Annotated in this window: 48 protein-coding genes (2 of these 48 running past the window's edge); 24 read left to right on the top strand and 24 right to left on the bottom strand. The window is 62.6% G+C overall.

What is annotated here, in order from left to right:
* Positions 1-118, bottom strand: the 5' portion of a protein-coding gene (rtcR, locus tag HS961_RS08585; RefSeq protein ID WP_182327302.1) for an RNA repair transcriptional activator RtcR. It extends 1499 nt beyond the left edge of the window; only the first 118 of its 1617 coding nucleotides appear in the window; the start codon lies at positions 116-118; its stop codon lies beyond the left edge, outside the window.
* A 264-nt stretch (positions 119-382) separates the two neighbouring features.
* Between rtcR and HS961_RS08590 the strand changes: the two genes are divergently transcribed.
* The 4 genes from HS961_RS08590 to rtcA all read left to right on the top strand — a co-directional run bounded on the left by HS961_RS08590 (position 383) and on the right by rtcA (position 5746).
* A complete protein-coding gene (locus HS961_RS08590) occupies positions 383-1960 on the top strand; it encodes a vWA domain-containing protein (RefSeq protein WP_182327303.1) in 1578 nt (525 codons plus the stop codon).
* 742 nt (positions 1961-2702) lie between these two features.
* Complete coding sequence (locus tag HS961_RS08595; RefSeq protein ID WP_182327304.1) at positions 2703-3923, top strand: RtcB family protein; 1221 nt, start codon at positions 2703-2705, stop codon at positions 3921-3923.
* Between the two features lie 44 nt (positions 3924-3967).
* Positions 3968-4624, top strand: coding sequence for a zinc-ribbon domain containing protein (locus HS961_RS08600; RefSeq protein WP_182327305.1), 657 nt, complete (start codon positions 3968-3970; stop codon positions 4622-4624).
* A gap of 51 nt (positions 4625-4675) precedes the next feature.
* Positions 4676-5746, top strand: a complete 1071-nt coding sequence (gene rtcA / locus HS961_RS08605) for an RNA 3'-terminal phosphate cyclase (RefSeq protein ID WP_238347839.1) — start codon at positions 4676-4678, stop codon at positions 5744-5746.
* A 29-nt stretch (positions 5747-5775) separates the two neighbouring features.
* Here rtcA and HS961_RS08610 read toward each other — a convergent pair whose 3' ends face one another.
* The 6 genes from HS961_RS08610 to HS961_RS08635 form a co-directional block, all read right to left on the bottom strand.
* A complete protein-coding gene (locus HS961_RS08610; protein ID WP_182327306.1) occupies positions 5776-6096 on the bottom strand; it encodes a YkgJ family cysteine cluster protein in 321 nt (106 codons plus the stop codon).
* A 115-nt stretch (positions 6097-6211) separates the two neighbouring features.
* The gene (proX, locus tag HS961_RS08615) at positions 6212-7225 is read right to left on the bottom strand and encodes a glycine betaine/L-proline ABC transporter substrate-binding protein ProX (protein ID WP_182327307.1); all 1014 of its coding nucleotides are present in this window, start codon (positions 7223-7225) and stop codon (positions 6212-6214) included.
* A gap of 228 nt (positions 7226-7453) precedes the next feature.
* Positions 7454-8461 carry a glycine betaine/L-proline ABC transporter substrate-binding protein ProX gene (gene proX, locus HS961_RS08620; RefSeq protein WP_238347925.1) on the bottom strand — a complete coding sequence of 336 codons (1008 nt, stop codon included), beginning with the start codon at positions 8459-8461 and terminating at the stop codon, positions 7454-7456.
* A gap of 161 nt (positions 8462-8622) precedes the next feature.
* On the bottom strand, positions 8623-9891 hold the full coding sequence (gene proW / locus HS961_RS08625; protein ID WP_182327308.1) for a glycine betaine/L-proline ABC transporter permease ProW: 1269 nt from the start codon (positions 9889-9891) through the stop codon (positions 8623-8625).
* A complete protein-coding gene (gene proV / locus HS961_RS08630; RefSeq protein ID WP_182327309.1) occupies positions 9888-11192 on the bottom strand; it encodes a glycine betaine/L-proline ABC transporter ATP-binding protein ProV in 1305 nt (434 codons plus the stop codon). The genes proW and proV overlap by 4 nt, the downstream gene beginning before the upstream one ends.
* 843 nt (positions 11193-12035) lie before the next feature.
* A complete protein-coding gene (locus HS961_RS08635) occupies positions 12036-12638 on the bottom strand; it encodes a TIGR00645 family protein (protein ID WP_182327310.1) in 603 nt (200 codons plus the stop codon).
* Positions 12639-12959: 321 nt separating this feature from the next.
* Between HS961_RS08635 and acs the strand changes: the two genes are divergently transcribed.
* Both acs and HS961_RS08645 read left to right on the top strand, forming a co-directional pair.
* A complete protein-coding gene (acs, locus tag HS961_RS08640; protein WP_182327311.1) occupies positions 12960-14960 on the top strand; it encodes an acetate--CoA ligase in 2001 nt (666 codons plus the stop codon).
* Between the two features lie 159 nt (positions 14961-15119).
* The gene (locus HS961_RS08645) at positions 15120-15584 is read left to right on the top strand and encodes a LapA family protein (RefSeq protein WP_182327312.1); all 465 of its coding nucleotides are present in this window, start codon (positions 15120-15122) and stop codon (positions 15582-15584) included.
* Positions 15585-15677: 93 nt separating this feature from the next.
* On the opposite strand, the gene HS961_RS08650 is transcribed toward HS961_RS08645, so the two are convergent.
* Entirely contained in the window at positions 15678-15983 is a 306-nt protein-coding gene (locus HS961_RS08650) for a c-type cytochrome (RefSeq protein ID WP_021027702.1), read from the bottom strand.
* A 157-nt stretch (positions 15984-16140) separates the two neighbouring features.
* Here HS961_RS08650 and HS961_RS08655 point away from each other — a divergent pair, with 157 nt between their 5' ends.
* Positions 16141-16383 carry a TIGR04438 family Trp-rich protein gene (locus HS961_RS08655; protein WP_182327313.1) on the top strand — a complete coding sequence of 81 codons (243 nt, stop codon included), beginning with the start codon at positions 16141-16143 and terminating at the stop codon, positions 16381-16383.
* Between the two features lie 244 nt (positions 16384-16627).
* Positions 16628-18493 (top strand): dihydroxy-acid dehydratase, encoded by a 1866-nt coding sequence (ilvD, locus tag HS961_RS08660; RefSeq protein WP_182327314.1) that lies wholly within the window; start codon positions 16628-16630, stop codon positions 18491-18493.
* A 65-nt stretch (positions 18494-18558) separates the two neighbouring features.
* Here the strand turns inward: ilvD and HS961_RS08665 are convergent, their stop codons facing one another.
* On the bottom strand, positions 18559-19566 hold the full coding sequence (locus tag HS961_RS08665; RefSeq protein ID WP_182327315.1) for a zinc-dependent alcohol dehydrogenase family protein: 1008 nt from the start codon (positions 19564-19566) through the stop codon (positions 18559-18561).
* Between the two features lie 186 nt (positions 19567-19752).
* On the opposite strand from HS961_RS08665, the gene HS961_RS08670 reads away from it, so the two are divergent.
* The 5 genes from HS961_RS08670 to HS961_RS08690 all read left to right on the top strand — a co-directional run bounded on the left by HS961_RS08670 (position 19753) and on the right by HS961_RS08690 (position 25375).
* Positions 19753-20121 (top strand): winged helix-turn-helix transcriptional regulator, encoded by a 369-nt coding sequence (locus HS961_RS08670; RefSeq protein ID WP_182327316.1) that lies wholly within the window; start codon positions 19753-19755, stop codon positions 20119-20121.
* Positions 20122-20190: 69 nt separating this feature from the next.
* On the top strand, positions 20191-21204 hold the full coding sequence (locus HS961_RS08675; RefSeq protein WP_238347840.1) for a Bug family tripartite tricarboxylate transporter substrate binding protein: 1014 nt from the start codon (positions 20191-20193) through the stop codon (positions 21202-21204).
* Between the two features lie 333 nt (positions 21205-21537).
* A complete protein-coding gene (locus HS961_RS08680) occupies positions 21538-21744 on the top strand; it encodes a hypothetical protein (RefSeq protein ID WP_182327317.1) in 207 nt (68 codons plus the stop codon).
* Between the two features lie 122 nt (positions 21745-21866).
* Entirely contained in the window at positions 21867-24614 is a 2748-nt protein-coding gene (gene mgtA, locus HS961_RS08685) for a magnesium-translocating P-type ATPase (RefSeq protein WP_182327318.1), read from the top strand.
* Positions 24615-24655: 41 nt separating this feature from the next.
* Positions 24656-25375, top strand: a complete 720-nt coding sequence (locus HS961_RS08690; protein WP_182327319.1) for an MgtC/SapB family protein — start codon at positions 24656-24658, stop codon at positions 25373-25375.
* 9 nt (positions 25376-25384) lie between these two features.
* Here the strand turns inward: HS961_RS08690 and HS961_RS08695 are convergent, their stop codons facing one another.
* The 6 genes from HS961_RS08695 to HS961_RS08720 all read right to left on the bottom strand — a co-directional run bounded on the left by HS961_RS08695 (position 25385) and on the right by HS961_RS08720 (position 30214).
* Positions 25385-26080 (bottom strand): response regulator, encoded by a 696-nt coding sequence (locus tag HS961_RS08695; RefSeq protein ID WP_182327320.1) that lies wholly within the window; start codon positions 26078-26080, stop codon positions 25385-25387.
* Positions 26077-27615, bottom strand: coding sequence for an ATP-binding protein (locus tag HS961_RS08700; protein ID WP_238347842.1), 1539 nt, complete (start codon positions 27613-27615; stop codon positions 26077-26079). The genes HS961_RS08695 and HS961_RS08700 overlap by 4 nt, the downstream gene beginning before the upstream one ends.
* A gap of 132 nt (positions 27616-27747) precedes the next feature.
* Complete coding sequence (locus tag HS961_RS08705; RefSeq protein WP_182327321.1) at positions 27748-28005, bottom strand: hypothetical protein; 258 nt, start codon at positions 28003-28005, stop codon at positions 27748-27750.
* A gap of 265 nt (positions 28006-28270) precedes the next feature.
* On the bottom strand, positions 28271-28816 hold the full coding sequence (locus HS961_RS08710) for a class I SAM-dependent methyltransferase (protein ID WP_182327322.1): 546 nt from the start codon (positions 28814-28816) through the stop codon (positions 28271-28273).
* Between the two features lie 22 nt (positions 28817-28838).
* Positions 28839-29003, bottom strand: a complete 165-nt coding sequence (locus HS961_RS08715) for a hypothetical protein (protein WP_182327323.1) — start codon at positions 29001-29003, stop codon at positions 28839-28841.
* A 14-nt stretch (positions 29004-29017) separates the two neighbouring features.
* Positions 29018-30214 (bottom strand): MFS transporter, encoded by a 1197-nt coding sequence (locus HS961_RS08720; RefSeq protein WP_182327324.1) that lies wholly within the window; start codon positions 30212-30214, stop codon positions 29018-29020.
* A gap of 355 nt (positions 30215-30569) precedes the next feature.
* Here HS961_RS08720 and HS961_RS08725 point away from each other — a divergent pair, with 355 nt between their 5' ends.
* The gene (locus HS961_RS08725; protein ID WP_182327325.1) at positions 30570-32546 is read left to right on the top strand and encodes a DNA topoisomerase IV subunit B; all 1977 of its coding nucleotides are present in this window, start codon (positions 30570-30572) and stop codon (positions 32544-32546) included.
* 87 nt (positions 32547-32633) lie between these two features.
* Positions 32634-34994, top strand: a complete 2361-nt coding sequence (gene parC / locus HS961_RS08730; RefSeq protein ID WP_182327326.1) for a DNA topoisomerase IV subunit A — start codon at positions 32634-32636, stop codon at positions 34992-34994.
* Positions 34995-35075: 81 nt separating this feature from the next.
* Here the strand turns inward: parC and HS961_RS08735 are convergent, their stop codons facing one another.
* Positions 35076-35990: a LysR family transcriptional regulator gene (locus HS961_RS08735; protein WP_182327327.1), complete on the bottom strand. Its 915-nt coding sequence runs from the start codon at positions 35988-35990 to the stop codon at positions 35076-35078.
* A 107-nt stretch (positions 35991-36097) separates the two neighbouring features.
* Between HS961_RS08735 and HS961_RS08740 the strand changes: the two genes are divergently transcribed.
* Positions 36098-37558, top strand: coding sequence for an amidase (locus HS961_RS08740; RefSeq protein WP_182327328.1), 1461 nt, complete (start codon positions 36098-36100; stop codon positions 37556-37558).
* Positions 37559-37689: 131 nt separating this feature from the next.
* A complete protein-coding gene (locus HS961_RS08745; protein WP_182328185.1) occupies positions 37690-38670 on the top strand; it encodes a Bug family tripartite tricarboxylate transporter substrate binding protein in 981 nt (326 codons plus the stop codon).
* A gap of 42 nt (positions 38671-38712) precedes the next feature.
* On the opposite strand, the gene HS961_RS08750 is transcribed toward HS961_RS08745, so the two are convergent.
* The 3 genes from HS961_RS08750 to HS961_RS08760 all read right to left on the bottom strand — a co-directional run bounded on the left by HS961_RS08750 (position 38713) and on the right by HS961_RS08760 (position 41034).
* A complete protein-coding gene (locus HS961_RS08750) occupies positions 38713-39861 on the bottom strand; it encodes an MBL fold metallo-hydrolase (RefSeq protein WP_182327329.1) in 1149 nt (382 codons plus the stop codon).
* A gap of 125 nt (positions 39862-39986) precedes the next feature.
* Entirely contained in the window at positions 39987-40448 is a 462-nt protein-coding gene (locus tag HS961_RS08755) for a RidA family protein (protein ID WP_182327330.1), read from the bottom strand.
* 124 nt (positions 40449-40572) lie between these two features.
* Complete coding sequence (locus HS961_RS08760; protein ID WP_182327331.1) at positions 40573-41034, bottom strand: RidA family protein; 462 nt, start codon at positions 41032-41034, stop codon at positions 40573-40575.
* 156 nt (positions 41035-41190) lie between these two features.
* Here HS961_RS08760 and HS961_RS08765 point away from each other — a divergent pair, with 156 nt between their 5' ends.
* Genes HS961_RS08765 through HS961_RS08775 form a run of 3 tightly spaced genes read left to right on the top strand, consistent with a single transcriptional unit; the run spans position 41191 to position 46387 of the window.
* Positions 41191-43818 carry a DNA internalization-related competence protein ComEC/Rec2 gene (locus tag HS961_RS08765; RefSeq protein ID WP_182327332.1) on the top strand — a complete coding sequence of 876 codons (2628 nt, stop codon included), beginning with the start codon at positions 41191-41193 and terminating at the stop codon, positions 43816-43818.
* 60 nt (positions 43819-43878) lie between these two features.
* Positions 43879-45366 carry a circularly permuted type 2 ATP-grasp protein gene (locus HS961_RS08770; protein WP_182327333.1) on the top strand — a complete coding sequence of 496 codons (1488 nt, stop codon included), beginning with the start codon at positions 43879-43881 and terminating at the stop codon, positions 45364-45366.
* 46 nt (positions 45367-45412) lie between these two features.
* A complete protein-coding gene (locus tag HS961_RS08775; RefSeq protein ID WP_182327334.1) occupies positions 45413-46387 on the top strand; it encodes an alpha-E domain-containing protein in 975 nt (324 codons plus the stop codon).
* A 107-nt stretch (positions 46388-46494) separates the two neighbouring features.
* Here HS961_RS08775 and HS961_RS08780 read toward each other — a convergent pair whose 3' ends face one another.
* Both HS961_RS08780 and bfr read right to left on the bottom strand, forming a co-directional pair.
* Entirely contained in the window at positions 46495-48693 is a 2199-nt protein-coding gene (locus tag HS961_RS08780) for a TonB-dependent siderophore receptor (protein WP_182327335.1), read from the bottom strand.
* Positions 48694-49067: 374 nt separating this feature from the next.
* Entirely contained in the window at positions 49068-49544 is a 477-nt protein-coding gene (bfr, locus tag HS961_RS08785) for a bacterioferritin (protein ID WP_021025533.1), read from the bottom strand.
* A 408-nt stretch (positions 49545-49952) separates the two neighbouring features.
* Between bfr and ahpC the strand changes: the two genes are divergently transcribed.
* Both ahpC and ahpF read left to right on the top strand, forming a co-directional pair.
* Positions 49953-50516: an alkyl hydroperoxide reductase subunit C gene (ahpC, locus tag HS961_RS08790; RefSeq protein WP_021025534.1), complete on the top strand. Its 564-nt coding sequence runs from the start codon at positions 49953-49955 to the stop codon at positions 50514-50516.
* A 135-nt stretch (positions 50517-50651) separates the two neighbouring features.
* Positions 50652-52223, top strand: a complete 1572-nt coding sequence (ahpF, locus tag HS961_RS08795) for an alkyl hydroperoxide reductase subunit F (RefSeq protein WP_182327336.1) — start codon at positions 50652-50654, stop codon at positions 52221-52223.
* Between the two features lie 116 nt (positions 52224-52339).
* On the opposite strand, the gene argF is transcribed toward ahpF, so the two are convergent.
* Entirely contained in the window at positions 52340-53260 is a 921-nt protein-coding gene (gene argF, locus HS961_RS08800) for an ornithine carbamoyltransferase (RefSeq protein ID WP_182327337.1), read from the bottom strand.
* Between the two features lie 17 nt (positions 53261-53277).
* Complete coding sequence (locus HS961_RS08805; RefSeq protein WP_182327338.1) at positions 53278-54480, bottom strand: aspartate aminotransferase family protein; 1203 nt, start codon at positions 54478-54480, stop codon at positions 53278-53280.
* A gap of 378 nt (positions 54481-54858) precedes the next feature.
* Between HS961_RS08805 and HS961_RS08810 the strand changes: the two genes are divergently transcribed.
* On the top strand, positions 54859-55221 hold the full coding sequence (locus tag HS961_RS08810; protein ID WP_182327339.1) for a DUF3579 domain-containing protein: 363 nt from the start codon (positions 54859-54861) through the stop codon (positions 55219-55221).
* Positions 55222-55457: 236 nt separating this feature from the next.
* Here HS961_RS08810 and rpsT read toward each other — a convergent pair whose 3' ends face one another.
* Positions 55458-55754, bottom strand: a complete 297-nt coding sequence (gene rpsT / locus HS961_RS08815; protein WP_021025539.1) for a 30S ribosomal protein S20 — start codon at positions 55752-55754, stop codon at positions 55458-55460.
* 118 nt (positions 55755-55872) lie between these two features.
* Here rpsT and murJ point away from each other — a divergent pair, with 118 nt between their 5' ends.
* Positions 55873-56743, top strand: the 5' portion of a protein-coding gene (gene murJ / locus HS961_RS08820; protein ID WP_182327340.1) for a murein biosynthesis integral membrane protein MurJ. 695 nt of this gene lie beyond the right edge of the window; the window shows 871 of its 1566 coding nt (coding positions 1-871); the start codon lies at positions 55873-55875; its stop codon lies off the right edge, out of view.

Below are 56743 nucleotides of genomic sequence, written 5' to 3' on the forward strand. Positions count from 1 at the left end.
CCACCATGTCCTCATGCTGGGTGACTGCGACCGAAGGCCGCCATTTGCTCCAGCGGCCCGCGCCACGGCCGCTGTCGAGTTGGGTACCGAGGAAGCCGATGACGGTGATGGGTTTCATGCTAAGCCGAATGCTGATGCGATTCTTTATTCTAAGTCGGCTAGCTCAAAAGATAAAAATAGCGAAGCTGTAGTGAAGTTGGGATTCTTGGAATTACGCAAGATTCGATATAAATCAACGATTTATTGGTGTTTTTGTTCCCGATATAAAAGTTGGCACGCTTTTGGCAATTAACCATGCAAGCGCCATGTGGCGTGTGTTGGGGAAAGCAGAGCAGGGTCTCTGCTTTCCCGAGGCGTTGAATGAACAAGAAAGAAGAACACCATGGTCAACCTGCAACTATTTCAAACCTACAAGGGCGCCCAGCTGGCAACGGCGGATGCCACCAACCAATCGGGTGTGGCGGCCTATGCATTCGGCCCGCAGCACCAGCTGGCGCAAATGGCGCTGACCGGCTGCCTGAGCCAGACTTTTTATGCCAGCCCGCAGGACCAGCTCTCGCAACTGATGGAGGTGCTGGCCAAGGTGGAGGCGCCCTTTATTGCCAAGACGGCCATCTATGCCCGTGAGCGTGGCTATATGAAGGACATGCCTGCCACCTTGGCCGCCGTGCTGGCCGTGCGTGATGTGGAGCTGCTGGCGCAAATCTTTCCCCGCGTGGTGGACAACGGCAAGATGCTGCGCAATTTTGTGCAGATCCTGCGCAGCGGGGTGCTGGGGCGCAAGTCGCTCGGTACCCGGCCCAAGAAGCTGGTGCAGCAGTGGTTGCTTGCGGCGACGGAAAAGCAGTTGCTCCACGCCGCCGTCGGAAGCCAGCCGTCGCTCGCCGATGTGGTGAAGATGGTGCATCCCAAGCCCCAGGAGGCATGGCGCGCTGCCTGGTTTGCCTGGCTGATTGGCAAGTCGTATGACGAGGCCAGCCTGCCACCCATTACCTTGGCGTTCGAGCGCTTCAAGCGTGTAGTGGCCCAGGGCCAGATGCCCGAGCAGGTGCCGGAGGTGCCCTTCCAGATGCTGACCGCGCTGGGCCTGGGTGCGCAGCAGTGGGCGCAGATGGCGAGCCAGGGTTCGTGGCAGATGCTGCGGCAGAACCTGAACACCTTTGGACGCCATGGTGTGTTTGAGCTGCCCGGTATGGCCGAGCGCGTAGCTGCCAAGCTGCAGGATGCGGCAGCCGTGGCCAAGGCGCGTGCGATGCCTTACCAGCTGCTGTCGGCCTACAAGGCTGCGGGCCAGCAGGTGCCGGCTGCCGTGGCAGAGGCGCTGCAGGATGCGATGGAGCTGGCGACGGCCAACGTGCCGCAATTTGCGGGCCGGGTTGCCGTCTGCCCCGATGTCTCCGGGTCCATGAGCGCGTCGGTAACGGGCTACCGGGCAGGGGCTACCAGCAATGTGCGCTGCATTGATGTGGCGGGCCTGATGGCTGCTGCCGTGCTGCGCAAGAACCGTGAGGCGCGTGTGCTGCCCTTTGAGTGCAAGGTGGTGTCGCTGTCGCTCAACGGCCGTGATTCGGTGATGACCAATGCCACCCGCTTGGCGGATGTGGGCGGAGGCGGCACGAACTGCAGTGCGCCGCTCAAGCTGCTGGCCGACGAGAAGGCAGCGGTGGACCTGGTGATCCTGGTCTCGGACAACGAGTCCTGGGTGGATGGCAAGCGTGCGGGTGCGACGGAGACGATGCAGCAATGGGCGCGCATCAAGCAACGCAACCCCGCTGCCAAGCTGGTGTGCATTGACATCCAGCCCTACGGAACGACGCAGGCGCAGGAGCGCGCCGATATCTTGAATATCGGTGGTTTCAGCGATGCGGTATTTGATGTGGTGGCCCGTTTTACCGAAGGCAAGCTGGGTGCCGAACATTGGGTAGGTGAGATAGAGCAGATCGTGCTGCCTGCCCAATGAGCTGTGTTTTATCTGCTGTTGGCGAATGCTGGTGTGACTACATTTTTAAACTGTTGCGTCACCCCATCTTCTAGTCGCCAACGGTGGATACCGAAAGTTGATCTGGTTTAAAAAGTTTGGGTGGTTTGCGGCGAATGCCGGTGAAATTACAGCCTTTAGAGCGGCTAACACGGCCCAGCAAACCGAAGGTTTGCGGTTGAGACTAGGCGTCAAGCCGCAGGCAGTACTTTAGTACGACAAGGCTTGGCAACGACGTATCAAGGGTCGTGTTAGTGGCTCGTTACGCTCGAGGTAGCAGGTTCGAGTCCTGCCGACGTAAGTCGTAGCTCATGGGTAGAGCGCGAAAAATATTTCACCTTTTTAGTCGCTGCAGGGTACCCATCTGTATGAGATTTTTGGTTTGCGCGAATGCTTGCAAGACTACATCTGGAACGCCGGGGGTTCGAATCCTCAGCCGGGAAACCGGTATGGCAGTTGTCTTGCCGACCCTAGTCGCGCTTTTGTTTGGATAGTGTTTTTTGGGAAGGTTTGCGTCGCTGGCTGCGAATGCCGGTGGAACTACATCCGAATCCGGAGGTGCGGGTTGGAATCCCGCCAGGTTCTTTGAGCCTGTAGCTCAGTGCCAGAGCACCGGAAGTGTTTCACCAAACCCTGGTCGCAGCCCAGAGGTGCTCACCGTGTACCGCCCTACAAAGTCATCGCTGTCATGCAGCGGTGTGAAGATAAAGAAGAGAGCTAAGAAATGTCGCAATACAACGAAATGCAAGTGCCCAACGGCGTGCCCGTAAAGATGTGGACTAATGGCGTGCCGGTCGAGGCCGAAGCGCAGAACCAGCTGGCCAATATCTCGCGCCTGCCGGTGGTGTTCAAGCACGTGGCGGTGATGCCCGATGTGCACTTGGGGATCGGTGCCACCATCGGCTCGGTGGTGCCCACGCTCAAGGCGATCATCCCGGCTGCGGTGGGGGTAGACCTGGGTTGCGGAATGATGGCCTGCAAGACCACGTTGACGGCCAGTGATCTGCCCGACAACCTGGCGCCGATCCGCGCTGCGATCGAGCGTGCAGTGCCTGTTGGTATGACCCCCAAGCGCTATGGCCGCGACAAGGGCAGCTGGGAGACGCCGCCTGAGGAAACCGATGCCGCTTGGACGGGGCTGGTGAAAGAGTTTGAGGAGATCTGCAAAGCGCACCCGAGCATCAAGAACACCAACAACTACAAGCACCTGGGAACCCTGGGCGGTGGTAACCACTTTATCGAAGTCTGCCTGGACGAAAACCAGGCCGTGTGGATCATGCTGCACTCGGGCTCGCGCGGCGTGGGGAACGCCATTGGCACCCACTTTATCGAGCTGGCCAAGAAGGATGCCGAGCTGCACCAGCGCAACCTGCCCGATAAGGACCTGGCCTATTTTGAAGAAGGCGCAGCCTACTTTGGGGACTATGTCAAAGCGGTGGGTTGGGCGCAAAAGTTCGCACGTGCCAACCGCGAGGTGATGATGATTCGCGTGATCCACGCGCTCAAAAAAGTGATCACCAAACCGTTCGAGACGCACCTGGAAGCGGTGAACTGCCACCACAACTATGTGCAACGCGAGACCCACTTTGGCCAGGAGGTGTTTGTGACCCGCAAGGGCGCCGTGAGCGCCCGCCAGGGTGAGCTGGGCATCATCCCGGGAAGCATGGGGGCCAAGAGCTTTATCGTGCGCGGTAAAGGCAACCCGGAGAGCTTCAACAGCTGCAGCCACGGTGCCGGTCGCACGATGAGCCGGACCAAGGCCAAGAAGCTGTTCACCGTGGAGGACCAGATGCGCGCCACCGAAGGGGTGGAATGCCGAAAGGACGCCGAGGTGATCGATGAGATCCCCATGGCCTACAAGGACATCGACGCGGTGGTGGCGGCGCAGAGCGACCTGGTGGAGGTGGTGTACACGCTCAAGCAGGTGGTGTGTGTGAAGGGGTAGGAAAGTGGGGCGGCCGAGGGGCCGCGCCCTTGAGGAGAAGGGTGATGAAAAGCAATAAGCAACGCAAGACAGAGATCAAGCAACGCCGTTGGGCCCGTATGGAGCGGCAGCGCGAAGTGGCCCTGTTGCCGGCCATGCCGCACGGCGCCTTGGCAGCAGATACGCAGCTTCTGGCCCTGATTCATGGGCAATCGTTTTGCCATGTTGGTTACTACGTGGATATCAGCTACCACTGCTGTGATTGCGGTGCAACCTGTGTCTGGACCGCCCAAGACCAGAAGTGGTGGTGCGAGCAAGTGCAAGGCAATTTGTATGCCGGTGCCAGCCGCTGCAAGGACTGCCGTGCCCGACACCGCGCCTGGCGCCAAAGCCATTGCGATGCGGCCGAGATGGCGGCTTTGCGTGCGCTATGGCGTGCCCGCCCCGATGCGTCTGCCCGTGCCCGTGTGAATACAGCCTTGCAAGCCAAGGCCCCGGATCTGCGTTGCCTGGCAGCGCAGGCCCTCGCTTGGTGGTGGGTGCAGTTTGGCGATCAGCCAGCGCATGCGCAGCTGGAAGCGCTGAGCCTGGAGCGCAGCTGGGCGCCGCGTATCGACCGCATCTTGCGGCGCGAGCTGGAGCTGCGTCCCGGTGTGCATCGCGTCTGCCGGGTAGTAAGCTATCCGCGCGCCACCATGGGTGCTGCGCTGCCTGGCCACTGAGCCCATCCAAATAGATCAGAAGAAGAACACAGAGAGAGGGAAACGATTCCAATGCAAATTTCAAGCCGTTTAATAGAAAAGGGCCTGGTCGAGGTCGACGGCTCGCAAGGCGAGGGCGGTGGCCAGATTTTGCGCACGGCGCTGGCGCTGTCGGTTATTACCCAAAGGCCGTTGGCGATGCACAGCATCCGGGCCAAGCGGTCCAAGCCGGGCCTGATGCGCCAGCACCTGGCCTGTGTGCAGGCGGCGCAGACCATCAGTGATGCACAGCTGTCGCCCATCGGCGCAGGGGTGACGGAGCTGCAGTTTGCGCCGGCGACGCTCAAGGCGGGGGACTACCGCTTCCCGATCTCGGGCGCGGGCAGTGCGATGCTGGTGTTGCAGACGGTATTGCCGGCGCTGCTGATGGCTGACGCTGCGAGCACGGTGCAACTGTCAGGCGGTACGCACAACCCGCTGGCGCCGAACTTTCACTTTATCGAGCGGGCCTATGCGCCTTTGGTGGCGCGCATGGGTGCGGGGCTGGATATGCGGCTGCGGCGCTTTGGTTTTTACCCTGCGGGTGGGGGCGAGGCGTTGGCCTGCATCAGCCCGGCGGCTGCTGGGCTGCAGCCTTTTGACCTGCTGGCGCGCGGCATGCTGCAGGATGTGGCGGTGGAGGCGGTCTGCGCGGCCGTGCCGCGTGGGGTGGCGATGCGCGAGTTCGATGAGCTGGCGCGGCTGACTGGTTGGGACCGGCGCGCGATGGCACTGCTGCCGGTCAGCCAGGAGGAGGGCCCGGGCAATCTGCTGCAGGCCACCTTGCGCTACGACCATGTCACCGAGCTGTTCTGGTGCCTCGGGGCGCATGGCGTGTCGTCCGAAGCGGTGGCGCGCAAGCTCTGCCAAGATGTGCGCGATTACCAGAAAAAGCCCGATGCCGCTGTCGGCGCCTACCTGGCCGACCAGCTGTTGCTGCTGCAGGCGCTGGCCGTGTGGCAAAGCGGCCAGCCGGCCTCCTTCAGCTGCAGCGAGGCCACCGAGCACCTGCACAGCAATATGGCGGTGATTGCGCAGTTTCTGCCGCTGCGCATGTCGATCGAAACGGCCAGTGCGCCGGTGGTGCAAATCACGCCGCTGTAGCGCAGTCGATTGCGGGGCGGGCGGGCTGCTCAGTAAAGCCCAGCCTCCAGCGCCTGCATGCCATGCCGCAACCGTGCCTTGTTGCAGGCCTCGCTGCCGGCGGCAAACTCCCGGCAGGGGGAGGGGCGCCATTCATAAATGCCGCAAGCCGCTTGCTGGCCGATGGTGCCGGTCAAGGCTGCGCAGCGTGGTCTGGCGTAGTCGGTGCCCCGCATGCGGCAGGTGAATCCGTTGACCTCTTCGGCCAGGCCCGAGGGCACGCGGCCGCCATTGCTGTCGCATTCATGGACTGAAAAATCAACGCGAAAGCTGGCGCAGCAGGCGCCGCAACTGAGGCAAGGGTGAGTCATCGGGCGTGGGGGGCGTGGGCGTTGTTTGGCCGGTATTGTAGTTTTGCGGCGCTGAAAGCCACAAAAAAGCCCGCTGGGTCAGCGGGCTCGGGGTGCAGTGCGGCAGGCGCCAGGCTTACTTGGTGGCCAGCGCGTCCTTCACCCAGCCATCAAACTTGGCCTGGTGGTTCTTGATCCAGCTGTCCACATGGCGCTGGATGTCGGCGGTCTTGTTTTCGCCATTGCGCATCAGCAGGTTTTGTGCGGTGATGTCTTCAATAGGCACCTGCATGGTGGCAAACAGCTTGGCGGCGGCCGGGTTGGCACCGGTCCACTTTTTGTTGGCCAAAATGTACTGGTTGTTCACCTTAAAGCCATAGTTCTTCCCATTAGGCAGGCGGGTGTCCTCATCGCCCTTGGCGTTGGGCACATTGGGCACCTGCAGCCAGACGACATCCTGGCCGGGCTTGAGCACGCCGTTGACCCAGTAGGGGGTCCAGACATAGTAGAGCACTGGCTTGCCGGATTTATAGCGGGCGATGGTGTCGGCAATCAGCGCCGCATAGTTGCCCTGTCGGTGGGTCACGCTGCCTTCCAGGTCCAGGCCCTTCAAGTGCTTGTTGATCGCCAGCTCGCAGCCCCAGCCGGGATTGCAACCGGTCAGATCCGCCTTGCCATCACCATCAGTGTCAAACAGCTTGGCGATCTTGGGATCCTTGAGCTGCATGATGTCGGTGATCTTGTACTTCTCTGCCGTCTTCTTGTCGATCAGGTAGCCCTGGGCCGCATTGGTCGAGAACATGCCTTCGCGGTAGAAGACCTTGGCGCCGCCATTACGTTCATAAAACTCCTGGTGCAGCGGAATCCAGTGGTTGGCCATGAAGGTGGCATCGCCCTGGCCCACCACCACGTGCTGGGTGCCATTCTCCAGCCCCTTGGGCTCCTTGACGTTGTAGCCCAGCTTTTCCAGGCCGCGCGAGACGATCAGGGTCTGGAACATTTCCTCGTCGACGGTCCCCAGCAGGGGCAGCACATCCTTGCCTTTGCCGGGCAGGTCCTGCGCTTGGGCGATGGGGCCCCATGCCATCAGCGCGATGGCGGCGGTGCAGGCCAGGTGAACCGGGCGCTTGAGGTAGTTTTTATCTGTCATGGTCTTCTCCTTGGATTGAAACGCGGTGCACAAGGCGCACACCGAGAGGGAACATGGGAGCCCTGGGACAAGGCGAACCCAGGCCAGGCCAGGCCGGTGAGGCTGGATGGTCTGCGTTCAGCTTGCGGGGCTTCGAGGTGGCAGCGCTGGCGCTGCACCGGTTGGCACGGCGGCATGCCGTGGTGGGCCGCACCGGCCCGGCAAGGGCGTGCCGGGCGTGCGGGAGGCTTACGGCGCCTTGGCGGCGTCCAGTGCCGTCTTGATCCAGCCGTCGAACTCGGCCTGGTGGGCCTTGATCCAGCCGTCGGCATGGCGCTCGATATCGGCGGGTTTGTTCTGGCCGTCCTTCATTGCCAGGTTCTGGGCATTGATGTCGGAGACCGGCAGCTGCATGATCGCAAACAGCTTGGCAGCCGCAGGGTTGGCCTCGGCAAACTTTTTGTTGGCGACGATCTTTTGGGTATTCAGCGGAAAGCCGTAGTTCTTGCCGTTGGGCAGGGCGGTCTTCAGATCGGCCTGGTTGCCGGGCAGCGCGGTAAACGGCACTTGCAGCCAGACGACATCGCGGCCGGGGCGTAGCTCGGCGCTGACCCAGTAGGGCGTCCAGGTGTAGTACAGGATGGGCTTGCCGGCCTTGAAGCGCGAGATGGTATCGGCCATCAGCGCCGCATAGGTGCCTTGCACGTGGGTGACGGTATCGCGCAGGTGGTAGGCGGTTAGCTGGTGCTCGATCGCGCCTTCGCAGCCCCAGCCGGGGGTGCAGCCTGTCAGGTCGGCCTTGCCGTCACCATCGGTGTCAAACAGCTTGGCAATTTTTGGGTCCTTGAGCTGCTCAACATTGGTGATCTTGTGCTCGTCGGCGGTTTTCTTGTCGATCAGATAGCCTTGCACCGCGCTGGTCGAGTACTCGCCTTCGCGGTAGAGCTTGTCGGCGCCGCCGGCGTTCTTATAGAAATCGGCCTGCAGGGGATCCCAGTGGTCGGCCATATAGGTGGCGTCGCCGTTGCCGATGGCCACGTGGGCGGTGGCGTATTCCACCTCGCGGATGGGCTGCACGTCATAGCCCAGCTTTTGCATCGCCTTGTTGACCAGCAGGGTCTGGAAGGTTTCCTCGGCGATCGAGCTTTGCAGCGGCTGGACCTTGATGCCCTTGCCGGGCAAATCCTGGGCCATGGCATGGCCAGCAGCGACCAGGCCAGCGGCCAGCAAGCTGGTGGCCAGCAGGCTTTTGACCATGCGGGTCGGCATCGCAAAGGCTTGCCAGGGGTGGGTGGTGAATGTCATGAATGCTCCTTGTTCTGGGGTGTGGCGCGCGCGGGGCGCGTCGCCAACTAGCGGTGGTGCGGAGCACCGCTGCCTCCTGCGCTGGGCAAGGGGCGCGGCGCTCGGCGGGCGCATCAGGCGGCAGGAATGGCGTTCTGGCCTGCTTGGGTGGCAGCGGGTTGCTGCGGCTGTGCCAGCGCTTGTGGCGCAGGGCTAGCCTGGGGCTTGTTCAGGGCGCGGGCAATGATGCCGGCGGGGCCCGTTTGCCACCAGTGGCGCACACCACGGCGTGGCTGGCCCATGGCCTGGGTGATGCGGTCCAGCAGAATGGCCAGAAGCACAATGCCCAAGCCGCCGACGGTAGCCAGGCCCATGTCCAGACGGCCAATACCGCGCAGCACCATCTGGCCCAAGCCGCCCACGGCGATCATCGAGGCGATCACCACCATCGACAGCGACAGCATCAGCGACTGGTTGATACCAGCCATGATCGAGGGCATGGACAGGGGCAGCTGCACCTTCCACAGCAATTGCATCGGCGAGGCGCCATAGGCGCGGCTGGCTTCGATCAAATCAGGGCGCACCTGGCGGATACCCAGGTTGGTCAGGCGCACCAGCGGCGGCAGCGCAAACACAATGGTCACCACCACGCCCGGCACATTGCCAATGCCGAACAGCATCACCACCGGCACCAGGTAGACAAAGGCCGGGGTGGTCTGCATGGCATCCAGCACTGGGCGGAAGAACTTCTGCGCACGGTCACTGCTGGCCAGCAGAATGCCCAGCGGCAGCCCGATGATGATGCAGAAGGCCAATGAGGTCAGCACCAGCGACAGGGTCACCATGGCCTCATGCCAGATGCCTAGCATGCCAATGATCAGCAGCGACACCACGGCCCCAATAGCCAGTGCGCCGCCGGCAAATTGCCAGGCGATCAGCGCGAGGATGGCCACCATGGCCACCATCGGAATGGCGGTCAGAAAATGCTCTACCCCCGTGAGCGTGCCGTCAATCGGCGCGCGCACGGTCTGGAAGAAGGGCCGAAAATTGGCCACGACCCAGGTCAGGCCGCTGTTGATCCAGTCCTGCACCGGCAGGCTGCCGTCCCAGAGCTGGCTCAGCTGAAAGCCGCTGTCATGGGCCGCTTGTGCATGCTGGGCGGCGGCTTGGGCCGCATCAGCGGTCTGGCCGACGGCATCGGGGCCACCCAGCCAGTCGGTATTGCCCGAGACATTGCCAACAGCCTGCCAGGGGTCATCGCTCACGGCAGCGGGTGCCGGGGTGCTGGCGGCGTCGGTGCTGGTCCATGCGGTGGCGGCACTCGAAGAGGTCGAGGCGGTATCTGCCCAAGGATCCGCAGCGGCAGTGTTCTGCGCGATGGTCATCGTGTTGTAGGTACTCATGCGGCACTCCTGTTGTCGTTGTTGTCCGTGTTGGCGGCTTCTGCGGCAGCGGCCTCGGTGGCCGCTTGCATGGCGATCACGGCAGGGTCGGTGGGGGGCACCGGCGGGGTGTCGCGGTCCAGGAAGCGCAGCAAGGTGTTCTTGCTGATGGCACCGACAAAGCGGCCATCGGCACGCAGCACCGGCAGCGGGCAGGGCGCTTGCGCGACCTGGCCAAACAGATCGGCAACCAGCGCGTCTTCGGCAATCGGCTCGACCTTGTCCAGGTAGGCATGCTGCAGACCCAGCGGGCCGACATGGCCCTTCAAGGCGTTGCGCAAGGATTCGATCGAGACGGTGCCCAGGTACTGCTTGCGGGGCGAGACGATATAGGCAAAGTCGCGGTCTTCGTCCTGCAGCAGCTGCATGGCGGCACGGGCACCGCGCTGGTCGCTTTCCTTGACGATGGTGATGCCTCGGCGCGCAATGTCGGCGGCCTTGAACACTGCCGCCGCGTCCACGCCCTGGATAAAGGCGCGCACATAGTCGTTGGCGGGGTTGCGCAGAATGTCGTCAGGCGTGCCGACCTGCTGGACCATGCCGTCCTTCATGATGGCGATGCGGTCGCCAATGCGCATGGCCTCGTCCAGATCGTGCGAGATAAAGACGATGGTGCGGCGCTTGATTTCCTGCAGGCGCATCAGCTCGGACTGCATCTCCGTGCGGATGATCGGGTCGAGTGCCGAGAAGGCCTCGTCCATCAGCAGGATCGAGGGATCAGACGCCAGCGCGCGGGCCAGGCCCACACGCTGCTGCATGCCACCAGACAGTTCATCGGGATAGCTGCCGCCCCAGCCGGCCAGTCCGACTTGCTCCAGCGCTTGCTCGGCAGCGCTCAGGCGCTCCTGGCGGTTCACGCCGGCCAGCTCCAGCCCGAAGGCGGTGTTCTCCACCACGGTCAGGTGCGGCATCAGTGCAAAGGACTGGAATACCATCGAGATATCTTTGCGGCGCAGCGCGCGCAGCTTGCTGTCGGACAGCTGGTTGATGTCCTGTCCATCGACGACGATGGCGCCGCTGGTGGGCTCGATCAGGCGGTTGAGCATGCGCACCAAGGTGGATTTGCCCGAGCCCGACAGGCCCATGACGACAAAGATCTCACCGGCTTCGATGGTGAAGTTGGCGTCAAACACGCCAATGGAGTTGCCGGTCTTCTCCATGACTTCTTGCTTGGTGGCGCCTTTGCGCACCAGTTCCAGTGCGGCTTTTGGGGAATCTCCGAACACCTTGAAAACGTGCTCGATACGGATTTGTTTGGCCATGATTGGCTCCTCCCTGAGTTGTAGTGGCTACAACGCTGAAGACGCCCTCGAAGGGCGTCGTCCAGCACGGGACCGTCATTTCTCAACCCTGATGCCGATAGCTGCGCCTGGCTGTCGAGGCGACAGCCATGGCAAGCCCTCGTGGGCGGGACACACAATGTGACCAACAATTTCTGCCTGTACCGGGCGTGCATGCCAGAAGCGCGGGGCTTCAGGGTCGAGCCAGGGACAGGGTCTCTCGTGCGCATTGAAACCCGATCGTTTCAATCACGCGAGCGCAGTGGGCACTGTAAGAAGGCCACCACGCCGGGGCATCAGGGCCGGGAACATTCCGGCCTGTTGACGGACTCTGGCCTGTTGCCAAAGACCCGACGGAGACGATCCGCATCTGTCAGAAAGACACGGATTACCTGCGTTGCAGGTTGTAAAACATTCGCTAAGTATACTTATTGGAAATATAGAAGTCAAAAAAAGCGGGTTTCATCCGGGCTAATTTGACTGCGCATCCGGCCATTTGCAGCAGTTGATTTCCGTGATGCTACTTTTTTTATAGCATCAAAAAACCAAATATGGTCGGATCAGGCGGTGCCGGTATTTGAACCGCATGATACATATAGTTTCAATTTGAGTTCTGGCTTGCGCCCGAAAAACCCTAATTTTAGCAATTGCGCTCCGATGCTGCGCCTTGCTGTATGAATGCCATCTTTTGGGGGTAAATACCTGCTGATAACTGAAATCCGTCGATGGCTTTGTAGGACTTTTCCGCAAGCGCCGGTCGCCATGCGTCCAAGAAAAAGCCCCGCTCAGGGCGGGGCTGGGATCTGGGCGACAGATGCGGCCGTATCAGTGGCTGTCTTTGTGCGCAGGGCCGATTGGGTGCAGGATGCGGTCCGTCCAGGCAATGGCCAAGGCAGACAGCAGGAAGACCACATGGATGATGGTCTGCCACATCAGCACCTTCTCGCTGTAATTGGGTGCATTGATAAAAGTCTTCAGAAGGTGAATGGAGCTGATGCCGATGATGGACAGGCCCAGCTTGACCTTGAGCACCGAGGCATTCACATGGCCCAGCCATTCAGGCTGGTCCGGGTGGCGGTTGAGGTGCATGCGGCTGACAAAGGTCTCGTAGCCGCCAACGATGACCATGATCAGCAGGTTGGAGATCATCACCACATCGATGAGGCCGAGCACCACCAGCATGATGATGGTTTCGTTGAGGGCGGTGATCTGGATATCGGGCGAATAGCCCACCGAGGTGACGAGGATGCGCAGCGCCGTTTCACTGCCAAAGGCAGCTTCGACCAGGTGCAGCAGCTCGACCAGGAAATGCCAGACATACACCAGCTGGGCGACGATCAAGCCAAGGTAGAGGGGAAGCTGCAGCCAGCGGCTGGCGAAAATCATGGCCGGCAAGGGGCGCAGAGGAGCGTTTTGAGGGAGAGACATGGTGGAGGGTGTAGTGGAGAGAGCGCCCTGCAGCAGGTTTGGAATGTATTGTTGGTCCGGCCAGTGCTGAGGTGGATGCCAGCTTGCCTGGGTGCTGGCTCAGCAAGTGCGGAAATGCAGCAAAAAAGAGCGTCGCGCATTGTAGCCAGCGGCCTGCGTCTGCAGTGTGGCGATTGGCAAAATTCCTCATGCGGCCAAAGCGGTTGGCGTTGGCTATCGGACGCGCTGGCGGGTGGCGCTGCGCTGTCAGACGCCTGTAAGTGCTGCGGTCCACAGTAGCAGCGATTTTCATACCTACAATGTTTGCAAAGGAGACAACCCATGACAGCCCCAGCCCAAGGAACGATTGAATCCGTTCTGGTCGAAAACCGCGTATTCCCCCCGCCCGCCAGCCTGTCGGCCACCGCCCGCGTTGGCAGCATGGAGGCCTACCAGGCGCTGTGCGCCGAGGCTGAATCCGACTTTGAAGGCTTTTGGGCCAACCGGGCCCGCGAGCATGTGCAGTGGACCAAGCCATTCACCGAAGTGCTGGACCAAAGCACCCCGCCGTTTTTCAAGTGGTTCCAGGATGGCGAGCTGAACGTCAGCGCCAACTGCCTGGACAAGCACATCGGCACGCCGGTCGAGAACAAGAACGCCATCATTTTTGAAGCCGACGACGGCCAGGTCAGCCAGATTACCTACCGCGAGCTGCTGGACCGTGTGGGCGCCTTTGCCAATGCGCTCAAGGCGCAGGGCGTGCAAAAGGGCGACCGGGTGCTGATCTACATGCCGATGACAGTCGAGGGCATTGTGGCCATGCAGGCCTGCGCGCGCATTGGTGCCACCCACTCGGTGGTCTTTGGTGGTTTCTCGGCCAAGGCGGTCAATGAGCGCGTGATCGATGCCGGCGCGGTGCTGATCATCACCGCCAACTTCCAGATGCGCGGCGGCAAGGAGCTGCCGCTGAAGGCGATTGTGGATGACGCTCTGGCGATGGGTGGCTGTGACACCGTCAAAAAGGTGCTGGTGTATGAGCGCACCCAGACGGCCTGGAACAAGGTGGAAGGCCGAGACCTGAGCTTTGGTGAGGCACTGGCCGGCCAGAGCAAGGACTGCGCGCCGGTGCCGGTCAACGCAGAGCACCCGCTCTTCATTCTGTACACCAGCGGCTCCACTGGCAAACCCAAGGGCGTACAGCACGCCAGTGGCGGTTATATCCTCTGGGCCAAGATGACGATGGAGTGGACCTTTGACCTCCAGTCCAACGATGTGTTCTGGTGTACCGCCGACATCGGCTGGATCACCGGCCACACCTATATTGCCTACGGCCCGCTGGCCGCTGGTGCCACCCAGGTGGTGTTTGAAGGCGTGCCGACCTTCCCGAACGCGGGCCGCTTCTGGCAGATGATCGAGCGCCATCGCGTCTCCATCTTCTACACCGCGCCAACGGCCATCCGCTCCTTGATCAAGGCCGCCGATTCGGATGACAAGGTACACCCGCGCAACTGGGACCTGAGCAGCTTGCGCATTTTGGGATCGGTGGGCGAGCCTATCAATCCCGAAGCCTGGATGTGGTACTACCGGAACATCGGCGGCGAGCGTTGCCCGATTGTGGATACCTTCTGGCAAACCGAAAACGGCGGCCATGTGATCACGCCGCTGCCAGGTGCCACCCCGCTGGTGCCGGGCTCTTGCACCTTGCCGCTGCCCGGCATCGTGGCGCAGATCGTGGACGAGACCGGCAAGGAGCTGCCTAACGGCACCGGCGGTATTTTGGTGATCAGCAAGCCCTGGCCGTCGATGATCCGCACGATCTGGAACGACCCCGAGCGCTTCAAGAAGGCCTATTTTCCCGAAGAAATGGGCGGCAGCATCTACCTGGCCGGCGACGGCGCGGTGCGCGATGCCAAGACCGGTTACTTCCGCATCACCGGGCGTATTGACGATGTGCTGAATGTCTCGGGCCACCGCATGGGCACGATGGAGATCGAATCGGCGCTGGTGTCCAAAACCGATCTGGTGGCCGAGGCCGCCGTGGTGGGCCGCCCCGATGACATGACGGGTGAGGCCATTTGCGCCTTTGTGGTGCTCAAGCGCTCGCGCCCCACCGGCGAGGAAGCCAAGCAGATTGCCAAGGAGCTGCGTGACTGGGTGGCCAAGGAGATCGGCCCGATCGCCAAGCCCAAGGACATCCGCTTTGGCGACAACCTGCCCAAGACCCGCTCGGGCAAGATCATGCGCCGCTTGCTGCGTTCGATTGCCAAGGGCGAGGCGATAACGCAGGACACGTCCACCCTGGAGAACCCGGCGATCCTCGACCAGTTGTCCGACACGCACTGATCGGCAAATGTCAACAAATGGCGCGCTGGGGTATCCCAGCGTGCCAACTTGTTGTTAAAGCTGAAGAAGCGCTGGAAAAGTGCCAGCATTGGCTGACAAGCCATCGCGCATGGACCGTGCTATGGTCTATGCGTTCTATTAATGCCATCAAATTCCACTATGCGCAGCATTCTTCTTCTCATCATCGCCGTGCTCATCGGCGGTCTGGCAGCCCTCAACTGGGAAGTGCTGTCCACGCCTTCCGAGGTCAATCTCGGTCTCACTACCATCCACGCCCCCTTGGGCGTGTTGATGCTGGCGCTGACGGTTCTGCTCTGCGTCATCTTCCTGGCGTATGTGCTGTCCTTGCAGGGCTCCGTGATGCTGGAAGCGCGCCGCCACAACAAAGAGATGACAGCCCAGCGCGAACTGGCCGACAAGGCTGAGGCATCGCGCTTTACCGAACTGCGCCAGGTGCTGGAGAGCCAGCATGCGGCTGGCCAATCGGTGCTGCTGGCCCGTCTGACGGAGCTGGAAACCCACCTGGTAGCCCGCGCGCAGGAGTCGGACAACAGTAATGCGGCCTATCTGGGCCAGATTGAGGATCGTATGCGTCACACTGAACCACCGCGCAACACCTTTTAAGAGCCGCACCCGCGCGGCCAGCAAAAAACCACCTCGCGAGGTGGTTTTTTGCTGTGATGGGCCGCCAGGCCCGACCTGCATGCGATGCGGTGCTTACTTGAGGGTCAGCACCCAGTCGGCCAGCTTCTTGGCATCGGCTTCGCTGACCTGGGTGTTGGCGGGCATGGGCACGGGACCCCAGACGCCGGCACTGCCTTTGATGATCTTCTGGGCCAGCATGTTGGAGGCTCCGGGCTGGCCGGCAAACTTGGCGCCAATATCTTTGAATGCGGGGCCCACCACTTTCTTGTCGACCGAATGGCAAGCCATGCAGTTCTTGGATTGGGCCAATGCCTGATCAGCCCACGCAGGTGCGCTGGCCGACAAGGCCAGTGCCGTGGCAATCAGAATACGGTTCATCGTGTTATCTCCTTAGCGCATGAGGTACATTAATTCTAATGGCTCGCTGCTTTGAACAAGTTCTTAGAACTGCGCCGATGCCAGGATGTTCCGCAAGTCAGAACACTTTACGTGCCCGATACCCAAGCGGCTCAGAGACCAAGAAGATGGAGTGACCATGTATTTTCTGATCCTGGGGATCATTCTGCTGCTGATGAAGCACCTGGAAATCGGCCCGGTGGCAGCCTGGTCCTGGACCATGGTGCTCGCTCCCTTTGGCTTGGCCGCCCTGTGGTGGGCCTGGGCCGACTGGTCGGGTTACACCAAACGCAAGGCGATGGAGCAGGAAGATCTGAAAAAGCAGCGCCGCCTGCAGAAGTCCAAGGAAGCGCTGGGCCAATCGGCCCGCAGGCGCCGCTAAGGCCGCCGCTGCCGCGCAGCAACCGCCTGGGGGCGGTTTTTTTCCATCCGCCCGCTGCCCCTACCGCCTTTACTGGCTGGAACCCGAGTGTCTCCGTCATTTGCCCGGCTGCGCCATAATCAGCGCTCACATCGGCGTGCACTCAAGAGGTTCTCGCCAACTTGCCCGCTGGCCCTGGCGTATATCCAGGCCCGCACTATGCAAGACAGGCCGCATTCTTATTGTTTACTGATTCGTCACCACGATGCCCGCATACCGTTCCAAAACCTCTACCGCCGGTCGCAACATGGCAGGTGCCCGCTCTTTGTGGCGTGCCACCGGCATGAAAGACGACGACTTCTCCAAGCCCATCATTGCGGTGGTGAACTCCTTTACCCAGTTCGTGCCAGGCCATGTGCACCTGAAGGACCTGGGCCAGCTCGTAGCCCGCGAGATCGAGGCTGCAGGTGGTGTTGCCAAGGAGTTCAACACCATTGCCGTCGATGATGGCATTGCGATGGGCCACGACGGCATGCTGTACTCGCTGCCCAGCCGCGAAGTGATTGCCGATTCGGTCGAATACATGGTCAACGCGCACTGTGCTGATGCCATGGTCTGCATCTCCAACTGTGACAAGATCACCCCCGGCATGCTGATGGCCGCGATGCGCCTGAACATCCCCGTGGTGTTTGTGTCCGGCGGCCCGATGGAAGCCGGCAAGGTGCGCCTGGCCGTGCCTGCCGCTGACGGCAGCAAGACCATCCAGATCAAGAAGCTTGATCTGGTCGATGCCATGGTGATGGCCGCTGACAGCAGTGTGAGCGATGCCGATGTGGCTGAAGTCGAGCGCTCGGCCTGCCCGACCTGCGGCTCCTGCTCGGGCATGTTCACCGCCAACTCGATGAACTGCCTGGCCGAAGCGCTGGGCCTGGCGCTGCCAGGCAATGGCACCGTGGTAGCGACCCACTCGGACCGCGAGCAACTCTTCAAGCGCGCAGGCCGTTTGATCGTGGACCTGGCCAAGCGCTACTACGAGCAAGACGAAGCCACCCTGCTGCCACGCGCAGTCGGTATCAAGGCGTTCGAGAACGCGATGACCCTGGACATCGCAATGGGCGGCTCGACCAACACCATCCTGCACCTGCTGGCGATCGCGCAAGAGGCGGAGATCGACTTCACGATGACCGACATCGACCGCATGTCGCGCACCGTGCCGCAGCTGTGCAAGGTGGCGCCCAATACCAACAAGTACCACATCGAAGACGTACACCGCGCAGGCGGCATCATGGCCATCCTGGGTGAGCTGGACCGCGCTGGCAAGCTGCACACCGATGCGCCCACCGTGCATGCCAAGACCATGAAGGACGCGCTGGACCAGTGGGACATCGTGCGCACCGAAGACGAGGCCGTGCGCACCTTCTACATGGCAGGCCCTGCCGGCATTCCCACCCAGGTGGCGTTCAGCCAAAGCACGCGCTGGCCCAGCCTGGATCTGGACCGCGCCGAAGGCTGCATCCGCTCCTACGAACACGCCTTCTCCAAAGAAGGTGGCCTGGCGGTGCTGCGCGGCAATATCGCGCTCGATGGCTGCGTGGTCAAGACCGCCGGTGTCGATGACTCGATCCTGGTGTTCGAGGGCTCGGCCCATGTGGTCGAATCGCAGGACGAAGCCGTGGAGAACATCCTGAGCGACAAGGTCAAGGCCGGTGATATCGTGATCGTGCGTTACGAAGGCCCCAAGGGCGGCCCCGGCATGCAAGAGATGCTCTACCCCACCAGCTACATCAAGTCCAAGGGCCTGGGCAAGTCCTGCGCGCTGCTGACCGATGGCCGCTTCTCCGGCGGTACCTCGGGCCTGTCGATTGGCCACTGCTCGCCCGAGGCGGCAGCAGGCGGTGCCATCGGCCTGGTGCAGAACGGCGACCGCATCTTGATCGACATCCCCAACCGCACTATCAATGCGCTGGTGAGCGACGAGGAGTTTGCCAAGCGCCGCGAAGCCCAGAATGCGCTGGGCTGGAAGCCTGCCAAACCCCGTCCGCGCAAGGTGTCTACCGCTTTGAAGGCCTACGCCAAGCTGGTGACCTCGGCCGACAAGGGCGCGGTGCGCGATATTTCGCTGCTGGACTGATTGCCTTGAGCCCAACGAACAACCGCCCCAGGCGCAGGCCCGGGGCGGTTTTTTGTCGCCCTGATTTACCAGTGCAGACAGATCTTGCCGAAGTGCTGTGCGCTGAGCTGGTGCGCAAAGGCATCGGCCATTTTCTCCAGCGGGTAGCGGCTGTCGATCACCGGGCGCAGCGGCAGGTGGTCCAGCGCGCGCACCAGGTCTTGCTGCTGCTCGCGGCTGCCGACGATCAGGCCCTGCAAGGTCTGCTGTTTGCGCATCAGCTCCACGGTAGGCACCTCGCCAGCAAAGCCGGTCAGCACGCCGATCAAAGCGATGTGGCCGCCGGGGGCGCAGGCACGGATGGACTGGGGCAGGGTGCCCGGGCCACCCACCTCTACGACGATATCGGCGCCGCGCCCGCCGGTGGCTTCCAGCACTGCATCGCCCCAGTTGGGTTGGTCGCGGTAGTTGATGACGGTGTCGGCACCCAGGGCGCGGAGGCGCTCGGCCTTGGCGGCGCTGGAGGTCGTCGCAATCACCTTGGCGCCCATCGCATGGGCCAGTTGCAACGCAAAGATCGATACCCCGCCAGTGCCCAACACCAGCACGGTTTGCCCGGCTTCGATGCGGCCGTCGACCACCAAGGCGCGCCAGGCCGTCAAGCCTGCGGTGGTCAGGGTGGCGGCTTCTTCATGGGTGTAGCCCTTGGGCGCATGGGTAAAGGCCGTGGCAGCCATCGTGACCTGCTCGCGTGCAAAGCCGTCCACGCCATCGCCCGGCACGGTGGCAAAGGTGGAGGGCACTTGCTTGCCGGATTGCCACAGCGGGAAAAAACAGGACACCACCGCATCACCGACCGCGAACTCGGTCACGCCTTCGCCGACGGCCATCACGACACCTGCGCCATCGGCCATCGGAATTCGGCCATCGGCGGTGGGGGAGCGGCCAGCCACAATGGCCAGGTCGTGGTAGTTGAGCGAGCTGGCATGCAGGCGCACCTGGATCTCTCCGGCGCGGGGCGCTGCGGGCGCTGGCAGGTCAACCAGTTGCAGGTGGTCCAGACCGCCGGGGGCGGCAACTTGAATGGCTTTCATGGAATTCCTCTTTCCTCAGTGGGTATCACAAGGCTGCACCACGCAGCCGCCAAGCCATCATGCGAGCCATCGCCCTAAAAAGCCAGAACCGACATATTTGTGGCCTAGTATTAAAAATGTAAGTAATGCATGGGTATGGGCTTGGCGCTAGGATCGGAGCGTTGTCGTCCGCCCCCGGAGAGTCTTATGAAACGCTTGAACAGCAAAAGTGGTTGTGCCGTGGAGGTCACCTTGTCCGTGATGGGCGGCACCTGGAAACCGATTGTGCTCTTCCACCTGATGCATGGCACCAAGCGCTTCAGCGCGCTGGCGCGCGCCATCCCCAATGTCACCCAGCGCATGCTGACCTTGCAGCTGCGCGAGCTGGAGGAGGCTGGTATCGTCGCGCGCACCGTGTATGCAGAAGTGCCCCCGCGTGTGGACTATGCGCTGACTGACCTGGGCCGCAGCCTGCAGCCGGTGCTGATAGCCATGCGCGACTGGGGCACAGATTATGCGCAGAGTCAGGGCATGCAGGATGAGGGGCCGGGTGTACAGGCAAGTTGCGCCGCTTAGCGATGGGCTGGCGCTGATCAGGCGCTCGGGAGGATAATTCCCGTCTCTGATTTTTAGCATTCACCTGCCATGATGTCCCGCAATCCATTTCTGCGCCCTATAGCGCTGCTGCCCGTTCTGGCCTGCCTGGGCATGGCATGGGCCGGCCATGCGCAGGCGCAGGCACTGGAGCGGCGCGGCTACCCCAGCCAGCCCATCAAGCTGGTGGTGCCGTTTGCACCCGGTGGCTCGACCGATATCGTGGCCCGCTTGATCGCTGAAGCGATGCGCGAGCCGCTGGGCCAGCCGGTGGTGGTGGAGAACAAGGCAGGCGCTGCGGGCCTGATTGGGGCGGAGGCAGTGGCCCGTGCCCAGTCCGATGGTTACACCATCGGTGTGGGGACGATCAGCACCTTGGCCGTCAATACCGTGATGCTCCAGTCCGTACGCCGCGATCCGCTTGAAGCGCTGGCACCGGTCATCGCGCTGGCGCAGATACCGTCGGTGTTCTCCACGCATCCCAGCCTGGGCGTGGCGGATCTGCAGGGCCTCGTGGCCACCTTGCGCGCCAAGCCCGACCACTACACGATCGGCTCGGCCGGCGTGGGCTCCATCGGCCACCTGATTGCCGAGGCGATGAACGAGACGCTAGGCGTGCGCCTGCGCCATATTCCCTACAAGGGCCAGGGGCCGGTGATCAACAGTGCCTTGTCGGGCGAGACCCAGGTGCTGAGTGACCAGTACCCCTCGTCCAGCAGCCTGGTGCAATCCGGGCGGCTGATCCCTTTTGCCGTGGCCGCGCCCCAGCGGTTGCCAGCGCTGCCTGATGTGCCCACCTTGGCCGAGGCGGGCTACCCGGCGCTCAACCGCTTGGCCATTACCTGGTTTGGCCTGGTGGCCCCTGCTGGCACGCCGCCCGCCGTCATCAATACCCTCAACCACGCCGCCCGCGATGCCATGCACCAACCTGCGGTGCAGGCGCGTCTGGAGCAGTTGGGTGTCGTGCCCATGGGCGGCAGTCCGCAGCAGTTTGCGCAGCTGATCAGCGACACGCGCACCCAGATCCAGCAGTTGGTGCAGCAGCGCAAACTGGTGCTGGACTGAGCTTTCTGAAAAGCGCAGGTAAAGCCTGATGTCTACCTTCCAAATCACTGGTGGTTTTTGGGGGCTTGATCTACAATCCGGCCAGCTTTTTTATCAGGAGTAACCCTGTGGACTTACCGAGTTGTTGGCCAGCGGCCAACCGACCACAGGCAAGGTAATCGCAAACGCCCCAGCTTTGCGCGCTGCCTTGCCGAACCAGGCGGGCAGCTGTTAGGCGCCGTAGTTTCTTTTAGACAGACCTACGCACCCAACGCATCCCATTTCGATCTTCCAGTCTTGCCCCGTGGCGAGCGCCTTTGGAGCGCGCCGCCATGCCGGGTGTGGGAGCTTTTCATGACACTGCGTATGTCTTCGATGGCCCTCTTGCGCGCACTGCGACGCAAGGCTGCGCCATGGGCTGTTACGCCTTGCTGCGGCCTGGGCTCGCCCCGCCGCATGGCACACCAGCTCGCGCCGATGCTGCGCCGCCGCGCCCCGATGGGCAAGGGCGCTGCGCATTCCTCTTCGGCATCGGCTGCGTTGGACCCCTTCAGTCGCTGATCTCTCTTCTGTCCGATGTGCAGGCTTGCGGCCGCGATACTGCGGCATGCGGCTGCACGCCTGTGTTGATTGCAGATGCCATGCGGCGCGGCTGAGTCGCGCCCGTGGCAGGGAGATAGGTCATGTTGCACCTGCTGAAAAATGGATTCGTCAACTTTTTGCGCTCACGCCACTGGGGCGTGCATTTCCGCCGCTTGCCCATGTTGGAGCAACTGGCGAGCACACCGGTGGATGCCGGCATTTCCAAGGCCATGGGTGAGCGGCTGCGGGATGCGGCCCATGCCGCTGAACCCGCATTGCTGCAAAGCCTGAACACCAGCCGTCAAGGCCTGGACGATGTGCAGGTGCAGCAAGCCCGTGCGCAGGCCGGCTGGAACAGCATCTCGCAGGACAAGCCCATGTCCCGCAGCGAGCACTTGTGGCTGTGCTTTCGCACGCCGTTCAACCTGCTGCTGACGGTGTTGGCCATCGTCTCCTGGATGACGGGCGATGCCAAGGCCACGGCGGTGATTGGCAGCATGGTGGCGCTGGCCACCGGCCTGCGCTTTTGGCAGGAAGGCCGCGCCAACAAGGCCGCTGCTGGCCTGCAGGCCATGGTCTCCAACACCGCAGCCGTGCTGCGCCGCACCGTACAGGATGAGGAAGCCCGAGAGCTGGATGCGCCGCCATCGCGCCTGTCTGCGCTGCAGGCCATGCGCGAACTGCCGGTGCGCGAGCTGGTGCCGGGCGACATCATCCAGCTGGCTGCTGGCGACATGGTGCCCGCCGACTGCCGCCTGCTGACCGCCAAGGACCTGTTTCTGGCGCAATCGGCGATGACCGGTGAATCCATGCCGGTGGAGAAATTTGCCCAGCTGCCCGATGCGGCCCAGCACAACCCGGTGGAGCTGTGCAACCTGGTGTTCATGGGCACGAACGTGGTCTCGGGTGCTGGCCTGGCCGTGGTGCTGACCACCGGCAACCAAAGCTACCTGGGTGCGCTGGCCGGCAAGGTCTCGGCGATGGACCGCAGCCCCACCGCGTTCCAGATGGGCGTCAACAAGGTCAGCTGGGTGCTCATCCGTTTCATGCTGGTGATGGTGCCGCTGGTCTTGCTGATCAATGGCCTGACCAAGGGAGACTGGACCGAGGCCCTGCTGTTTGCGCTGTCGGTGGCGGTCGGCCTGACGCCCGAGATGCTGCCGATGATCGTGACCGCTACCCTGGCCAAGGGTGCGGTGTTTCTGTCGCGCAAGCAAGTGATCGTCAAGCACCTGGACGCCATCCAGAACTTTGGCGCGATGGATGTGCTGTGCACCGACAAGACGGGCACCTTGACCGAGGACCGGATCTCGGTTGAGCGCCACCTCGATGCCTGGGGCGATGTCTCGCAACCGGTGCTGGACCTGGCCTATCTGAACAGCTACTACCAGACGGGGCTCAAGAGCCTGCTGGATGTGGCCGTGCTCGCCCATGCCGAGCGCGCATCGCTGGTCGATGCCTATGCCAAGGTCGATGAAGTGCCGTTTGATTTTGTGCGCCGGCGCATGTCGGTGGTGGTGCGTGACAGCGCCGGGGCCGGCAAGATCATCACCAAGGGCGCGGTTGAGGAGATTTTGCAAGTGAGCAGCTCGGTGCAAGCCGCCGCTGGTGTGCTGGATCTCGACGCGGGCCTGCGCCAGCGCATTGTGGCGACGGCCGAGGCGCTCAATGCCCAGGGGCTGCGCGTGGTGGCTGTGGCCACCCGCGATACACCAGCGGGCCAAAGCAACTTTGGTGTGGCCGATGAGGCCGGCCTGGTGCTCTGCGGCTTTCTGGCCTTTGTCGACCCACCCAAGGAAAGCGCTGCGCCCGCATTGCAGGCGCTGGCACGACATGGCGTGCAGACCAAGGTGCTCACCGGCGACAACGCCGCCGTGACCGCCAAGGTCTGCCAGCAAGTGGGCATCACCGAGCAGGTCATCGTGCTGGGCGGTGAGATCGAGCAGATGGATGACCAGCGGCTGGCCCAGGTGGTCGAAGAAGCCAATATCTTTGCCAAGCTGAGCCCCGCGCACAAGGAGCGCATCGTGCGCATGCTCAAGGCCAATGGCCATGTGGTGGGCTTCATGGGCGATGGCATCAACGATGCCGCAGCGCTGCGCACGGCCGATATCGGCATCTCGGTGGATACCGCCGTCGATGTGGCCAAGGAGGCCGCTGACATCATCTTGCTGGACAAGAGCCTGATGGTGCTGGACCAGGGCGTGCAGGAAGGGCGCCGCACCTTCGCCAATATGCTCAAGTACATCAAGATGACGGCGAGCTCGAACTTTGGCAATGTGTTCTCGGTGTTGATTGCCAGTGCTTTTATTCCGTTTTTGCCGATGCTGCCGATGCAGCTGCTGGTGCAGAACCTGGTGTATGACTTCTCGCAGGCGGCCATTCCGTTTGACCATGTGGACGCTGAACTGCTGACCCAGCCCCAGCGCTGGAACCCGGCCGATGTGGGCCGCTTCATGCTGTTCTTTGGGCCCATCAGCTCCATCTTCGATATCACGACCTTTGTCGTGATGTGGAAGGTATTTGGCGCCAATACGCCCGAGCGCCAGGCGCTGTTCCAGTCCGGCTGGTTTGTCGTGGGCCTGCTTACCCAGTCGCTGATCGTGCACATGATCCGCACCAAGCGCATTCCGTTTATCCAGAGCCGGGCGGCCTGGCCCGTAGGCCTGATGACCCTGGTGGTGGTGGCCATTGGCATCTACCTGCCCATGGGTGCGCTTGCCCCGTATTTCAAGCTTGTGCCGCTGCCAGGCATGTACTTTGTGTTCTTGGTCACCGTGTTGCTGGCCTATATGGGTCTTACGCAGGTCATGAAAAAGTGGTACATCCGTCGCTACGACTGGCAATAGTCAGCGACACCATCCATACATATATGCCATAGGAGGGCGCAATGCTCGAAGCGCTGAACTACACCCAGCTGAACTCGCTGATCAATACGGCCATCAGCCTGGTAACTGCCTTTGTCCTAGGCGCCGTGATTGGCCTGGAACGCCAATACCGCCAGCGCACCGCCGGGCTGCGCACCAATGTGCTGGTCGCCGTGGGTGCGGCCATCTTTGTCGACAGTGCGAATACCATCGCAGGGCCCGACGGTGCCGTGCGCGTGATGGCCTATGTGGTCTCGGGGATCGGCTTCTTGGGTGCCGGCGTCATCATGCGCGAAGAGGGCAATGTGCGCGGGCTGAACACCGCCGCCACCTTGTGGGGCTCGGCGGCCGTGGGGGCTGCGGCGGGTGCCGATCTGATTGTGCAGGCAGCCTTGGGTACCGTGCTGGTGCTGGCGGCCAATACCTTGCTGCGGCCGCTCGTCAATGCCATCAACCGCAAGCCGCTGGATGTGGCCTCCACCGAGATGACCAATGCCGTGTTTGTGGTGGCCGAACGCCTGCACCAACGGCTGGCGTTGGCCATGCTGCAGGATGTGCTGGAGCGCGGTGGCTACCCGCCCGGTGATATCGACATCCAGCCTTTTGGCGAGGCGGAGGTCGTCATCGAGGCGACCTTGGCCGCCCAATCGGTGGAGGGGGATGAGCTGGATGCGATGGTGCAGCAGCTGGCGGCCAAGCCGGGCGTGCGCCAGGCGTTCTGGAGCCCCAGCACGAGGGACTAAGACCCGGCTTTAGCCTTCAAACGCAAAGCCCACGCCGTAGATGGAGCGGATGCAGTCTGCATCGTCACCCATCACGGTGCGCAGCTTTTTGCGCAGGTTTTTGATGTGGCTGTCGATCGCCCGGTCGCTCACCTCCAGCGCATCGGCATAGGCCAGATCCAGCAGCTGGCTGCGGGGGTAGATCTTGCCGGGATGGCGCTGCAGGATGTGCAGCAGCGCGAACTCGCGCCGCGTCAGTCCCAGGTCCTGGCCGCGCCAGCTGGCCTGGCAGGTGGTTTCGTCGATCTGCCAGTCGCTGAGGGCAGGGTGGTCCGCTGCGCCAGCAGCCGGCTGGGCATGGCGGCGCAAGATGACCTTGACGCGGGCAATCAGCTCGCGCGGCGAGAAAGGCTTGCAGATGTAGTCATCGGCGCCCATCTCCAGGCCCACGAGTCGGTCTACTTCTTCCACCTTGGCCGTCAGGCAGATGACGGGGCAGAGATTGCGGGCGCGGCATTCGCGCAGAATGCTCAGGCCGTCGGTGCCGGGCAGCATCAGATCGAGAATGGCCAGCTGCGGCGGGCGCGTACGCAGCGCCGCCATGGCCTGGCTGCCATCGGCGAAATGCTCGACCTCATAGCCTGCATGGTGCAGGTAGTCGATCACGACCGAGGCGATATCAGCCTCGTCTTCGGCATACAGAATGCGGGGTTTGGCGGTGTTCATGCGGCAGGGTCTATCAAGGGCAGTATCAGGGTGAGGCGCAGGCCGCCCAACGGCGAGATCGAGGCCTGCAATTGTCCGCCATGGGCGTGCACAATGCTTTTGCAAATGGCAAGCCCCAGGCCGGAGCCACCACTGGCGCGGCTGCGCGAGGTTTCTACGCGGTAAAAGCGTTCAAAAATGCGGGGCAGTTCCGCAGGCGGTACAGAGGGACTGCTGTCATCCAGGTGCAGCTCCAGCCAGCGCTGGCCCGATTCCGGCGCCGGCCCATGCAGGCTGGCGCTGATGCTGACCCGGCCGGGCGCATCGGTGTAGCGCAGGCTGTTTTCCAGAATATTGCTCAGCACCTGGTGCAACTGCTGGGCGTTGCCCTGCACCCAGGCAGGCGGCAGCGCGGCGAGCAGCCCATGCGCTGTAGGCAAGCTGATGCCGGCCTGGCTGAAGCGGATCTGTACGGCTTCCACCGCCTCTATGGTCAGCACCCGCATGTCCAGTGCGTGCGCGGCGGCGGGCAAATGGGCGGTCAGTTGCAGCGCAGGCGCCGCTTCGGGTGCGTGCACCACCAGGGCCGTCGGGATGGTGGCGCGCATGTCGCCCACCAACTGCGTCAGTCGCAGAATCTGGCGGTGCAGGCGGGCGGCGGTTTGTGCGTCAAAGTGGCGGATGCCATCTTGTACCGCCTCGATCTCGGCCCGCACTGCTGCCAGGGGCGTCCGCAGTTCATGGGCCACCTGGGTCAGCCATTCATGCTGCTGCGCTTGGGCCTGCGAGAGCTGCTCGGCCATATGGTTGTAGCGGTCGGCCAGTTGGCCCAGCTCATCATGGCCGGCAATCGCAATACGGTAGTCGAGCTGGCCGCTGGCAAAGGCCTTGGCGCCCTGGCTCAGCGCCTCAATGGGCCGGATCCAGCGCCGGCTCAGCCACCAGGACAGCGCGCCGGCCAGCAGCAGGCCTAGCAGGCCGGTGATGGCCAGAAACACCAGATGCTCCTTCAAGAACGCATTGTCGATCTGGTTCTTCAGGTCTTCGGGCTGGTTTAGGGTCAGGGTGCCAATCAGCATGTGCTGGCTGTCAAACAGCGGGTTGGTGGCGCTGCCGGCGGTGGGCGCGACACCGGCGATCAGCTTGCCTTGGTTGTCGAGCAGACCCAGGCGCTGGGACAGAGGATGGCGTTCGATGGGGCGCAGCTGCTGGGTCAGCATGGGGCCGATCGTGGCGCGGCGTGGCGCCTCGGTCTCTGCCGGGGGCGAGACGGGCACGGCTGCCTGGCTGCCAAAGCGGGTCAGCGCATTCCAACGTTCCGGGTTCAGGGATGACCAATGCGGGTCCTTGGCATACTCGCGCCGCAGTTGGCTTTCCAGGTATTCCAGACGTCCCAGCTCGATCTGCGCGACATAGCCGCCCAGACCGCGCTGCAGGCTCCAGTAAGAGAAACCGGTAAAGCACAGCAGCAAACCCAGTAGCAGCAGCACCATGGCCAGCAGCACCCGGGTTTGCAAGCGGGTGAAACGAAACAGCTGAAGGCGGGAGGTGGTCACAGAGGGCTGGGGCGCAATGGAGGGGTTGGGTACATGGCAAAACGGGCAGGCTCAATGCCTGCCCGGCTATTCTCTTACACAGTGCGTGGGTGTGTAAAAGTGTTGCTTGATCGGGGCGCGGTCAAAGTGCCGTCAAGGCCCGATGGTGGCGCCGCGCTGGGCGACCAGTTGCTTGCCCAGCACGCGGCAGGTAGCCTTGGCCTTCTTGCCGTCGTCCAGCGTCAGTTGCACGCTATCGCCTGCCTTCTTGCCTTGGCAGGCCTCAATGGCCTGCTTGGAGGGCGCCGGCTTGGCGGGAGTGGCGGCGTAGGCCTGGGCGGTGGCGATCCAGAGCGCAGCAGTCACGGCGGTGCTGCACAGCAGACGGTGGCGAAGTGTTGGAGAACTCATGGCATTCCTTGTGTAAAAAGAGGCTCTGCGGCCAGGCCGCGATCTGGTGTGGGACAGATAGAAGCGGGTGAAACAGAGAAACTGGAGTGTGTTTACGCCTCTCCGCAGAGCCCATGACTGAACTATAGAAGCCAAATGTGGAGGAACTTGGGTTGGCTTTGTGGCAGGTGTGACGAAGCGAAAACCGCATGCGTATTGGGTCTGCGCGGGTTTTTGCGCCTCTTCAGGCCGCAAACTTATGCAAAGTGGTTGCGGTGGCTACGTTTCAGGGCTGCAAGGCCGATGGCCTGGAGTCGTCCGGCAGCGGACGTCGTGCCGCCACACGCTGGACGACCCGATCCGGAGCCTGCAGCAGACCTTCTTCATAGGCAATGACCGACCAGCCGGCACAGACTTGCAGCAGCTCGCCTGGTTGCAGCAAAAAGTCGGGCCGTGAAGGTTTGCCATAGGCTGCATTGCCCAGCGCAAAGGTCTCATACAGCAGCAAGCCGCCGGGCGCCACACTGCCTAGTATTTGCGGCCACAGCGGACGCCAGAGGTAGTTGGTGACGACCACCGCATCAAACACCCGGCCTTCCAGCGGCCAGGGCCCGTTTTCGATATCGGCCAGCAGCCATTCGCCTGCGCCTTCCGCTTGGAGGGTTTGCAAGGCCGCATTGTCACGGTCTACGCCGGTGACATGCAGGCCCTGGGCCTGCAGGTAGCGGGCATGCCGACCGGAGCCGCAGGCCAGGTCGAGCACCTTGCCGCCAGTGGGAATCAGCGGGGAAAAGCGGGAAATCCAGGGAGAAGGCGAGGCGCTGGGAGACATGACGTGGCAGAGGCTAAAGGGGCTAGAAGCAAGCCCAGACATGGTCGGCCATCTGCACCATAAAAGCAGGCTGGGTGTAGAGCATGAACACCAGGCCCAGCAGCACCAGCACCAGCAGCCACAGGGCAGCACGCTGCCAGCCGCGCAGTGGCGCAGGGCTGGTGGGCGGTGGGGGAGAGTGTTGCATTAAACGGTCCGTCTTCAAGCGGCCAGCGGCAGGCGCTGCACCGGCTCTTCTTTCACTGGCAGGTTGACCAGGCCGGCAAACACGCCCAGCCCAATGGCCACATACCAGACGACATCATAGCTGCCGGTATGGTCATAGAGGTAGCCGCCCAGCCAGATGCCCAGGAAGCTGCCGATCTGGTGGCTGAAGAACACAAAGCCGCTGAGCATGGACAGATGCTGCACGCCAAAGATCTGCGCAATCGCGCCATTGGTGAGCGGCACGGTGGAGAGCCACAAAAAGCCCATCACCGCGGCAAATACATAGACTGACCAGGGCGACAGGGGCACCAGCAGAAACACCACAATCGCAATGGCACGGATAAAGTAAATGCCCGACAGCAGGTAGCGCTTGGCCATGCGCTGGCCCAAGGTGCCGGCCAGGTAGGTGCCAAAGATATTGAACAGGCCAATCAGCGCCAGCGAGTAGCTGGCCACATGGGGCGGCAGGCCAAAATCCTTGAGGTAGCTGGGCATGTGCACGCCGATGAACATGACCTGGAAACCGCAGACAAAATAGCCGGCCGTCAGCAGCAAAAAACTGGGGTTGCGGAAGGCCTCGGCCACCGCCTGGGCAATGGTCTGTTGCTGGCCGCCGGCCGCACTGCGCTTCAATGCATGGAAGTTAGGCTCGCGTAACGCAAAGGCCAGCGGCACGATGGTGAGCACCAGCACCGCACAGACCAGCAGTGCGTTCTGCCAGCCCAGGCTGGCAATCAGCTGGCCCTCCACCGGCACCATGAAGAACTGGCCAAAGGAGCCCGCAGCCGCGGCCACCCCCATCGCCCAAGACCGTTTCTCGGCCGGCAACTGGCGCCCGATCACGCCATAGATCACCGCATAGGTGGTGCCCGTTTGCGCCATGCCAATCAGCAGGCCAGCGGTGAGCGTAAAGATGAGGGTGTTGGGTGCCCAGGCCATGCCGGCCAGCCCGAGTGCATACAGCAGTGCGCCAAAAACCAGCACCTTGCTGGCGCCAAAGCGGTCGGCCAGCATGCCGGTAAAGATGCCAATCAAGCCCCAGCTGAGGTTTTGCACCGCCAGTGCCAACGCAAAGGACTCGCGGGTCCACCCCATTTCCTGCGTGATGGGCTGCAGCCAGAGGCCAAAACCGTGGCGGATGCCCATGGACAGGGTGACCACCGCGCCGCCGCACAGCAGGACGCGGGCCATTGACAATCGTTGTGCGTTGTTTTGCATAGTCAGGGGGTGTGTCTCGTTATCCCGAAATTGTTACTTGAATGCAGGAAACCGGCTGTCGCCCGCATATTTCCCAGCGCGCGGCCAAGCCCATTGCAAGGTTTAGAACCGCTAACACAAGCCTTGAGACGTCGTTGCCTAGCCGGCCGCCTCAAGCCTTGCCGTACGCCTGTACTGTCTGCGGCTTGATGCCTCGCCTCAACCGCAAACCTTCGGTTTGCTGGGTCGTTTTAGCGGCTCTTAGTGCAGGAGCGTCGCAAAACGTCAACAACTTCCACCTGTTTATCTATACAGCTATCTACAATGGCAGCCGCTAGAATGGAAAGTTATGGCAAGCAAAAACACGTCTACCAGTGAATACGCAGAGAGCTCGATACGGGTTCTCAAGGGGCTTGAGCCGGTCAAGCAGCGCCCGGGCATGTACACCCGTACCGATAACCCGTTGCACATCATCCAGGAGGTGATCGACAACGCGGCCGATGAAGCGCTGGCCGGTTTTGGCAAGAAGATCCGCGTCTACCTGCACACCGATGGCTCCATCAGTGTGGAGGACGATGGCCGGGGCATTCCGTTTGGCATGCACCCCGAAGAGCATGCACCCGTGGTGGAGCTGGTCTTTACCCGCCTGCATGCGGGCGGCAAGTTCGACAAGGGCCAGGGCGGCGCTTACAGCTTCTCTGGCGGCCTGCATGGCGTGGGTGTGTCCGTCACCAATGCCTTGTCCACGCGCATGGAAGTGACCGTACACCGCGATGGCTCAGTCGCCAGCATGGCCTTTGCCGGCGGCGATGTGGTCGAGCCGCTGCAGGTGCGGCCCATGGTCAGCGGCGACCGCAAGCAGGGCACGACGGTGCGCGTCTGGCCCGATGCCAAGTATTTTGAATCCAGCCACCTGCCGATGGGCGAGCTGGTACACCTGCTGCGCAGCAAAGCGGTGCTGATGCCGGGCGTGAGCGTGCAGCTGACGCAGGACAAGAACCGCGAGACGCAGACCTGGCAGTACAAAGGCGGCCTCAAGGACTACTTGTTGCAGACCTTGCCGGTCGATCCGGTCATCCCGGTGTTTGAAGGCGAGGGCTTTGCCGGCCGCAACGACGACCATTTTGCCGAGGGCGAGGGCGCATCCTGGTGCGTGGCCTTTACCGACGAAGGCCAGCCGGTGCGCGAGAGCTATGTCAACCTGATCCCCACCACCGCAGGCGGCACGCATGAAAGCGGCCTGCGCGACGGCCTGTTCCAGGCGGTCAAAAGCTTTATCGAGCTGCATTCGCTGCTGCCCAAGGGTGTCAAGCTGATGCCCGAGGACGTGTTTGCCCGCGCCAGCTATGTGCTGTCGGCCAAGGTGCTCGATCCCCAGTTCCAGGGCCAGATCAAGGAGCGGCTGAACTCGCGCGATGCGGTGCGCCTGGTCTCGGGCATGGTGCGGCCTGCGCTGGAGCTGTGGCTGAACCAGAACGTCGAATACGGCAAAAAGCTCGCCGAGATCGCCATCAAGGCGGCGCAAACGCGCCAACGCGCTGGCCAGAAGGTGGAGAAGCGCAAGGGCAGTGGTGTGGCCGTGTTGCCCGGCAAGCTGACCGACTGCGAAAGCAAGGACCTGGCCTATAACGAGGTGTTTCTGGTCGAGGGTGACTCGGCCGGCGGCAGCGCCAAGATGGGCCGCGACAAGGAAACCCAGGCCATCCTGCCCTTGCGCGGCAAGGTACTCAACACCTGGGAGGTGGACCGCGACCGCCTGTTTGCCAATACCGAAATCCACGACATCTCGGTGGCCATTGGCGTGGACCCGCATGGCCCCGATGACGAGGTCGACCTGAGCGGCCTGCGCTACGGCAAGATCTGCATCTTGAGCGATGCGGACGTGGACGGCTCGCACATCCAGGTGCTGCTGCTGACCTTGTTCTTCAAGCACTTCCCGCAGCTGATCGACAAGGGCCATGTCTGCGTGGCGCGGCCGCCGCTGTTCCGGGTGGATATTCCTGCCCGGGGCAAAAAGCCGGCGGCCAAGGTCTATGCGCTGGACGAGGCCGAGATGCATGCGATTTTCGACAAGGCCGCCAAGGATGGCGTGCCGCGCGAGAAGTGCCAGATCAGCCGCTTCAAAGGCCTGGGCGAGATGAATGCCGAGCAGCTCTGGGAAACCACGCTGAACCCGGACACCCGCCGCCTGCTGCCCGTGCGCCTGAGCCAAACCGATGTGCTGCAAACCCGCGAGGTGATGACCCAGTTGATGGGCAAGGGCGAGGCCGCGGCCCGCCGCGACCTGATGGAACTGCACGGCCACGAAGTCGAAATTGATATTTGATGTCCTGCTGCCCACGCCGCTGAGTAAACCAACAAACCCAACACAGCCGCGCGCAGCCGTGCAACAAGCGAAGAAAGCTGAACCAATATGAGTGAAGAAAACGGTCTGGACCTGCTGTCCAACCCGGTGCCCGACGATGGCGAAAGCCTGGACCTGGGCAACTATGCGCAGCGCGCCTATCTGGAATATGCGCTGTCGGTGGTCAAGGGCCGGGCGCTGCCCGATGTCTGCGATGGCTTAAAGCCCGTGCAGCGCCGCATCCTGTTTGCGATGGAGCGCATGGGCCTGAGCTACAGCGGCCCCAACCGGGGCACGGCGGCCAAGCCGGTCAAAAGCGCCCGCGTGGTGGGCGATGTGCTGGGCCGCTTCCACCCGCATGGCGACCAATCGGCCTATGACGCGTTGGTGCGCATGGCCCAGGATTTTGCCCAGCGCTACCCGCTGATCGACGGCCAGGGCAACTTTGGCAGCCGCGATGGCGATGGCGCTGCAGCCATGCGTTATACCGAAGCGCGCCTGTCCAAGATCACCAGCCTGCTGCTCGACGAGATCGACATGGGCACGGTGGACTTTGTGCCCAACTACGATGGCTCCACCCAGGAGCCCAGCCAGCTGCCCGCGCGCCTGCCGTTCTCGCTGCTCAATGGCGCCAGCGGCATTGCAGTGGGCTTGGCCACCGAGATCCCCAGCCACAACCTGCGCGAAGTGGCCGATGCCTGCGTGGCGCTGATCAAGAAGCCGGCGATGACCGACTTTGACCTGCAGGAGATCATCCCCGGCCCGGACTTTCCCGGTGGCGGCCAGATCATCAGCAGCAGCAAGGACATTGCCGACGCCTACCGCACGGGACGCGGCTCCATCAAGGTGCGCGCGCGCTGGACGATTGAAGAGCTGGCCCGTGGCCAGTGGCAGCTGGTCGTCAACGAGCTGCCGCCCGGTGTGTCCTCGCAAAAGGTGCTCGAAGAGATTGAGGACCTGACCAACCCCAAGATCAAGACCGGCAAGAAGACCTTGACCCAGGAGCAAAGCCAGCTCAAGGCCACCGTGCTGTCCTTGCTGGATGTCGTGCGCGATGAGTCAAGCAAGGATGCCGCCGTGCGCCTGGTGTTCGAGCCCAAGACCGGCAAGACGCCGCAGTCCGAGCTGATCACCTGCCTGCTGGCGCACACCAGCCTGGAGAGCTCTTCGTCGGTCAACCTGACGATGATTGGCATTGACGGCAAGCCGACGCAGAAATCGCTGCGCCTGATGCTGGAAGAGTGGATCCAGTTCCGCCAGATCACCATCACCCGCCGCTCGCAGCACCGGCTGGACAAGGTCAAGGACCGCATCCATATTCTGGAAGGTCGGCAGACCATTCTGCTCAATATCGACGAGGTGATCGCCATCATCCGCGCCAGCGACGAGCCCAAGGCCGCGCTGATGGCACGCTTTGACCTGAGCGAGCGCCAGGCCGACGATATTTTGGAAATCCGCCTGCGCCAGCTGGCCCGCCTGGAAGCGATCAAGATCGAACAAGAGCTGACGGAGCTGCGCGCCGAGCAGGGCAAGCTGGAAGACATTCTGGCCAACCCCGCCTCGCTCAAGCGCCTGATGGTCAAGGAGATCGAAGCCGATGCCAAGCAGTTTGCCGATGCGCGCCGCACCCTGATCCAGGAAGAGAAAAAGGCCGTTGCCGAAGTCAAGGTGGTCGATGAGCCGGTCACCGTCGTGGTGTCGGAAAAAGGCTGGGTGCGGGCACGCACCGGCCACGGCCATGCGGCCGACAGCTTCAGCTTTAAATCGGGCGACAGCCTGTATGGCACCTTTGAGTGCCGCACTGTCGACCAGATGCTGGTCTTTGGCAGCAATGGCCGCGTGTACTCGGTCGCCGTGGCCAGCCTGCCGGGTGGCCGGGGCGATGGCCAGCCGGTGACCACCTTGATGGAGCTGGAAGCCGGCACCCAGATCCAGTACTACTTTGCTGGCCCGCTGAGCGCCCGCTTGCTGTTGGCCAGCAGTGCCGGTTATGGCTTCACTGCCTTGGTGGAGAACATGGTCTCGCGCCAAAAGGGCGGCAAGGCCTTTGTCAGCCTCGACGATGGCGACACGCTATGCCCGCCATCGCATATCTCGGGCAGCAGCGGCAGCCTGCCGCTGGCCGATGCCAGCCATGTGGCCTGCGCCTCGGCGGGAGGCCGCATCTTGACTTTCGATATCGCCGAGCTGAACCACATGGCCAAGGGTGGCAAGGGCCTCAAGCTGATTGACCTCGAAGACAAGGACCGCCTGGCCGGCGTCGCCGTCTACACGCGCAGCATCCGCATCGAAGGCATTGGGCGCGGTGGCAAGGCGCGTGAGGAAACGCTGGAGATCCGCAGCCTGAACAATGCCAAGGCCGGGCGCGCCAAAAAGGGCAAGCTCGCCGATCTGGGCTTTAAGCCCAACGCCGTGTTACGCGTCGAATAAAACGCGGCGCCATTCACACGCACAAGCCCTGCCCGTCATTGCCCGGCAGGGCTTTTTCATGCCCCGTCGTTGCAGCGCCAATCAGCGCTGCGCCGGCAACAGCGCCCGCAGGTGGTCGACAAAGGCGCGCACGCCCCGGGGCAGGTTGCGGCCGGTCAGCGTTTGCAATTCGATCGAGCGCGCATGCATGCCCCGCTCGCGGAGCGGAACGGTGTGCAGCAGGCCCCGGCGCACATACTCGCGCACGGTGACCTCGCCACCCAGGGTGAGCCCACCGCCATGCAGCACAAAGCGCACCAGCGCATCAAACTGGCCGCTCTCCAACACGGGCTCAAACACCAGGCCACGCTGGCCGCTGGCAATGTCAAACAGCTGGCGCGCGGTATTGCCGTCGTCCAGTAAGGCCAGCGGGTAGGGATGCATCTGCGCCAGGCTCACGCTGGCAAAGCGGGCCAGCGGATGGCCGGGCGGCATGATCAGGATCACGGGCGAGTTCTGGCGGTGCTGCACATCGATATCCGGCACGGCAGCGCGGCTGTAGGTGAGGCCCACATCGGCCTCGCCATTGCGCACTGCCTGCGTCACCTGCGCGGGCGAGGCAGAGACCAGCTGGAACTGCATGCCCGGGTGCTGCTCCCGGAACGTGGCCATCGCCAGCGGCAAAAACTCAAACGCAAAGCCGGCCGAGGCGCAGACCCGCACCTGGCCCCGGCGCAGGCCTTGCAGCGCCTCGATATCGGCGACCACGCGCTCGGCATCCAGCGCATGGCGCTTGGCATGGGTGGCGAGCAGCTCCCCGGCAGCGCTGGCCACCATGCCGCGCGGGCGGCGCTCAAACAGCGGCACCTGCAGTACCTCCTCCAGCGATGCAATCTGGCGGCTGACCGCCGAGGCCGAGACATTGAGGCGCAGTGCGGCCTCGCTCACCGAGCCGCTGCGCACGACCTCCAGAAAATAGCGCATGGCGGTGTCCTGGAGGTGTTGCGAGGGTGTCATGGTGTGCTTTGCAAAAAACGCAACGATAACCGCAAAAAATTGTGATTGTCGAAATGGGCTGCATTGCCTATGCTGGATTTTTCTGACATCAAAGAGACATACATCCCATGCCATCCCAGCCCGTTCCTGCCGACCACAGCATCGTCGAGATGAGCGCCGTGGCGCTGTCCGCCGCCATCCAGCAGCGCGCGCTGTCCTGCACCGAGGTACTGCAGGCCTTCTGGGGCCAGATCGACCGGCTCAACCCGCAGGTGAATGCCCTCGTCGCGCCCATGCCGCGCGAGCCGCTGCTGGCCCAGGCCGCGCAGCTGGATGCCGAGCTGGCCCAGGGCAAGAGCCGGGGCCCGCTGCACGGCTTTCCGCAGGCGCCCAAAGATATCTCTCCTGCCGCCGGCATGGTCACCACCAAGGGCTCGCCTATTTTCAAAGGCCAGGTCAGCAGCAGCGATGCGGTGGTGTTTGAGCGCATGCGCGCCGGTGGTGCGCTGTTTGTGGCGCGCAGCAATTCGCCCGAGTTTGGCCTGGGTGGCCACACCTACAACCCCGTCTACGGCACCACCCGCAATGCCTTTGACCAAAGCCGCTCGGCCGGCGGCAGCAGCGGCGGTGCGGCGGTAGCGGTGGCCCTGCGCATGCTGCCGGTAGCAGATGGCTCGGACATGATGGGCTCGCTGCGCACGCCAGCTGCCTTCAACAATGTCTACGGCCTGCGCACCTCCGTGGGCTGTGTGCCGCATGGGCCGGGCGATGAGGTGTTCTTCCAGCAGTTCAGCGTGGCCGGGCCGATGGCGCGCGATATTCCTGATCTGGCCTTGCTGCTGTCGGTGCAAGCGGGTTTTGATTCCCGCCTGCCGCTGACGCACCGCAGCGATGGCGCGCAGGACTGGGGCCAGGGGCTGGAGCGTGACTTCAAAGGCCGCAAGATCGCCTGGCTGGGTGACCTGGGCGGCCACCTGCCCACCGAGCCGGGCCTGCTCGACACCTGCCGTGCAGCGATGGGCGCTTTTACCGACATCGGCTGCACGGTGGACGAGGTCGTGCCGGACTTTGACCTGGAGCAGCTCTGGCGCGCCTGGATCGACCTGCGCAGCTTTAGCGTGGCGGGTGCCAATGCCTCGCTGTACGACGATCCGCAAAAGCGCGCGCTGCTGAAGCCCGAAGCCTTGTGGGAGATGGAGCGGGGCCGTGCGCTGTCGGGTATGGACATCTATGCCGCTGCCAAGGTGCGCAGTGCCTGGTACGAGGTGCTGCGCCGCCTGTTTGAGCGCTATGACTTTGTGGTGCTGCCTGCTGCGCAGGTGTTCCCGTTCGATGCCGAGCTGGACTGGCCCCATGCCGTCGGTGACCGCAGCATGGACACCTACCACCGCTGGATGCAGACGGTGGTGGGCGCCACGATGGCGGGCTTGCCGGCCTTGTCCGTCCCCGCCGGTTTTGGCGCCAACGGGCTGCCTGCGGGCCTGCAGATCATCGGGCCGGTGCAGGCCGACAAGGCGCTGCTGCAAATCGGCCATGCCTATGACCAGGCCAGCGGCCATGCCCGGGTGCGCAGCCCTTTGCTGGGCTGACAACACGTTGTAGATCCTTGACCCAGCGCGTCTTTTGAGGCCGCGCTCCTAACCAGGCAAGCCTTGCTGCAGCGCCTGCCTGGTCCCTCCCTTGCCCCCGTTTTTCCGCAAAAAAGGTAGATCCCATGTCCATGCCGATATCCCGTCTCCGCTTTTTGACTTATCTGGCCGCAGGCGCTGCCGGCCTGGCTTTGCGCCCTGCAATGGCGCAGGGCTATCCCGACCGTGCGATCAAGCTGGTGGTGCCTTTTGCGCCCGGCGGGGCGACGGATATTTTGGGGCGCTTGTTGGCCTCGCAGTTGAGCGAGAAGCTGGGCCAGTCGGTGTTTGTGGAGAACCGGCCGGGGGCAGGCACCGCAGTGGCGGGCGGCCAGGTGGCCAAGGCGGCAGCGGATGGCTACACCTTGTTTTTGGGTGCAAGCTCCACCTTGGCGATGAACCCGGTGGTGCGCAAGGCCCTGCCTTATGACCCGCTGCGCAGCTTCAGCATGCTGGGGCTGGTGGCAGACATGGGCCTGGTGCTGGTGGCAAACAATGCCGTCAAGGCCACGTCGCTGCAGGACCTGGTGGCGCAGTCCAAGGCCGCGCCGGACCGCTTCTCCTATGGCTCCTTTGGCCCGGCTTCGTCGGTGCATTTTGGTGGCGAGATGCTCAAGAGTGCGACGGGCATGCGCATGCTGCATGTGCCGTTCAACGGCAGCACGCCGAGCCTGACGGCACTGATGGGGGGGCAGGTGCAATTGGCGGTGGACACCGTGGTGGCAACCACACCGCTGATCAAGGCCGGCAAGATCAAACCGATTGCCGCGCTGGGTGCGCAGCGCCTGGCTTTGTTGCCCGATGTGCCGACGGTGGCGGAGAGCGGCTTCCCCGGCTTTGACATGAGCACGTGGTTTGCGTTTTTGGCGCCGGCCGGATTGCCAGAGCCCGTGCGCGCCAAGCTGGAGGCCGCCTTGGCCGATGTGATGGCCCAGCCGCAGATGCAGCAAAAGCTGGAGAGTATTGGCCTGACCCCCGCCTGGGGCAATGGCAGCGCGCTGCAGGCACGGGTAGACCGTGAGCTGCCGCTGATGCGCGATGTGGCGCAGCGCGCCCAGATTGAGGTGGAGTAAGCCTGGGGCTGAGCGGCTGGCTAAACCTGGACTAGGCGCCGCTTAACGCAGCGCTTCCCACCATTTTTGGTTGCTGCGCGGCTGGCCCACGGTCAGCACTTCGCCGATCTCCGGCGTGGCCAGTTGGATGCCTTGCTGCTGTGCCAAGGCTGCCAGCCGGTCGAGCGGCTCGCGCCAGCCATGCATGGCCAGCGCAAAGGTGCTGTTGTGTACGCTGTAAAGCACCTGGCCGCGCACGTCGGTAAAGGCCTGGATGGTTTCCTCCGGCGTCATGTGGACGGAGGGCCAGTAGGCGTCGTAGGCGCCGTTTTCCATCAGCGCAATGTCCATGGGGCCAAACTTGTCGCCAATGGCCTTGAAGCCGGGGAAGTAGCCGGTATCGCCGCTGTAGTAAATGCGCTGGCCGCCGGTTTGCAGCACCCAGGATGCCCAGAGCGTGCTGTTGCGGTCGCTGAGTGTGCGGCCCGAAAAATGTTGGCTGGGGGTGGCGGTGACTTGCACACCGGCATGCTGCTCTTGCTGCCACCAGTCCAGTTCCACAATGCGTTCGGGCTCCACGCCCATATCACGCAGACGCGCGCCGACTGCCAGCGGTACAAAGTAGCGCTCCACCTTGCCCAGCAAGAATTTGATGGTTGGCTCATCCAGGTGGTCATAGTGGTCATGCGAGATCACCATGCCGGCAATGGGTGGCAGGTCTTGCAGCGGCAGCGGTGTGGGATGGAAGCGCTTGGGCCCGATAAAGCTGAATGGCGATACGCGCTCGCCAAACACCGGGTCGATCAGCCAGTACTGGCCCTGGAGCTTGAGCAGGTGCGAAGAGTGGCCCAGGCGAATGACATGGTTGGCATCGGCCGGCAGCGCTTGCAATTGCGCCGGGGTGACCGTGTGCACAGGGATGCTGTCCTGCGGGGTGGTGCCGCTCTTGTCGCCAAACAGAAAGCGCGACCAGATCTGAAACCCACCCGCATGGGGCTTGACCGCCGGGTTGGGCGCATTTTGAAAGCGCTTATCTGTCGCCGAGTACTGCGCGGACGCCTGGTAGCGCCGCTGGCTTTCCTCGTCAGGGGTCGAGGCACAAGCGACCAAGGAGCAAGCCGTGGCTACCAGCCAACCACTGCGCAAGCGTTGAAAGTTGGCATTGCCTCGGCTGGTGTTGGAGGACGAAGGATCGGGGCGGGGCGCTTGCATGGCTTATGTCAATCGGGCAGGGTGGTTCGGTAAGCGACTGCCATGATACGGCGCCCATAAGAAAGCCGCATGGCTGCGGCTGCTGTAGGGATTTAGGGGGTAAATCTATTTATTAATCTGAAGATTTATTCCACTTCAGCGATGAGTTCAATCTCCACACAGGCGCCCCGAGGCACCTGGGCCACGCCAAAGGCGCTGCGGGCATGGGCGCCCTTGTCGGGGCCAAACACCTGGGCGAACAATTCGCTGGCACCGTTGGTGACCAGATGTTGCTCGGTGAAGTCTTCTGTGCTGTTCACCAGGCTCATCAGCTTGACGATGCGCTTGACCCGGTTCAAATCACCGCCGACCGCTGCTTGCAGGGTACCCATCAGATCGATGGCGACTGAGCGCGCCGCTTGCTGGCCCTCGGCGGTGTCCATGGTTTTGCCCAGCTTGCCGGTCCAGGGCTGGCCGTTCTTGCTGGCGGTGTGGCCGCTGATAAACACCAGTTGTCCCGTCTGCGCGAAGGGCGCATAGGCGGCAGCGGGCGTGCGCACGGGAGGCAGTTCAATGTTCAGGGCTTGGAGTTGGTCGTAGATGCACATGCCGGTGGTGTCCTTGCGGGGTAGAAGAGGGGCATCTTAGATGCGCCACCAAGGTTGCATGCATGCAAAAACAATGCGGCGCCATACCTGCAGTGCATGGGCGCCGCATGGCAGGGGGCGCGGTTTAGGCCAGCTCGGCGATCAGCTCGATCTCGACGCAGGCGCCCATCGGGATTTGGGCCACACCAAAGGCGCTGCGGGCATGGGCGCCTTTTTCAGGGCCAAACACTTCAGCGAACAACTCGCTGGCGCCATTGGTGACCAGGTGCTGCTCGGTGAAATCGCCGGTGCTGTTGACCAGGCTCATCAGCTTGACCACGCGCTTGACCCGGTTCAAATCACCACCGGCTGCATGCTGCAAGGTGCCCAGCAGGTCGATGGCGACGCCGCGTGCTGCCAGCTTGCCTTCTTCGGTACCGATGTTGCGGCCAAACTGCGCCACCCAGGGCTTGCCATCCTTGCGGGCAATATGGCCGCTCAAAAACACCATATTGCCGGTCTGCACGTAGGGCAGGTAGGCGGCAGCGGGCACTGCCAGTGGCGGCAGGCTGATACCAAGGGCCTGGAGTTTGTCGTAAACGCTCATGGAGTCCTTTCAGAAATGGAAGCGGGGCACAAAGCACCCAGTGTGGCACAAATGCCTAGCTTTGGCGGCTTGGGCCAGGGGGCCTCAGAGGACATGCGGCGCAGGCTAGGGCAAGCCCGGGTCGGGCGGGGATGCGGCCCTGCATAGCATGGGTGGATGAAGGAGACATCTACCGCCGGCTGGCGCCCTAGCGCGTGGCTGTGGGGCATCTTGGCGGGCACGGCACTGCAGCTGCACCAAGCCAGCCTCTGGCCCGGCACGTACTACGCTGCCTGCGCGCTGCTGGGCGTTGTCGCTACCTTGTTGCTGGCGCGTTGGCGCAGGCCTGCCCGGTGGCCGGACCGCGCCCTGTGCTGCCTGGCTGCAGCCGCGCTGGCGTTGGGTCTGGCGGGCTTGCGCGCGGCCAACCAGGCCAGCACTGCACTGATCCCAGCGTTGGAAGGGGTTGATCTGCAGGTGGAAGGCGTGGTGGTGGCGATGCCCTTGCCAGTGGCGGGCGGCCAGCGCTTTCGCCTGAAGATCGAGCGGGCTTGGCGCGACGGGGAGCCCGTAGCGGTGCCGCCGCTGATGGACCTGGCGTGGTACCGCGCAGACCACCGCGCATTTGCGCGTGTTCCAGCAGAACCGCGAGTCTCTGTTGACGACGCCTTGCCACTGCTGCAGGCCGGCCAGCGCTGGCGGCTGCCCTTGCGCTTGCGTGCGCCCCACGGCAGCCTCAACCCGCATGGCTTTGACTACGAGATGTGGATGTGGGAGCTGGGGGTGCAGGCGACCGGTTATGTGCGCCATGGCCAGCCGCAGGCGCCTGCGCTGCTGGCATCGCAGCAAGGCTATGCGGTAGAGCGTTTGCGGCAGCAGGTGCGCGATGCCATGGTGCAGCAACTCGCTCCCGCCGGGCGGCCGCAGGCAGCGGAATGGGCAGGCATTGCCGGCGTGCTGGTAGCACTGGTGACTGGTGAGCAGCGGGCGATTGACCGCGAAGACTGGCGGGTATTCCGCATCACCGGCGTCGCGCATTTGATGGCCATATCGGGCCTGCACATTACCTTGTTTGCCTGGGTGTCGGCAGCGATGATCCGCATCGCCTGGCGGCGCAGCCCGGCGCTGTGCCTGCTGCTGCCGGCGCCGCATGTGGCCCTGTGGGGTGGCGTTGTGTGTGCGGGGCTGTATGCGGTGTTCAGCGGCTGGGGCATTCCGGCGCAGCGCACGGTGCTGATGCTGGTCGTCGTCGCAGCGCTGGCCTCCACCGGCCGGCAGTGGCCCTGGTATATGCGCTGGCTGCTGGCCTGTGTCTGCGTGGTGCTGGCCCAGCCGATGGCGTTGTTGCAGGCGGGGTTTTGGCTGAGCTTTTTGGCGGTGGGCATTCTGTTTGCATCCGACCGGGGGCCGGACCGGCACAGCCCCGCGCTGCCGCAGGCCAGCCCTGCGGCGCGTGGCCTGCGCGGCGCGCTGGCGGCGGCTTTGCAGCTGCTGCGCGAGCAATGGGTTGTTACCTTGGCGATCACGCCCTTGTCCCTGTTGCTGTTTGGCCAGGTGTCGGTGGTGGGTTTTCTGGCCAATCTGCTGGCCATCCCCTGGGTGACCTGGGTGGTCACGCCGCTGGCCTTGCTGGGTGCTGTGCTGCCCCCATTGTGGGACGCGGCGGCCTGGGCCTTGCGCCCTTTGATGGCCGTCTTGCAATGGCTGGCCACCTGGCCCCATGCAGCGCTGTGGCTGGCGGCGGCCCCTGCTTGGGCGGGGCTGGCTGCCGTGGTGGGTGGCGTGTGGCTGGTGCTGCCCTGGCCTTGGCGGCTGCGGCTGCTGGGCTTGCCCTGTTTGCTGCCCGCCTTGTTGTGGCAACCGCTGCGGCCGGCGCATGGGCAGTTTGAGCTATGGGCGCTGGATGTGGGCCAAGGCCAGGCGGTGCTGGTGCAGACCGCGCGGCACAGCCTGTTGTATGACGCAGGCCCGCTGTACGGCCCCGGCAGCAATGCCGGCGACCGGGTGGTGGTGCCTGCCATGCGGGCCATGGGTGTGCACGGGCTGAATAGCGGCCGGCTTGATCTGTTAGTGCTGAGCCATGGGCATGTGGACCATACCGGCGGCGCCGAGGCGGTGGTGGAGCAGCTGCGGCCTGTGGCGGTGATGGGCTCGCTGCTGCCCCATGAGCGCCAGCGCCTGGGCATTGCCGCCGCGCCTTGGCAAGACTGCGCCGCGGGTCAGGCTTGGACCTGGGATGGCGTGCAGTTCAGCGTGCTGTTTCCCGGGGAGCAGGAGCTAGGCACTGCCGACAGCCCCATCCCCAGGCAGAGCTCGGGCAATCCCATGAGCTGTGTGCTGCGCATTGAGGCAGCGGCACGCGGCGGTTATGCGGCTGCGGCCCTGCTGCCAGGCGATATCGAGCGCGCCCAGGAGGCCGCACTGGTACAGCGCCATGCTGATGCGCCCGCCGCTTTGCGTGCCGACCTGATGCTGGCGCCGCACCATGGCAGCAATACCTCGTCCACACAGCCGCTGCTGGCGGCGGTGCGGCCGCGCTGGGTGGTGGCGCAAACGGGCTACCGCAACCGCTTCAGGCACCCGGCTGCTGCGGTGCAGCAGCGTTACCAAGAGATGCGGATTGGGCTGCGCAACACGGTCCATTGCGGTGCAGCACATTGGCAATCCGATCAGCCAGAGGTGCTGGTGTGTGAACGGCAAAAGCGGCCCCGTTATTGGCGCCACGAGGCTGTCGAGGTGGGCCAAACTCGTAGGACATTGGATATAAACAAAACAAATCAGCCCCTAATTCTTGATGAAGGTTAGTACTTAGCTGTGGGTGGCGCGAAACTTGCTAAGCTCCTCATGCCAGAAAAGGATTTTGCGATGCAAAAGTTCGATGAGATGTACCAGGGCCTGCCTTATGCAGCAGGTGCCGAAAGAGCGCATTACCAAAGCTATGCCAAATGGCTGCAGCAGCAGCCCTTCGAGAAGATGCAGGCTTTGCGGGAGGAGGCGGAACTGATATTCCGCCGCGTAGGCATCACCTTCGCGGTTTATGGCGAAAAGGACGAAGACGGCTCGGGCACCGAGCGCTTGATTCCTTTTGATTTGATCCCGCGCATCATCCCCTCGCACGAGTGGGTGCAGATGCAAAAAGGCCTGGTGCAGCGCGTGACGGCGCTCAACCGCTTTATCCACGATGTCTACCACGGCCAGGAGATTCTGAAAGCCGGCATTGTGCCGCGCGACCTGGTGCTGGACAACAGCCAGTACCGCCCTGAGATGCGGGGCGTGCATGTGCCCATGGACCTCTATGCGCATATCGCCGGCATCGACATCGTGCGCGCCGCCGATGCCGATGGCACGGGCACCTACTATGTGCTGGAAGACAACCTGCGTGTGCCGTCCGGCGTGTCGTACATGCTGGAGAACCGGCGCATGATGATGCGCTTGTTCCCGGGCCTGTTCAGCAGCCATGCGGTGGCGCCTGTGGCGCATTACCCCGATATGCTGCTGGACACCTTGCGTGCCAGCGCGCCCAGCCATGCGGCCAACAACCCGACCGTGGTGGTGCTGACCCCGGGCATGTACAACAGCGCCTATTTTGAGCATGCGTTTTTGGCGCAGCAGATGGGCGTGGAGCTGGTCGAAGGCCAGGATCTGCTGGTGCGCGACGACGTGCTGTACATGCGCACCACCCAGGGCCTGCAGCGGGTGGATGTGATCTACCGCCGGGTCGATGACGACTTTCTCGACCCCACGGTGTTCCGCTCCAGCTCCACCTTGGGTTGCGCGGGGTTGATGCAGGCCTACCGCAAGGGGAATGTGGCGATCTGCAATGCGGTGGGCACCGGTGTGGCGGACGACAAATCGGTCTACCCCTATGTACCGGCGATGATCCGCTTCTACCTGGGCGAAGAGGCCATCTTGAAGAATGTGCCGACCTGGATGTGCCGCAAGCCCGATGACCTGGCCTATGTGCTGGACCATCTGGATGAGCTGGTCGTCAAGGAAGTGCATGGCGCTGGCGGCTACGGCATGCTGATTGGCCCGGCTTCCACCCGTGCCGAGATTGAGGCCTTCCGCGCCGCGCTCAAGGCCAAGCCCAATGGCTATATTGCGCAGCCCACGCTCAGCCTGTCGAGCAGCCCCACCTATGTCGAGAGTGGCATCGCCCCCCGCCATATCGACCTGCGGCCCTTTGTGCTGAGTGGCAAAGAGGTGCAGATGGTCCCCGGCGGCCTGACCCGGGTGGCGCTCAAGGATGGCTCCCTGGTGGTCAACTCCTCGCAAGGCGGCGGCACCAAGGACACCTGGGTGCTGCGTGGGCCGGAGGACGATTACAGCGAATGGGATGGCCCGCAGCCCTGAGGTTTACGCGCCCAAGCCATCCCCTTGCCACCGAAAGAATCTGACTATGTTGAGCCGAACCGCCGACCACCTCTACTGGATGTCCCGCTACACCGAGCGGGCGGAAAACACTGCCCGGATGCTCAATGTGAGCTACGAGACCTCCATGCTGCCGCAGTCCGCCACGGCAGCGGCCAAGGCCTGGCAGAGTGTGCTGTCCATCAGCGAGCTGCTGCCTGCCTACTATGAGCGCCATGGCGAGATCACCCTGGATGGGGTGCTGCACTTCATGGTGCGCGATGAGACCAATACCTCGTCGATCTACAGCTGCCTGTTGGCCGCACGTGAGAACGCCCGTGCGGTGCGCGGCGCGCTGACGACCGAGGCCTGGGAGACCTTGAACATGACCTGGCTGGACATGGGCCGCTGGTTCAAGGCCAAGAAGTTCGAGAGCGACCCGGCCAGGTTCTTTGAATGGGTGAAGCTGCGTTCGCACCTGTCACGCGGCGTGGTGTCGGGCACGATGCTGCAAGACGATGCCTTTTTGTTTTTGCGCTTGGGTACCTTTATCGAGCGGGCAGACAATACCGCCCGCCTGCTGGACGTGCGCTTCCACGCGGTGAAGAACGACTACCACGGCTCCTACCAGCCGGGCAAAGGCAGCCTGCCCTCGGATTTTTACCACTGGAGTTCCATTCTGCGCAGCGTCTCGGCGTTCGAGGTCTACCGCAAGGTCTACCGCAATGTGATCACGCCAGAGCGCGTGGCCGAGATGCTGATTTTGCGGCGCGACATGCCGCGCTCCCTGCATGCCAGCATGTATGAGGTGGTGCAGATTCTGGAGGCCGTTGGCAACGACCATTCTGCCGAGACCCAGCGCCAGGCCGGCCTGCTGCTGGCCGAGCTGCAATATGGCCGCATCGATGAGCTGCTGGCCACCGGCCTGCACGCATTTTTGGTGCGCTTCTTGGAACGGGTGCATGCGCTGGGCGGCCGCATCGGCCAGGATTTTCTTGCGACCACGGACCCCGTGCCTGCCTGATTCTCCGGCGGGCCAGAAAGGCAAAAGGCTGCGTTCTTATCGCAGCCTTTTTTTGCATCCATGTCGCGGGCATTCCGCTGCCCGCGATCCAGGCTGATCCTTGGCGTTCAGTAGCGGTAGGTCGCAGTCAACAGAAAGTTGCGGCGTTCGCCGTAGAAGCAGTCCCCGCGTGACAGGCACTGGGTGATCACGACCTTGTCGGTGAGGTTGTTGGCATGGAAGGCCAGGCGCCAGTCACCGCTGTCATAGGCCACCATCGCGTCGGTCAGCAAGGACGAGGGCGTGTCGATGGCGCTGGTGCCCGACCATTGCGAGCCGGTGTAGCGCAGGCCGGCGCCCACGCTCCAGCCGCCGCGCCCTTGGTTGGCAAAGCGGTGCATCAGCCAGCTCGATGCCATATGGCGCGAGACGGCGGCCACGCGCTGGCCCTGGTCGCCCGCATTGCTGCGGCTGATCTTGGCATCGGTGTAGGCATAGGCAACCGTCCAGTCCCAGCTTTTGGCCAGGCTGGCGGTCATCTCGGCTTCAAAGCCCTGGGTTTTGACCTCGCCCAGCTGCAGGCTGTTGAGCGGATTGGCGGGGTCATTGGTCTTGCGGTTTTCCTCGCGCAAGCTGTAGACCGCGGCATAGCCGGAGATGCCCTTGCCTTCGGGGATCCACTTCACACCGGCTTCCACCTGCTTGCCGCGCTGCGGTTTGTAAGGCGTGCCGTAAAAGTCCACGCCGCCCAGCGGCTGGAAGGACTCTGTATAGCTGATGTAGGGCGCCCAGCCGCCGCCGGCCTGGTAGGTCACGCCCAGGCGTTTGGTCCATGCGGAGTCGTCAGCCGCGGCTGCGGGCCGGCCTTCGGTTTCCGTCTTGGCATGGTCGCGGCGCAGGCCGGCGGTGGCCGTCCAGTCGCCCCAGCGCAGCTGGTCCTGCAGGTAAAAGCCCAGCTGGCGCTGCGACACATTGGGCGCCTGTACCAATTGCGATGCCGAGGGCGGCGTGAACGAGCCGTAGACGGGGTTGTAGACATCCAGCGGCGTGCCCAGCGCGCGCCAGCTGGCGGTGCTGGTGGTGTTGCGCTGCCAGTCCATGCCGGCCAGCACGGTGTGCTGCACATCGCCGGTCTGCAGCTTGCCTTCGAGCTGGGTATCGACCAGCAGCATGCGGCCGCCGTTGACCTGCCAGACAGCATCGCGCTGCACCGTGCGGCCGTCGGCATCAAACACCGGCCGGGCAGGGCGGCCTGCAGCAGCGTTGGCGGCAAAGCTGGTGTAGAGCGTGCGGTAGTCCACCTCGCTGGTGGTGCGGCGCAGGTTCTGGCGCAGGGTCCAGCTGTCGTTCAGCTGGTGGCTGAACAGGTAGCCAAAGGACTTGTTCTCGGAGTCGTACTTGTCAAAGTTCGGCTCGCTGATGAAGGTGTTGGTGGGAATTTGCCCGTAGGCGCTGGGCAGGCGCGTACCTTGCCAGGGGAAGAACTGGGTGATCGAGCCGCTCTTGTCCTTGTGGTACATGGCCTGCAAGGTCAGCGAGGTGCCGGCAAAGGGCTTGAAGGTCAGCGAGGGCGCAATGACCAGCCGGTCGTCCTTGACGTGGTCGACCTGGGTGTTGCTGTCGCGGCCGACTGCGACCAGGCGGTAGAGCCAGCGGCCATCGTCGTCGATGGGGCCGGTGATGTCGCTGGCAATCTGCTTGCGGCTATGGCTGCCCAGCTGCAGCTGTACCTCGCGCTGGGGCTGGTCCAGCGGGCGCTTGCTGGTCAGGTTGAGCACGCCGCCCACGCTGCCCTGGCCATAGAGTACCGAAGAAGGGCCGCGCAGAAACTCGACCCGCTCCAGGGTATAGGGCTCCACCTTGATGTTGTTGTAGGTGCCATAGGTGCGCAGCAGCCCATCCTGGTACTGGCTGACATCGCCGCCCCGAGCCTTGAAGCTGTCGACCCGGTTGTCGAAATAGCTGGAGTTGATACCGGCCGCATAGCGCGTGGTTTCGCGCAAGGTGGTAACGCCCTGGGCCTCAATCTGGTCGCGGGTCACCACGCTGATCGCTTGCGGCGTTTCGATGAGCGGGGTATCGGTCTTGGTGGCCGAGATGGCGCGCTTGGCGACAAAGCCTTTGACCGGGCCAGTCGCCGTCTCGGCGTTGGCTTCGCCCTGTACGGTGATGGGTGCGAGCGTGGTCTCTGCAGGGGCTGCAGTCGTGGACGCCGCGCTTTGCGCCAGCGCGTTGCCGCCCCAGCAGGCCAGGGCGGCCCACAAGGCCGTGTGCAATGCGGTATGCAGCGCACGCGGCGCGGCTGTGGGGAACAGGGTGTCAGACATGGTGATCGGGTGTTGAACGCGGAAAAAAGGCGCGCTGAAAGCGCAGCGCTAGAGCTTTACCGGGCCGGACCACGGGCCATGCGAGGAGGCTGCGCTGTGGATGCAGCTGCTGGCATCCAAGGCGCCCAGCTGCGGTCTGGTGGACCGCGAGGCGAAGAGATCGGCGTGCACGCAGCATGGCGTTGGGGATGACCCGGTGCGCTGGCTGGCACCGGTAAACAAACGATGCTGGCGTGCGAAGAAAGATGAAGGCGCAGTGTAATTGAAGTTGAGAATGATTACTGTTTAACCATCAATGCAAGCAGGTTTGTGCGACAGATACAACAAAAAAGGACCCGAAGGTCCTTTTTGTGGTGCGTTGCTGCGCGGGAGATTTATTCGACCTCGCCCATGATGGACTGCAGGTAGTTCTGGATGCCGACCTTGTCGATCAGGTCGAGCTGGGTTTCCAGAAAATCGATGTGCTCTTCGGTGTCGTCCAGAATCTTTTGCAGCAGGTCGCGCGAAACATAGTCACGCACGGTCTCGCAATGGGCAATGCCGTCCTTGATGGTGGCTTGTGCGGCTTGCTCCAGGCGCAGGTCGCAGGCCAGGGCTTCCGGCACGTCTTCACCGATCTGCAGCTTGCCCAGGTCTTGCAGGTTGGGCAGGCCATCCAGCATGAAGATGCGGTCCATCAACCAGTCGGCATGCTTCATCTCGCCGATGGATTCCTCGTATTCCTTCTTGGCCAGTTTGTCCAGACCCCAGTGCTTGTACATGCGGTAGTGCAGGAAGTACTGGTTGATGGCGGTGAGTTCGTTTTTCAGCTGCGCTTGCAGAAAACCGATGGCTTTGGGATCGCCTTTCATGGTGGGCTCCTTCTCTTGTGTAGGTGACGGGTATTGGGGCTATTGTCCTTGCGAAAGGTCAAGCAACCAAACCCGGCAGCGCTTATCCCCCGCGCTTTCGCTCTGGCTGCGTGTAAGGCTGAGTCGTGTTCTCATTTGACGGGCCGCAGCACTGCTTGCATGATGCGCGTTGCTGCAGCGCAATGGTGCAGTCATGCCCTTGTGCTAAGTTGCTTTGGTGGGGCTGTGTTGCGCTGTGCAGGCTTGCAAATGGCAGCTTGGCCCGCATATAGCAATCTGCCTTGGGTCAGTATTTAAATAATAGTTTGTTTAAATTGAAATGATTATATTAATTGAATTGATCAATTATGAAAGTCTTTCTACACTAACCCCTGTCAATCGTTTTTTACCTAACAGAAGGAAACATCCATGTCCGTACTCAATAGCAAGATCAAGCCTTTCGCGACGCAAGCATTCAAGGATGGCAAGTTCATCGAAGTGACCGAAAAAGACGTCCTGGGCAAGTGGGCTGTGTTCTTCTTCTACCCTGCCGACTTCACCTTCGTGTGCCCCACCGAACTGGGCGACGTGGCTGACCACTACGCAGAACTGCAAAAGCTGGGCGTGGAAGTCTATTCCGTGTCGACCGACACCCACTTCGTGCACAAGGCATGGCACGACACCTCGGACACCATCGCCAAGATCAAGTACACCATGCTGGGTGACCCAACCTGGCAAATCAGCCAGAACTTTGACTGCCTGCGCGAAGGCCAAGGCCTGGCAGACCGTGCCACCTTCATCGTCGATCCAGAAGGCGTGATCCAAGCCATGGAAATCACCGCTGAAGGCATCGGCCGCAATGCAGAAGACCTGCTGCGCAAGATCAAGGCTGCCCAGTACGTGGCATCGCACCCCGGTGAAGTCTGCCCTGCCAAGTGGCAAGAAGGCGAAAAGACCCTGGCTCCTTCGCTGGACCTGGTCGGCAAGATCTAAGACCAAGCCTAAGTCTTTCTTTACTGCTGCAATTCCAACGTAGTAGACGCCCGGGTGCCTGGCGCCCGGGCTTTTTGTTTTTTAAAAGTGCTGCAAGCCAATGAGGCTTGGCACAAGAAGTTTGAAGGAAGTCCCATGCTCGACAACACCATGAAAGCCCAACTGAAAGCCTACCTGGAGCGCTTGACCAAGCCTGTCGAGCTGGTGGCTACCTTGGATGACGGTGAGAAGTCGAAGGAAGTGCGCCAGCTGCTGGCCGATATCAAAGAACTGAACGACAAGATTTCGGTGGTCGAAGACAATGCGGCCGATGTGCGCAAGCCTTCTTTCCTGATCACCAACCCCGGCACCAATGTCGGCGTGCGTTTCGCCGGTGTGCCGCTGGGCCATGAATTCACCTCGCTGGTGCTGGCGCTGCTGCAAGTGGGCGGCCACCCCTCGAAGGAATCGGCTGAACTGCTCGACCAGGTGCGCAATATTGATACGCCCTTGCACTTCGAGACCTTCTACTCGCTGTCCTGCCATAACTGCCCGGACGTCGTGCAGGCGCTGAACCTGATGTCCGTGCTCAACCCCAAGATCACGCACACCGCGATCGATGGTGGTCTGTTCCAGAAGGAAGTGCAAGACCGCGAAATCATGGGCGTGCCCACCGTGTTTGTGAACGGCCAGCGTTTTGGCCAGGGCCGCATGGAGCTGGCCGAGATTGTGGCCAAGGTGGATACCGGCGCCGCAGCCCGCGAAGCGCAGAAGATTTCGGGCAAGGATGCCTTTGATGTGCTAATTGTCGGCGGTGGCCCCGCTGGCGCAGCAGCTGCGATCTATGCGGCACGCAAGGGCATCCGCACCTGCATTGCAGCCGAGCGCCTGGGTGGCCAGGTGCTCGATACCGTGGACATCGAGAACTTCATCTCGGTCAACAAGACCGATGGCCCCAAGTTTGCGGCCGCGATGGAGAGCCATATCCGCGACTACGAGGTCGACATCATGAACCTGCAGACCGCCAAGTCCTTGACGCCTGCAGCGCAAGAGGGTGGCCTGATTGAGATCGAAACCGAGTCGGGTGCCAAGCTCAAGGCCCGCACGGTGATCTTGTCGACCGGCGCGCGCTGGCGCAACATGAATGTGCCCGGTGAGGACACCTACCGCACCAAGGGCGTGACCTACTGCCCGCACTGCGATGGCCCGCTCTTCAAGGGCAAGGCCGTGGCGGTGATCGGTGGTGGCAACTCCGGTGTCGAGGCCGCTATTGACCTGGCGGGTGTGGTCAAGCATGTGACCTTGTTGGAGTTCGCCTCCGAGCTGAAGGCGGACGCCGTGCTGCAGCGCAAGCTGCGCAGCTTGCCCAATGTCGACATCATCCTGAATGCGCAGACCACCGAGGTGAATGGTGACGGCAAGAAGGTGACCGGCCTGACCTACAAGGACCGCACGAATGACGAGACCAAGACCGTCACGCTGGAAGGCATCTTTGTGCAGATTGGCCTGCTGCCCAACACCGGCTGGCTCAAGGGCACCGTGCAACTGACCCCCTTTGGCGAGATCGAGATCGATGCCAAGGGCCACACCAACCTGCCCGGCGTGTTTGCTGCAGGCGACTGCACCAATGTGCCTTACAAGCAGATCGTCATTGCCGCAGGTGCTGGTGCCACTGCCGCGCTGAGCGCGTTTGACCACCTGATCCGCACGACGGCACCCGCCGCCTGATCTGCCGGGTAGGCGCTGACATAACAATGCCCCGATACCGAAAGGTTCGGGGCATCGCTACGTCAGGAGGGGACGGGTGGCTCAGCCAGCCCAAGAAGGGCTGGCGGTGTGGTGGTTTAACCCTGCTTGCCGATCAAAAGGTATTCCATCAAGGCCTTTTGCACATGCATGCGGTTCTCTGCCTCGTCCCAGACGACGGACTGCGGGCCGTCGATGACCTCGGCCTGCACCTCTTCGCCCCGGTGGGCGGGCAGGCAGTGCATGAAGAGGGCGTCCTTCTTGGCGACGGCCATCATGTCGAGGTCGACACACCAGTCGGCAAAGGCCTTCTTGCGCTTTTCGTTTTCCTCTTCATAGCCCATGCTGGTCCACACATCGGTAGTAACCAGGTCGGCATCCTTGCAGGCCTCTTGCGGGTCGCTGAACAGCTGGTAGCAGTCCTTGTTGTAGGGGCGGCCGCTGAAGGCGAGCTTCTCATCAATACCGTAGCCGCTGGGGGTGCTGACATGCACCTTGAAGCCCAGCAGGTTGGCCGCCTGCAGCCAGGTGTTGGCCATGTTGTTGCCATCGCCCACCCAGGCCACCGTCTTGCCCTGGATGGAGCCCCGGTGCTCGATGAAGGTGAAGATATCGGCGAGGATCTGGCAGGGGTGGAACTCGTTGGTCAGGCCGTTGATGACCGGCACGCGCGAGTGCGCTGCAAAGCGCTCGATCTTGTCCTGGCCGAAGGTGCGGATCATCACCAGGTCGGTCATACGGCTGATCACGCGCGCGCTGTCCTCGATGGGCTCGGCGCGGCCCAGCTGGCTGTCGCCGGTGGTCAGGTGGACGACAGAGCCGCCCAGCTGGTACATGCCGGCTTCAAAGCTCACACGGGTGCGGGTGCTGGCCTTTTCAAAGATCATCGCCAAGGTGCGGTCAGCCAGGGTGTGGTGGGTGACATAGCCCTTGAACTTCTGCTTGATCAGCGTGGCGCGCTTGAGCAGGTATTCGTATTCGTCAGCGGTGAAGTCCTGGAATTGCAGATAGTGTTTCATTGCGTTCTTTTCTGGGCTTACTGGCCCGCCAGGAAGGATTTGACCAGCGGCACCAGCTTGGTGACGATTTCATCGGCCTCGGCTTCGGTCAGGATCAGCGGTGGCACGATACGGATCACTGTGTCGGCAGTCACGCTGAACAGCAGGCCGGCTTCTTGCACGCCGCGCGTGATCAGCTCACCGCAAGGCTTGTTCAGCTCCACGCCAATCATCAGGCCCTGGCCGCGCACTTCAACAAAGCCAGGTGTTCCGGCCAGTGCTTGGTTCAAGGCTGCCTGCAGGTAGTCACCCACCTTGGTGGCGTTGGCCAGCAGGCCTTCTTCTTCCATGATGGCGATGGTTTCCACACCGGCACGCATGGCCAGCGGGTTGCCGCCAAAGGTGGTGCCATGGTTGCCCGGTTGCAGCACCTTGGCGGCCTTGGGGCCCGCGACAACGGCGCCCACCGGCACGCCGGAGCCCAGGCCCTTGGCCAGGGACATCACATCCGGCACGATGCCGGACCACTGGTGGGCAAACCACTTGCCGGTGCGGCCCATGCCGGCCTGGATTTCGTCGACAACAAACAGCCAGTCCTTGGCGTCGCAGAGCTCACGCACCTGCTTCATGAACTCGGCGCGCATCGGGTGCAGGCCGCCTTCGCCCTGTATGGGCTCCATCATCACGGCGACGATATTGGGGTTGCCTTCGGTCGCCTCTTGCAGCGCCACAAAGTCGTTGGCGGGCACGCGCAAAAAGCCGTCGAGCAGGGGGCCGAAACCGTTGCGCACCTTGGGGTTGGCGGTGGCGCTCATCGTAGCGATTGAGCGGCCATGGAATGCGTGGTCAAACACGACGATGACTGGCTTTTCAATGCCCTTGTCCACGCCGTATTTGCGCGAGATCTTGATCGCCGCTTCATTGGCTTCGAGGCCGGTGGAGCAGAAAAAGACATTGGTCATCTTCGAGCGCTCGACCAGCAAGGCCGCCAGCTTTTCCTGGCCGGGCACATAGTAATAGTTGCTGGTGTGGATCAGCTTGGTCATCTGGTCGTGCAGTGCAGCCACCAGCTTGCTGTGGTTGTGGCCCAGCGTGTTGACCGCGATGCCACCCAGCGCGTCGAGGTATTCCTTGCCATTGACATCCCACACACGCACGCCCTGGCCTCGTTCCAGTGCGACCGGCACGCGGCCATAGGTAGTCATCACGTGGGGCTCGGAAGGCTTGACGGTGTCTTGCATGGAAAATCTCCGGAAAAAAGGATCAGAATCAAAAAATCCGCCTAGGCCCCACACCCCTATGGCACGGAACCGAGCGGAATACCCATTCTAGGGGCTGGGCGGCGACAGACTAGTGAAGAATGCGCATCACAGAATCGCAGTCGGTAAGCGTCACTCGGCTGTCAACAGCCCATGCCTAGACTGGAGATCGCGTGAATCGGCCAGCCATGCCGTACCAATCCGCCATAGCTTGCCGCCGCAGGTTATGTGTTTTTTGCATCTTTTGATGTTTTGAACTTATGCCTTGTACACACCGATCTCTTATATAAGAGTTAAAATACGGGTTTGGCCTGGGGCAGTGATCCTGCCCGCCAGGTGTCTATCAGAGGCTTCCACCCCATGGTTTCTCCAACATCTCAAGAAGTCTTCATTCTGGGCCTGACCCAGAATGGAAAGACCTTTCGCCCCAGCGACTGGGCGGAGCGTCTCGCGGGAGTGATGAGCCAGTTTCGCCCCGGTGGCGCACGCCGTGGCAGCCATCTGGGCTATTCGCCCTGGTGTGTTCCGACGACGATGAATGGCGCCAAGTGTGTGATCGTCAAGCGCGATCTGCAGCTGCACGAGCCGATGGCCTGGGACTTTGTGATGAACTTTGCGCGGGACAATGGTCTGCAGACCACCGATGCCTGCCTGATTCCCGAGGTGCCTCTCGATCCCGGTAAGCCGGGTGCCAGCACCGCTAGCGATACGACCAAGGCCTGATTTCCAGGCCTTTTTTGCGGCCGGTGCTGGTCGCTGGCTGGGCTCTGGCTCAGGCGGGCAGATCCATGCTGCGCGGACTTGGTTGGTTGGCTATGCGTACCGTACGATAACGACGTTCTGTCGTAGTAGCCCGCACAACGAAAAAAGCCGTCTTGCGACGGCTTTTTAGTTCACTGAGAGCGCACCCGTTACAAACGGCGGGCAGAGGATTCTGCCCGTGCGATTGCCTAATGGGCTTAGGCGGCCAGTGCCAGGGCTTTGACCTTGGCAGCAATGCGGCTCTTATCGCGAGCAGCTTTGTTCTTGTGGAAGATGCCCTTGTCTGCAATCGTGTCCAGCACGGATTGAGCCTTGGCAAACAGTTCGGTGGCCTTGGTCTTGTCGCCAGCGGCAACAGCCTTTTCCACGTTCTTGATAGCGGTACGGTACTTGGAACGCAGCGAGGTGTTAGCGGCGTTCAGCTTGATGGTTTGGCGGGCGCGCTTGCGGCCGGATGCCAAACGGGGGTTTTTCTTGACTGGCTTAGATGCCATGATGAGTGTCCTTTGAGTCTGCGGATGTTTTCAGTGAATCGGGCATTATAGCTGCTGTCTACTCAGAAATCCAGATATCCACCTATTTCCCGCCAGTGGCACGGCTACACTGCCCGGTGTGTCACTGTTCAAAGCCGCCTCCACCGTCTCCCTGTTTACGCTGCTCTCGCGTATTACGGGGCTTGCCCGCGATCTTTTGATGGCCACCATGTTTGGTGCCAGCGCATTGACCGACGCGTTCAATGTCGCGTTTCGCATTCCCAATCTGTTCCGGCGGCTGTTTGCCGAAGGGGCCTTCAGCCAGGCCTTTGTGCCGGTGCTGGCCACCACCTTGACCAAGGAGGGCGAGGAGCGTACGCGGGATCTGGTGCACAGCGTGGCGACGGTGCTGTTCTGGATTCTGGCCATCACCTGTGTGGTGGGGGTGGTTGCCGCGCCCGCGCTGGTCTGGTTGCTGGCCAGCGGGCTGCGCCAAAACCCGCAGAGCTATGACGCGGCGGTGCTGATGACGCGCTGGATGTTTCCGTATATCGGCTTTATGTCCCTGGTGGCACTGGCCGCTGGTGTGCTCAATACCTGGCGGCGCTTTATCGTGCCGGCGTTCACGCCGGTGCTGCTCAATGTCAGCATGATTGTGGCTGCATTGGCGCTGACGCCCTGGATGCGCAGCCATGGCTTGGAGCCCATCTACGGCATGGCGGTGGGGGTCATGGCTGGTGGCGTGCTGCAACTGCTGGTGCAGTTTCCGGCGCTGCGCCGCATCGGCATGCTGCCGCGTATCTCTTGCCGGCCCTCTGTCATCAAGGCGGCCTGGGCCGATGCCGGGGTGCGCCGCATTCTGTCTTTGATGGCGCCGGCCTTGCTGGGTGTGGGCGTGGCCCAGATCTCGCTGATGATCAACACCCAGATTGCGTCCTACCTGGCGCCGGGCAGCGTCACCTGGTTGTTCTATGCCGACCGGCTGATGGAGTTCCCCACCGCCTTGCTGG

The sequence above is a fragment of the Comamonas piscis genome (assembly GCF_014109725.1).
GTDB lineage: Bacteria > Pseudomonadota > Gammaproteobacteria > Burkholderiales > Burkholderiaceae_C > Comamonas > Comamonas piscis.

What these genes read in the sequence shown, in the direction of transcription:
- HS961_RS08590 (WP_182327303.1), top strand. Translation starts at nt 383, where the DNA reads ATGGTCAACCTGCAACTATTTCAAACCTACAAGGGCGCCCAGCTGGCA.
- HS961_RS08595 (WP_182327304.1), top strand. Translation starts at nt 2,703, where the DNA reads ATGTCGCAATACAACGAAATGCAAGTGCCCAACGGCGTGCCCGTAAAG.
- HS961_RS08600 (WP_182327305.1), top strand. Translation starts at nt 3,968, where the DNA reads ATGAAAAGCAATAAGCAACGCAAGACAGAGATCAAGCAACGCCGTTGG.
- rtcA (WP_238347839.1), top strand. Translation starts at nt 4,676, where the DNA reads ATGCAAATTTCAAGCCGTTTAATAGAAAAGGGCCTGGTCGAGGTCGAC.
- HS961_RS08610 (WP_182327306.1), bottom strand. Translation starts at nt 6,096, where the DNA reads ATGACTCACCCTTGCCTCAGTTGCGGCGCCTGCTGCGCCAGCTTTCGC.
- proX (WP_182327307.1), bottom strand. Translation starts at nt 7,225, where the DNA reads ATGACAGATAAAAACTACCTCAAGCGCCCGGTTCACCTGGCCTGCACC.
- proX (WP_238347925.1), bottom strand. Translation starts at nt 8,461, where the DNA reads ATGGTCAAAAGCCTGCTGGCCACCAGCTTGCTGGCCGCTGGCCTGGTC.
- proW (WP_182327308.1), bottom strand. Translation starts at nt 9,891, where the DNA reads ATGAGTACCTACAACACGATGACCATCGCGCAGAACACTGCCGCTGCG.
- proV (WP_182327309.1), bottom strand. Translation starts at nt 11,192, where the DNA reads ATGGCCAAACAAATCCGTATCGAGCACGTTTTCAAGGTGTTCGGAGAT.
- HS961_RS08635 (WP_182327310.1), bottom strand. Translation starts at nt 12,638, where the DNA reads ATGTCTCTCCCTCAAAACGCTCCTCTGCGCCCCTTGCCGGCCATGATT.
- acs (WP_182327311.1), top strand. Translation starts at nt 12,960, where the DNA reads ATGACAGCCCCAGCCCAAGGAACGATTGAATCCGTTCTGGTCGAAAAC.
- HS961_RS08645 (WP_182327312.1), top strand. Translation starts at nt 15,120, where the DNA reads ATGCGCAGCATTCTTCTTCTCATCATCGCCGTGCTCATCGGCGGTCTG.
- HS961_RS08650 (WP_021027702.1), bottom strand. Translation starts at nt 15,983, where the DNA reads ATGAACCGTATTCTGATTGCCACGGCACTGGCCTTGTCGGCCAGCGCA.
- HS961_RS08655 (WP_182327313.1), top strand. Translation starts at nt 16,141, where the DNA reads ATGTATTTTCTGATCCTGGGGATCATTCTGCTGCTGATGAAGCACCTG.
- ilvD (WP_182327314.1), top strand. Translation starts at nt 16,628, where the DNA reads ATGCCCGCATACCGTTCCAAAACCTCTACCGCCGGTCGCAACATGGCA.
- HS961_RS08665 (WP_182327315.1), bottom strand. Translation starts at nt 19,566, where the DNA reads ATGAAAGCCATTCAAGTTGCCGCCCCCGGCGGTCTGGACCACCTGCAA.
- HS961_RS08670 (WP_182327316.1), top strand. Translation starts at nt 19,753, where the DNA reads ATGAAACGCTTGAACAGCAAAAGTGGTTGTGCCGTGGAGGTCACCTTG.
- HS961_RS08675 (WP_238347840.1), top strand. Translation starts at nt 20,191, where the DNA reads ATGATGTCCCGCAATCCATTTCTGCGCCCTATAGCGCTGCTGCCCGTT.
- HS961_RS08680 (WP_182327317.1), top strand. Translation starts at nt 21,538, where the DNA reads ATGACACTGCGTATGTCTTCGATGGCCCTCTTGCGCGCACTGCGACGC.
- mgtA (WP_182327318.1), top strand. Translation starts at nt 21,867, where the DNA reads ATGTTGCACCTGCTGAAAAATGGATTCGTCAACTTTTTGCGCTCACGC.
- HS961_RS08690 (WP_182327319.1), top strand. Translation starts at nt 24,656, where the DNA reads ATGCTCGAAGCGCTGAACTACACCCAGCTGAACTCGCTGATCAATACG.
- HS961_RS08695 (WP_182327320.1), bottom strand. Translation starts at nt 26,080, where the DNA reads ATGAACACCGCCAAACCCCGCATTCTGTATGCCGAAGACGAGGCTGAT.
- HS961_RS08705 (WP_182327321.1), bottom strand. Translation starts at nt 28,005, where the DNA reads ATGAGTTCTCCAACACTTCGCCACCGTCTGCTGTGCAGCACCGCCGTG.
- HS961_RS08710 (WP_182327322.1), bottom strand. Translation starts at nt 28,816, where the DNA reads ATGTCTCCCAGCGCCTCGCCTTCTCCCTGGATTTCCCGCTTTTCCCCG.
- HS961_RS08715 (WP_182327323.1), bottom strand. Translation starts at nt 29,003, where the DNA reads ATGCAACACTCTCCCCCACCGCCCACCAGCCCTGCGCCACTGCGCGGC.
- HS961_RS08720 (WP_182327324.1), bottom strand. Translation starts at nt 30,214, where the DNA reads ATGGCCCGCGTCCTGCTGTGCGGCGGCGCGGTGGTCACCCTGTCCATG.
- HS961_RS08725 (WP_182327325.1), top strand. Translation starts at nt 30,570, where the DNA reads ATGGCAAGCAAAAACACGTCTACCAGTGAATACGCAGAGAGCTCGATA.
- parC (WP_182327326.1), top strand. Translation starts at nt 32,634, where the DNA reads ATGAGTGAAGAAAACGGTCTGGACCTGCTGTCCAACCCGGTGCCCGAC.
- HS961_RS08735 (WP_182327327.1), bottom strand. Translation starts at nt 35,990, where the DNA reads ATGACACCCTCGCAACACCTCCAGGACACCGCCATGCGCTATTTTCTG.
- HS961_RS08740 (WP_182327328.1), top strand. Translation starts at nt 36,098, where the DNA reads ATGCCATCCCAGCCCGTTCCTGCCGACCACAGCATCGTCGAGATGAGC.
- HS961_RS08745 (WP_182328185.1), top strand. Translation starts at nt 37,690, where the DNA reads ATGCCGATATCCCGTCTCCGCTTTTTGACTTATCTGGCCGCAGGCGCT.
- HS961_RS08750 (WP_182327329.1), bottom strand. Translation starts at nt 39,861, where the DNA reads ATGCAAGCGCCCCGCCCCGATCCTTCGTCCTCCAACACCAGCCGAGGC.
- HS961_RS08755 (WP_182327330.1), bottom strand. Translation starts at nt 40,448, where the DNA reads ATGTGCATCTACGACCAACTCCAAGCCCTGAACATTGAACTGCCTCCC.
- HS961_RS08760 (WP_182327331.1), bottom strand. Translation starts at nt 41,034, where the DNA reads ATGAGCGTTTACGACAAACTCCAGGCCCTTGGTATCAGCCTGCCGCCA.
- HS961_RS08765 (WP_182327332.1), top strand. Translation starts at nt 41,191, where the DNA reads ATGAAGGAGACATCTACCGCCGGCTGGCGCCCTAGCGCGTGGCTGTGG.
- HS961_RS08770 (WP_182327333.1), top strand. Translation starts at nt 43,879, where the DNA reads ATGCAAAAGTTCGATGAGATGTACCAGGGCCTGCCTTATGCAGCAGGT.
- HS961_RS08775 (WP_182327334.1), top strand. Translation starts at nt 45,413, where the DNA reads ATGTTGAGCCGAACCGCCGACCACCTCTACTGGATGTCCCGCTACACC.
- HS961_RS08780 (WP_182327335.1), bottom strand. Translation starts at nt 48,693, where the DNA reads ATGTCTGACACCCTGTTCCCCACAGCCGCGCCGCGTGCGCTGCATACC.
- bfr (WP_021025533.1), bottom strand. Translation starts at nt 49,544, where the DNA reads ATGAAAGGCGATCCCAAAGCCATCGGTTTTCTGCAAGCGCAGCTGAAA.
- ahpC (WP_021025534.1), top strand. Translation starts at nt 49,953, where the DNA reads ATGTCCGTACTCAATAGCAAGATCAAGCCTTTCGCGACGCAAGCATTC.
- ahpF (WP_182327336.1), top strand. Translation starts at nt 50,652, where the DNA reads ATGCTCGACAACACCATGAAAGCCCAACTGAAAGCCTACCTGGAGCGC.
- argF (WP_182327337.1), bottom strand. Translation starts at nt 53,260, where the DNA reads ATGAAACACTATCTGCAATTCCAGGACTTCACCGCTGACGAATACGAA.
- HS961_RS08805 (WP_182327338.1), bottom strand. Translation starts at nt 54,480, where the DNA reads ATGCAAGACACCGTCAAGCCTTCCGAGCCCCACGTGATGACTACCTAT.
- HS961_RS08810 (WP_182327339.1), top strand. Translation starts at nt 54,859, where the DNA reads ATGGTTTCTCCAACATCTCAAGAAGTCTTCATTCTGGGCCTGACCCAG.
- rpsT (WP_021025539.1), bottom strand. Translation starts at nt 55,754, where the DNA reads ATGGCATCTAAGCCAGTCAAGAAAAACCCCCGTTTGGCATCCGGCCGC.